Annotated in this window: 37 protein-coding genes, 1 pseudogene and 2 riboswitches; of the genes and pseudogenes, 30 read left to right on the top strand and 8 right to left on the bottom strand. The window is 54.3% G+C overall.

Features of this window, described 5'->3' with window-relative positions:
* Positions 1-191 (top strand): hypothetical protein (locus HMPREF1141_RS17615; protein WP_207636034.1); only part of this gene is annotated, 191 nt, incomplete at its 5' end.
* A gap of 155 nt (positions 192-346) precedes the next feature.
* Here the strand turns inward: HMPREF1141_RS17615 and HMPREF1141_RS01915 are convergent.
* The 3 genes from HMPREF1141_RS01915 to HMPREF1141_RS01905 form a co-directional block, all read right to left on the bottom strand.
* Positions 347-1,558, bottom strand: coding sequence for a GNAT family N-acetyltransferase (locus tag HMPREF1141_RS01915; protein ID WP_009060445.1), 1,212 nt, complete (start codon positions 1,556-1,558; stop codon positions 347-349).
* A 20-nt stretch (positions 1,559-1,578) separates the two neighbouring features.
* Positions 1,579-2,409, bottom strand: a complete 831-nt coding sequence (locus HMPREF1141_RS01910) for an aldo/keto reductase (RefSeq protein ID WP_009060371.1) — start codon at positions 2,407-2,409, stop codon at positions 1,579-1,581.
* Between the two features lie 243 nt (positions 2,410-2,652).
* On the bottom strand, positions 2,653-3,471 hold the full coding sequence (locus HMPREF1141_RS01905) for a MerR family transcriptional regulator (protein ID WP_009060414.1): 819 nt from the start codon (positions 3,469-3,471) through the stop codon (positions 2,653-2,655).
* Positions 3,472-3,593: 122 nt separating this feature from the next.
* Between HMPREF1141_RS01905 and HMPREF1141_RS01900 the strand changes: the two genes are divergently transcribed.
* From HMPREF1141_RS01900 to HMPREF1141_RS01845, 12 genes are all read left to right on the top strand, one after another.
* Positions 3,594-4,367 carry a YitT family protein gene (locus tag HMPREF1141_RS01900; RefSeq protein ID WP_035316397.1) on the top strand — a complete coding sequence of 258 codons (774 nt, stop codon included), beginning with the start codon at positions 3,594-3,596 and terminating at the stop codon, positions 4,365-4,367.
* Between the two features lie 462 nt (positions 4,368-4,829).
* Positions 4,830-5,396 (top strand): glycerol-3-phosphate responsive antiterminator, encoded by a 567-nt coding sequence (locus HMPREF1141_RS01895; RefSeq protein ID WP_009060405.1) that lies wholly within the window; start codon positions 4,830-4,832, stop codon positions 5,394-5,396.
* 192 nt (positions 5,397-5,588) lie between these two features.
* A complete protein-coding gene (locus tag HMPREF1141_RS01890; RefSeq protein ID WP_009060416.1) occupies positions 5,589-6,104 on the top strand; it encodes a flavin reductase family protein in 516 nt (171 codons plus the stop codon).
* A gap of 43 nt (positions 6,105-6,147) precedes the next feature.
* Positions 6,148-7,638 carry a glycerol kinase GlpK gene (gene glpK, locus HMPREF1141_RS01885; protein ID WP_009060408.1) on the top strand — a complete coding sequence of 497 codons (1,491 nt, stop codon included), beginning with the start codon at positions 6,148-6,150 and terminating at the stop codon, positions 7,636-7,638.
* Between the two features lie 33 nt (positions 7,639-7,671).
* Positions 7,672-8,379, top strand: coding sequence for an MIP/aquaporin family protein (locus HMPREF1141_RS01880; protein ID WP_009060426.1), 708 nt, complete (start codon positions 7,672-7,674; stop codon positions 8,377-8,379).
* Positions 8,380-8,536: 157 nt separating this feature from the next.
* Entirely contained in the window at positions 8,537-9,985 is a 1,449-nt protein-coding gene (locus tag HMPREF1141_RS01875; RefSeq protein ID WP_009060447.1) for an NAD(P)/FAD-dependent oxidoreductase, read from the top strand.
* Positions 9,982-11,253, top strand: coding sequence for an NAD(P)/FAD-dependent oxidoreductase (locus tag HMPREF1141_RS01870; RefSeq protein ID WP_009060398.1), 1,272 nt, complete (start codon positions 9,982-9,984; stop codon positions 11,251-11,253). Before HMPREF1141_RS01875 ends, HMPREF1141_RS01870 begins: the two co-directional genes overlap by 4 nt.
* 3 nt (positions 11,254-11,256) lie before the next feature.
* A complete protein-coding gene (locus HMPREF1141_RS01865; RefSeq protein WP_009060381.1) occupies positions 11,257-11,622 on the top strand; it encodes a DUF1667 domain-containing protein in 366 nt (121 codons plus the stop codon).
* Between the two features lie 168 nt (positions 11,623-11,790).
* A complete protein-coding gene (locus HMPREF1141_RS01860; protein WP_009060443.1) occupies positions 11,791-13,269 on the top strand; it encodes an MATE family efflux transporter in 1,479 nt (492 codons plus the stop codon).
* A 232-nt stretch (positions 13,270-13,501) separates the two neighbouring features.
* Positions 13,502-15,652, top strand: coding sequence for a methyl-accepting chemotaxis protein (locus HMPREF1141_RS01855; RefSeq protein WP_009060389.1), 2,151 nt, complete (start codon positions 13,502-13,504; stop codon positions 15,650-15,652).
* A 407-nt stretch (positions 15,653-16,059) separates the two neighbouring features.
* Entirely contained in the window at positions 16,060-16,641 is a 582-nt protein-coding gene (locus tag HMPREF1141_RS01850; protein ID WP_009060429.1) for a nitroreductase family protein, read from the top strand.
* 46 nt (positions 16,642-16,687) lie between these two features.
* A complete protein-coding gene (locus tag HMPREF1141_RS01845; RefSeq protein WP_009060396.1) occupies positions 16,688-17,611 on the top strand; it encodes an RluA family pseudouridine synthase in 924 nt (307 codons plus the stop codon).
* Positions 17,612-17,688: 77 nt separating this feature from the next.
* On the opposite strand, the gene HMPREF1141_RS01840 is transcribed toward HMPREF1141_RS01845, so the two are convergent.
* Genes HMPREF1141_RS01840 through HMPREF1141_RS01830 form a run of 3 tightly spaced genes read right to left on the bottom strand, consistent with a single transcriptional unit; the run spans position 17,689 to position 20,629 of the window.
* On the bottom strand, positions 17,689-18,693 hold the full coding sequence (locus tag HMPREF1141_RS01840) for an ATP-binding cassette domain-containing protein (protein WP_009060383.1): 1,005 nt from the start codon (positions 18,691-18,693) through the stop codon (positions 17,689-17,691).
* Complete coding sequence (locus HMPREF1141_RS01835; protein ID WP_009060410.1) at positions 18,690-19,391, bottom strand: GTP-binding protein; 702 nt, start codon at positions 19,389-19,391, stop codon at positions 18,690-18,692. The genes HMPREF1141_RS01840 and HMPREF1141_RS01835 overlap by 4 nt, the downstream gene beginning before the upstream one ends.
* Positions 19,388-20,629, bottom strand: coding sequence for an ABC transporter substrate-binding protein (locus HMPREF1141_RS01830; protein ID WP_035316399.1), 1,242 nt, complete (start codon positions 20,627-20,629; stop codon positions 19,388-19,390). The genes HMPREF1141_RS01835 and HMPREF1141_RS01830 overlap by 4 nt, the downstream gene beginning before the upstream one ends.
* 437 nt (positions 20,630-21,066) lie before the next feature.
* On the opposite strand from HMPREF1141_RS01830, the gene HMPREF1141_RS01825 reads away from it, so the two are divergent.
* On the top strand, positions 21,067-21,684 hold the full coding sequence (locus HMPREF1141_RS01825) for a hypothetical protein (protein ID WP_009060369.1): 618 nt from the start codon (positions 21,067-21,069) through the stop codon (positions 21,682-21,684).
* 63 nt (positions 21,685-21,747) lie between these two features.
* On the opposite strand, the gene HMPREF1141_RS01820 is transcribed toward HMPREF1141_RS01825, so the two are convergent.
* Together HMPREF1141_RS01820 and HMPREF1141_RS01815 are read right to left on the bottom strand one after the other, a co-directional pair.
* Entirely contained in the window at positions 21,748-22,101 is a 354-nt protein-coding gene (locus HMPREF1141_RS01820; protein WP_009060424.1) for a hypothetical protein, read from the bottom strand.
* 226 nt (positions 22,102-22,327) lie between these two features.
* The gene (locus tag HMPREF1141_RS01815; RefSeq protein WP_009060394.1) at positions 22,328-23,173 is read right to left on the bottom strand and encodes an Mrp/NBP35 family ATP-binding protein; all 846 of its coding nucleotides are present in this window, start codon (positions 23,171-23,173) and stop codon (positions 22,328-22,330) included.
* 419 nt (positions 23,174-23,592) lie between these two features.
* On the opposite strand from HMPREF1141_RS01815, the gene rpoB reads away from it, so the two are divergent.
* The 16 genes and pseudogenes from rpoB to HMPREF1141_RS01735 form a co-directional block, all read left to right on the top strand.
* Positions 23,593-27,315 (top strand): DNA-directed RNA polymerase subunit beta, encoded by a 3,723-nt coding sequence (gene rpoB / locus HMPREF1141_RS01810; protein WP_035316396.1) that lies wholly within the window; start codon positions 23,593-23,595, stop codon positions 27,313-27,315.
* 14 nt (positions 27,316-27,329) lie between these two features.
* A complete protein-coding gene (gene rpoC, locus HMPREF1141_RS01805) occupies positions 27,330-30,875 on the top strand; it encodes a DNA-directed RNA polymerase subunit beta' (RefSeq protein ID WP_009060400.1) in 3,546 nt (1,181 codons plus the stop codon).
* A 297-nt stretch (positions 30,876-31,172) separates the two neighbouring features.
* Positions 31,173-31,604: a 30S ribosomal protein S12 gene (gene rpsL / locus HMPREF1141_RS01800; RefSeq protein ID WP_009060375.1), complete on the top strand. Its 432-nt coding sequence runs from the start codon at positions 31,173-31,175 to the stop codon at positions 31,602-31,604.
* A gap of 146 nt (positions 31,605-31,750) precedes the next feature.
* Complete coding sequence (gene rpsG / locus HMPREF1141_RS01795; RefSeq protein ID WP_009060427.1) at positions 31,751-32,221, top strand: 30S ribosomal protein S7; 471 nt, start codon at positions 31,751-31,753, stop codon at positions 32,219-32,221.
* Positions 32,222-32,297: 76 nt separating this feature from the next.
* Positions 32,298-34,379 carry an elongation factor G gene (fusA, locus tag HMPREF1141_RS01790; protein ID WP_009060379.1) on the top strand — a complete coding sequence of 694 codons (2,082 nt, stop codon included), beginning with the start codon at positions 32,298-32,300 and terminating at the stop codon, positions 34,377-34,379.
* 99 nt (positions 34,380-34,478) lie between these two features.
* Entirely contained in the window at positions 34,479-35,684 is a 1,206-nt protein-coding gene (tuf, locus tag HMPREF1141_RS01785) for an elongation factor Tu (protein ID WP_009060439.1), read from the top strand.
* Between the two features lie 207 nt (positions 35,685-35,891).
* A riboswitch (FMN riboswitch) is annotated at positions 35,892-36,022 on the top strand.
* A 77-nt stretch (positions 36,023-36,099) separates the two neighbouring features.
* Positions 36,100-36,672, top strand: coding sequence for an ECF transporter S component (locus HMPREF1141_RS01780; protein ID WP_009060418.1), 573 nt, complete (start codon positions 36,100-36,102; stop codon positions 36,670-36,672).
* 118 nt (positions 36,673-36,790) lie between these two features.
* Positions 36,791-36,892, top strand: a riboswitch (SAM riboswitch).
* A 70-nt stretch (positions 36,893-36,962) separates the two neighbouring features.
* A complete protein-coding gene (gene metK, locus HMPREF1141_RS01775; RefSeq protein ID WP_009060420.1) occupies positions 36,963-38,144 on the top strand; it encodes a methionine adenosyltransferase in 1,182 nt (393 codons plus the stop codon).
* A 528-nt stretch (positions 38,145-38,672) separates the two neighbouring features.
* A complete protein-coding gene (locus tag HMPREF1141_RS01770) occupies positions 38,673-39,026 on the top strand; it encodes a hypothetical protein (RefSeq protein WP_009060403.1) in 354 nt (117 codons plus the stop codon).
* 49 nt (positions 39,027-39,075) lie between these two features.
* The gene (locus HMPREF1141_RS01765) at positions 39,076-41,292 is read left to right on the top strand and encodes an ATP-dependent RecD-like DNA helicase (RefSeq protein ID WP_009060386.1); all 2,217 of its coding nucleotides are present in this window, start codon (positions 39,076-39,078) and stop codon (positions 41,290-41,292) included.
* Complete coding sequence (locus tag HMPREF1141_RS01760) at positions 41,282-41,974, top strand: ComF family protein (RefSeq protein WP_009060440.1); 693 nt, start codon at positions 41,282-41,284, stop codon at positions 41,972-41,974. The genes HMPREF1141_RS01765 and HMPREF1141_RS01760 overlap by 11 nt, the downstream gene beginning before the upstream one ends.
* A gap of 98 nt (positions 41,975-42,072) precedes the next feature.
* Complete coding sequence (locus HMPREF1141_RS01755) at positions 42,073-43,098, top strand: rod shape-determining protein (RefSeq protein ID WP_009060377.1); 1,026 nt, start codon at positions 42,073-42,075, stop codon at positions 43,096-43,098.
* Between the two features lie 134 nt (positions 43,099-43,232).
* Positions 43,233-43,889 carry a pentapeptide repeat-containing protein gene (locus tag HMPREF1141_RS01750; RefSeq protein ID WP_009060433.1) on the top strand — a complete coding sequence of 219 codons (657 nt, stop codon included), beginning with the start codon at positions 43,233-43,235 and terminating at the stop codon, positions 43,887-43,889.
* Between the two features lie 38 nt (positions 43,890-43,927).
* A complete protein-coding gene (locus HMPREF1141_RS01745; protein WP_009060391.1) occupies positions 43,928-44,287 on the top strand; it encodes a hypothetical protein in 360 nt (119 codons plus the stop codon).
* A gap of 167 nt (positions 44,288-44,454) precedes the next feature.
* Positions 44,455-45,624 carry an ABC transporter substrate-binding protein gene (locus HMPREF1141_RS01740; RefSeq protein WP_009060431.1) on the top strand — a complete coding sequence of 390 codons (1,170 nt, stop codon included), beginning with the start codon at positions 44,455-44,457 and terminating at the stop codon, positions 45,622-45,624.
* Between the two features lie 75 nt (positions 45,625-45,699).
* Positions 45,700-45,929: pseudogene (locus HMPREF1141_RS01735) on the top strand (branched-chain amino acid ABC transporter permease); the annotation flags it as partial.

The following is a 45,929-nucleotide window of genomic DNA, read 5'->3' as shown; positions in this document are numbered from 1 at the left end:
ACCCGGACGATTCCGGCTTCACGCTGCTTGGTTTAATTGGTTCTTTGGAGCCTTGGACTGTCGGGCACAGCCAAGGCATTCTGGCGGTAGAGAAAGGAACAGAGCTTCTTACTTGCCGCCGGGATTCCCGTCAAGCGATTCGGGCAATTCCAGCGCGGTCCTTGCAGGGGAATTTGTATGCAAAAAGCTGAATAGTAATCTCTGTCTTCAGGAAGGGGAAGCTTGTCTACCCCAGGTTCCGTTTCTCTTTGTTATAATAATACAGAAAAAATATGTGTAAGTTGTTTATAAAATATGAATTTTTTTAAAACAAAAATAATTCTTATTTTTAGAAACGGATTTTGAATTAAAAATAGTCCGAAAAATAGGGTGTTTGCTGCTCAATAGCGTCCTCCAACATGTCTACCGTTTCGGGGCTGCAGTGAATCCGGCCGATCTTATGCAGGTAGTCGGGCCGCTTATAGCCCAAAAGCATGGTCGTCATGGTCTGAATATCGATTCTGTCGCCGCTTTGCCGGGTGCTGTGCGCAATACTTCCCTTGCCCTCCGGGGTGATGCTCAGCGTGAAAATGCCCTGATTCCACGAAAACATCGGATCGTCGAGCGTAAAAGTCCATTCGCGCACACCGGTGTCCGGTTTGAAAGGGTACTGGGCGATGAACTGCTCGATGTCTACAATGCGCGCCATAATGTAAGGGGAAATCGTCTCTTTGATGTCCGCGTCCTCCAGCAGGAACGCCAGCGGTTCATCGGTGTAAATGTCGCCGATCACCTTCGAGATCATGGAAAAATGTGCGCTGATAAAGTTCCACAGGCCGCTGCGGGCCGCTTCGTCCACAAAGATCATGTCCTTGATGCGAAAGACCTCGTCCGAAATCCAGTACAGCACATAGCCGTCCGGTTCTCCCTTTTCATTGTAATAGATCGCCGCCATCAGGTCGTCCAGATCCCATCGCCAGTATTCGTCCCAGGCCAGGTCGTCGCGCAGCATGGCGCCGTGCGTCTGCATCGCGTAGCGGTGGTAGGCCTGCCGCAGCTCTTTGCTCTCCGGGTCTACGCGCTCTACCTCGCCGGGAACCTGTTTGTTTTTCGGCAGCTGGTAGTCGTTGATTTCATAGGTGATGCGGTCAGAGACGATCTCCCATCCCTTTCTGCGGTAGTAGGGAATGGAGTAGGGGTACAAATAAGAAATGGACTGCTTTTTGTTCCGCATGTTTTCCAGCGCCTTGTACAGCAGCTTGTGCATCAGACCCTGATTCGAATATTCCGGGTAGGTGCCGACGCCCGTCAGGCCGCCCATGTCGTAGGTGCGGTCAAAAATGCGCACCTGAAACGGGTACACCGCCACCTGCGAAATCAGCTTGTCGCCGTCAAACCACCCCAGCACGTCGGCCCGCTGCAGCACTGGAAATTTGGTTTTCATGATTTCTTCATCTTCCCAGCCGGTCTGGTGCAGCTCCCGGTCAGTGACCTGAAAGACATACCGCAGCAGCTGATTGTATTGCTCCAGGTGTTTCACGCTCACCGGCTTCATTTTCAGCTGTTTTCTTCTGCTCATAAATGCTCCTTTGTCTTCGCTTACAGCATATCCAGTTCGGTTTTTTCCGTCGGCGGGGCAAAATCCAGATCGATCCGCCGCAGCTCCTCCGGTGCCAGCCGGATATTCAGGCTGTTCAGATTTTCCGCTACATGCTTTACATTCGAAGCTTTTGGAATGGCGACGACATTTTCCTGCCGGGCCAGAAACGCCAGCATGATCTGATAAATGGAAACGTCGTGCTCCGCGGCGATCTCCCGGAGCGCGGTGCTCGACGCAATCGCACTGCGGTAGCGCGTGCTGTGCGCCAGAGGGGAATAAGCCATCAGCGGAACATGGTGCCCGCAAAGCCAGGGCAGAAGATCGAACTCAACCCCGCGCGAAGCGATGTGGTACAGCACCTGGTTCGCAGCGCAGGCGTTCCCGCCCGGCACGCTCCAAAGCTCCTCCATATCGGCAACATCAAAGTTCGAAACGCCCCAGCGCCGGATACAGCCCTCCCGCTGCAGCTCTTCAAAGGCCGAAACGGTTTCTTCCAGCGGCACATTGCCGCGCCAGTGCAGCAGGTACAAATCAAGGGTATCGATGCCCAGACGACGCAAGGACGCGTGGCACGCCTCTTTCATTTTCTTCCGTGATGCGTTATGCGGGTAAACCTTAGAGACCAGATACAGGGAATCCCGGCGTACGGGGCGGATAACCTCGCCTACCAGAGTCTCCGAACTGCCGCTGCCGTACATCTCGGCGGTGTCGATCAGCGTCAGGCCGTTTTCGATTCCGAAAGAGAGCGCCCGGCGTTCTTCCAGGTCGGGGGTGCGGTTTTCTGCCATCTGCCAGGTACCCATTCCCAGTTTATAATCGCTCAGCTCCATGTGTGTTATTCCTCTCTTTCCGTTTGTTCTTTCAGGAGTGATTTGCTTCTGGAAGCATTCCTTCTCAAAAAAGCCTCCGTACTCCTTTCCCGCCAAAAGCGGGAGAAGAATCGCTGTTTCATGGAAAAGTGCTTTTCCAATGATTTGATTCTATTATAACCCTTTTCGGGTGGTCTGCGTCAATTGAAAAATAGATGCGAAAGGAAAAACTTTTGCCGGAATCTTCCGATTTTGGTTTTACCCTTACAGCGCAGCGCCTGTTTCCACAGGAATCTGAATCTCTGTGAGAAACTCCTGCGGCAGGATCGTGTCGCGGTTGTCGATGAGATACAGCTCAAACGGGTCGCCGGTCACCCGCAGCCGCGCCGCTTCGGCATGGCGCAGCGCTTCCCAGATTTTGCCGGGGCTCTGCGCATATTCGCCGCGGTAGCAGCACGTCAGGTACAGCCCGGCGGGCAGAATAAAATCGGATTCCTCATCACCCGGCGGCAGCAGAAAGAACACTGAGCGGAATACATTTTCCAGTCCGTTGTCCAAATCCTCCCGCGAAACCTGTGCGCCGATCGCCTGATTCCCAAAATCCTGAATGCGGCTTTCGTGTGTTCGGTGCAGCTTTTTGATGGCAAAGTCCATTTCCTCGTCGCGGGTGATGTATTCATTCAGCCGCAGGCATGGCCGCGCGGGGAATTCCCGAACCTCGAATACGCCGGGTGTGACTCTCTGCGCCTCGGTGAGCGAGCGGATGCGCTTTTGCAGGGATTCCTCCCGGTTCTTCAGCTCCTGCAGCTGCCGGTGCAGCAGCTGGTGCTCCTCCTCCAGCATCGTCAGCGTGTGGCCAACGCTCTGCTGCTCCAGGTATTCCCGAATCTGCGGCACCGAAAAATCGAGCCGCCGCAGATCGCGCAGGATGCTCAGCTTGTAAATATCCTTCAGGCCGTACATGCGGTAGCCGTTCTCGGCGCGCCGGGGCCGCAGCACGCCGATCTTTTCATAGTAGCGCAGCGAATCCGCACCGATTCCGTACAGCTTTGCAATTTCACTGATTTTATAATATTCTTTCATAGCAGCGCCGCCTTTCGGAAAAACTGGGCTTGACATTCGTATTGTACCAGAGTTTATACTGAAAAGGTAGTGAATGCGGAAGGATGAAATGCGCGACTCTATTTTTAGAAAGGCAGATTACGATGACGGTTACGAATAGACTGAGAGAGATTTATCAAAAAAATAAGGAATTATTTACCGCAAAGCGGATTCTATTGATTATGCTCGGCACTGCGATCGGCTCCTTTGGCATTACGAATATCCACCAGAGAGTAGATATCACCGAGGGCGGCGTGTTGGGCATGATTCTGCTTTTGAACCACTGGACGGGTCTTTCGCCGTCCATCCTTTCCCCATTGCTCGATCTGCTGTGCTACGCGCTGGCGTTCCGGCTGCTGGGGTGGGATTTTATCAAGGTCTCTGCGGTTTCCACCGTCAGTCTGGCGGCGTTTTTCCGGTTGTGGGAGCAGTTCCCTCCCCTGCTGCCCGATCTGTCCGGCTATCCGCTGCTGGCGGCGGTGCTGGGGGGAATGTTCGTCGGCATCGCCTGCGGGCTGATTTTGCGGCAGGGCGGCTCGAGCGGAGGAGACGACGCTCTGGCGCTCATCATTTCAAAGCTGACACGCTGCCGGATTGCGCGGGCCTATCTTGCGACGGACCTCAGCGTGCTGCTGTTTTCTCTTTCCTATATTCCGCTTGAGCGCATCGCTTATTCGCTCGTGACGGTAACGGTGTCATCTTTTTTGATCGACTTTGTGCACAACGCGGGCCGCAGCCCGGCTCATCAGGAGAGTGCGGTCTGCGGGGAAGAGGAACCGACGGAAGCTGAGGAACCGGTGGAAGCTGAGGAACCGATGGAAAACACGGAAGAGCCGGATTCCTTTGATCAGGCGCTGGAGGAAGTATCGGAGTGCTGACCATACACGGCTGGTGTACCCGGTCATTTTGCATGGGGATTTCTGAAAAATTCAGCAACTTTTTCATACGGGAGAGACAGCTCCGCTGCCCGGCAGCCAAGGGAAGAGGGGACGGAAAAGGAGAGCCGATTACTTTGTGAATAAAAAAGCAATTTATGTGAATAATTTATCAAACGTCAGGAAAGGCCATTTGCTCTAATTTATGGTAATAGCACCAGAGGAACTCTGTGTATTTTGTATGTTTTGTGTCTTGCAATTCAAATGGAAACAGGGTATAATGCTTAAAAGATAAGAAATACATTGTGTATAGGTACCAAATGTCTGCGTTGAGAATTGTGACGTGCAGAAAACGGCCTGGCCGTTTTTTGTGCGCTTTTTTATTCAGTTTTTCTTTCTTTTTGCATATAAATAGTACCGAGATGAAATGTAGGGAAAATAGAAAGAAAACCATGAGGTAGATGAATGAATCAGGAATTTGTAGAAGCACTGGAACGAAACCCTGTGATTGCAGCGATCTTTGACTCTTCCGACCTGGAGGAAGCGCTGGCGTCGCCGTGTGAGGTGATCTTTCTTTTATCCGGGAATATCTGTGAGCTGAAAGAACTGATCCATAGAGTACATGCGGCGGGAAAGAAGATGTACATACATATCGATCTGTTGGAGGGAGTCGCGAACGATCGCAGCGCGATTCAGTTTTTGAAAACACATTTCTATCCCGACGGAATCATTACGACCAAGGCCGTTGTGGCAAAACATGCGAGGGAAGAGGGTGTGTTCGTCATTCAGCGCTTTTTCCTTCTCGATTCCAAATCCTATGAAACCGTGCGCAAAACCGTGAAGAACGGCGATGCGGACGCGATTGAGATTCTGCCGGGAATTTTGCCGGAGATCATTCATCAGATCAGTCAGTGTTCGTCGGTGCCGGTGATTGCAGGCGGCCTGATCCGAACCAAAAAGAACGCGATGGATAGTCTGGCCATGGGGGCCATGGGAGTTTCCACCAGCTGTAAAACGCTTTGGAATATGTAGCGCCCTTTTATCCGGAAGGCCGCTGCGTTTGACAATTGAATCAAAATGCGAGAAATGAGAGCAGCAAAAAACGAAGGGGGCAACCCCTCTGGTTTTGCTGCTCTTTTTACAAATCCGGCAATATGACAGGGGAACCCGCGTTTGCAGAGCAAACGCATGGTATATAAAAATATGGAAATAGGAGGTATCAGCATGAATTATGACGGACTTTCCAAATTGGGGTACGGCGTTTATCTGGTAGGCGCGCCGGACGGCAAGGGAGGAGGCAACGCGCTGCTGGCGAACCTTGTGATGCAGGTTTCCAGCGAGCCGCTCATGGCTTGTGTGTGCATCGGGAAAGAAAACCTGACGCATGATCAGATCGCTGCCGCCGGGAAGTTTAACATTTCGGTTGTGGGGGAAATGGCCGATATGGAATTTTTACAGTTGTTTGGATTTTCAAGCGGACGCGATACCGACAAACTGGCGCAGACAGAAAACAGGGACTACAACGGCTTCCCGACCGTAGTACAGAACTGCGTGGCCCTTTTGGAGTGTGAGGTGACCGGTCAGACAGACTGCGGCGCTTCCACCGTGTATTTTGCAAATGTACTGTCCACCCGCACCCTGGCACCCGGAAAAGCGATGACCAGCGCCTATTACCACGATGTAATGGAAGGCAAGGCCTCTCAGAAAGCCCCCGCTTGGGCGGCACGATATGAAAAGTAATAGACGCATCAATGGCTGAATCAATAAAAGGAGGAGTTTGTAAATGGGCAAATACTTAATTGCATTGGATCAGGGAACCACCAGCTCGCGCTGCATTATCTTTGATAAGCAGGGCAACATCATCAACGTGGCGCAAAAGGAATTCACTCAGATTTTCCCCCATCCGGGATGGGTGGAGCATGACCCAATGGAAATCTGGTCCAGCCAGCTTGCGGTGCTGACCGAGGCGAAGGCCAGATGCAACGTCGACGTTTCCGACATCGCCGCCATCGGCATTACGAACCAGCGTGAAACAACCATTGTATGGGACCGCCACACCGGTCAGCCGGTTTACAACGCAATCGTATGGCAGTGCCGCCGCACCGCAGAATACTGCGACCAGCTCAAGGCCAAGGGCTTAGAGAAATCAATCAAAGAAAAGACCGGTTTGATTGTGGACGCGTATTTCTCGGGCACAAAGGTGCGCTGGATTCTGGAAAACGTGGAAGGCGCCAGAGAAAGAGCGGAGAAGGGCGATCTGCTGTTCGGAACGGTAGACAGCTGGCTGATCTGGAAGCTCACGAAGGGCAAATGTCATGTAACCGACTATACCAATGCTTCCCGTACGATGCTGTTCAATATACATACTTTGGAATGGGACGACGAAATCCTGAAGGAAATGGGAATCCCGAAGAGCATGCTGCCGGAGGTAAAGCCGTCCAGCTATGTATACGGCAATGTGGACGCAGAGTTCCTTGGCGGAGAAATCCCGATCGCCGGTATCGCGGGCGACCAGCAGGCCGCTTTGTTCGGCCAGTGCTGCTTTGAGTCCGGCCTTGTGAAGAATACGTACGGAACGGGCTGCTTTATCCTGATGAATACCGGAGAAAAAGCGGTGGATTCCAAGAACGGCCTGCTCACTACCATTGCCTGGGGACTCGACGGCAAGGTGGAATATGCCCTGGAGGGCAGCGTGTTCGTAGCCGGCGCGGCGATTCAGTGGCTGCGCGACGGACTGCGGATGATCGACAACGCGGCCTTTACCGAAACCTACGCGAACAAGGTACCGGACAGCGCCGGTGTTTATGTGGTTCCGGCCTTTGTCGGCCTTGGCGCACCTTATTGGGATCAGTATGCAAGGGGCATCATCGTCGGTCTGACCCGCGGCGTGGAGAAAGAGCATTTTGTCCGTGCAACGGTGGAAAGCCTTGCGTATCAAAGCTATGACGTCATGAAAGCGATGGAAGCGGACGCGGGCGTCGTGCTCAAAGAGCTGCACGTAGACGGCGGCGCGTCGGCCAATAACTTCCTCATGCAATTCCAGTCGGATATTCTGGGGATCGACGTGCTGCGGCCGAAGGTCATCGAGAGTACTGCTCTGGGCGCCGTGTATCTGGCCGGCCTTGCGGTAGGGTATTACAAAGACAAAGAGGATATCCGCCAGAATGTGGCTCTTGACAGAACCTTCAGGCCGAAGATGGAGGAATCCACACGGCAGGAGCTGGTAGGCGGCTGGAAAGAGGCCGTGAAACGTTCCTTTGGCTGGGCCAAGTAATTCCCGAAAGCAAATTGCGGAGGAGGATTTGTTATGCAAAACTATTTGTATGAATTTTTGGGCACGGCCCTTCTTGTTCTGTTAGGCGACGCGGTGGTTGCCAACGTCATCCTGAATAAAACCAAAGGCCAGAACTCCGGGTGGGTCGTGATTACGCTCGGGTGGGCCTGCGCGGTACTCATTCCTGCGCTGATCTTCACCGCCAGCGGCGCGGTATTTAATCCCGCTCTGGTGCTGGGTCTTGCCGCGATCGGCAAGCTGGATTGGGCGGTCGTTCCCGGTTACATCCTTGCTGAAATGCTGGGCGGCTTTGTCGGCGCAGTTTTGGTATGGGTGATGTACAAGAATCACTTTGACGATACCGAAGACGGCAATACAAAGCTGGGCGTATTCTGCACCGGCCCTGCAATCCGCAGCTATGGAAACAATTTCATCAGCGAAGTGATCGCCACTTTCGTACTGGTATTTGCAATTCTGGGAATTGCACAGACCCCTGTTGGCGACGTGGCCGCAATGGGAACCTTCGGTGTGGGCGCAATCATTTTCGCCTGCGGCGCCAGCCTCGGCGGCACCACGGGTTATGCGATGAACCCTGCCCGTGACCTTGGCCCCCGTATTGCGCATGCCGTTCTGCCCATCCCCAATAAGAGAGATTCCGACTGGAGCTATGCCTGGATTCCGGTAGTAGGCCCCATTTGCGGCGGTCTTCTGGGCGCCTGGCTGGCAGCGGCAATCTTTTAACCCCTTTGAATTACCACTTGACAATGACCTTACAATGGCATAAACTGAAATTTGCCGAGAATTGAGAGAAAGAGCCGGGCAAACTAGACTCATGTAGAAGTGGGTCTGCTTTGCTTGGCTCTTTTTGCTCAAATCGATACTTTTAGGAGGTTTACAGATGTTTGATGTAGCAATCATCGGCGGTGGGGCGTGCGGCTGTTCGCTGCTGTATGAGCTGAGCCGCTACAAGGTGAACGCGGTGCTTTTGGAAAAGGAAAACGACGTAAGCGTCGGTACTACCAAAGCAAACAGCGCGATCGTGCACGCGGGATACGACCCGGAACCGGGTACCTTGATGGCCCGCTACAACGTGGAGGGCAACCGGATCATCGAGCAGCTTTGCGCGGATCTGGATATTTTATATGATAAAATCGGTTCGCTAGTCCTTGGATTTTCCGAAGAGGACCGCGCGACGGTGGAAGCTCTGTACCGAAGAGGCGTTGAAAACGGAGTGCCGGGATTGCGCATTGTAGAAAAAGAAGAGCTGCACCAGATGGAGCCGGCGCTGAGCGAGAACGCTCTGTTTGCTCTCTGGGCGCCCAGCGCGGCGATTATCAACCCATGGGAGCTGGCGATTGCGCAGGCAGAAGTAGCCGTGCAGGGCGGCGCCAAGGTGATGCTGGATGCGGAAGTGACCGGCATTGAGAAAAACGGAGATGTGTTTACCATCGAGACCTCTCAGGGTCCGGTGCAGGCCCGGTTTGTCGTCAATGCTGCCGGCGTGCATACAGACCGCATCGCGGCGATGGTGGGCGATAACAGCTTTCAGATCATACCGAACCGCGGCGAGTATTTTGTGCTCGATACCACGCAGGGCAAGCTGGTCAGCCGCGTGATCTTCCAGTGTCCTACCAAGGTGGGCAAGGGCGTGCTGGTTTCTCCCACAGTGCACGGCAACCTGATTGTGGGGCCGAACGCGGAAGATGTTTCTGTAGACGATGCCGACACCACGTCCATGGGGTTGCACAATGTGCGGCAGGCGGCGATCAGAAGCGTGCCGAACATCAATTTCCGCGATTCCATTCGCAACTTTGCGGGAGTACGCGCCATTTCCACACAGGATGATTTTATTGTTGGACCGAGTGAGGCGTGCGAGGGCTTTTTCAACATCGCGGGCATCAAGTCCCCGGGGTTGACCTCCTCCCCGGCGATCGCGCGCGACATGGTGCAGATGCTGCACCGCGCCGGTCTGGAGCTTTCGCCGAATCCGGACTTTGTATCAAAACGCCGCATGCTGCGGTTTAAATCCCTCAGCCCGAAAGAGCGCGGCGAAGCCATTCTCCGCAACCCGCTGTACGGCACCATCGTGTGCCGCTGTGAAACCGTAACCGAGGGTGAGATCGTAGACGCGATGCACCGCCCGCTTCCGCCGCGTTCGGTAGACGGCATCAAGCGCCGCTGCACGCCTGGCATGGGCCGCTGCCAGGGCGGCTTCTGCGGGCCGAGAGTACAGGCGATCATCGCCCGCGAGCTGGGAATTCCGGAGAGCCAGGTGCCTCTGGACCGCACGGGGATGCATATCATCCTTGGCCGGACGAAAGAGCAGAAGGAGGCGGGCAAACAGTGAAACAGGAATATGATGTGATTGTCGTTGGCGGCGGCCCGGCCGGTTTGGCGGCGGCGCTTTCCGCACGGCAGAACGGGGCCGAAAGCGTGCTGCTGCTTGAACGCCAGGCAGATCTCGGCGGTATTCTGAACCAGTGTATCCACAACGGCTTTGGGCTGCATTATTTTAAACAGGAGCTCACCGGCCCGGAATATGCCGAACGGTTTATCGACGAATTAAAAAAGAGCGATATTGAGGTGCTGACCGGCACCATGGTGCTGGAGCTCGATTTGAGCGAGCGCCGCACGGTATATGCCATTAACCCGCAGCGCGGGTATCTGGAGCTGCGGGCCAAGGCGATCGTTCTGGCCATGGGCTGCCGCGAGAGAACGCGCGGCGCGATCGGCATTCCCGGCAGCCGCCCGGCAGGCGTATTCACGGCGGGCGCAGCACAGCTGTATATGAATCTGGAGGGCGACCGCGTCGGCAGCCGCGTGGTGATCCTCGGCTCCGGCGACATCGGCCTGATCATGGCCCGCCGCCTGACGCTGGAGGGAGCCAAGGTGCTGGGCGTCTACGAGGTGATGCCGTATTCCGGCGGCTTGATGCGCAATATTGTGCAGTGCCTGAACGATTATGATATTCCGCTGCATTTGTCGCACACCATTACCGAAATCCGCGGCGATAAGCGCGTGGAGCAGGTGGTTGTGCAGAAGGTAGACGAGAACCGCGTCCCGATTCCGGGAACGGAAAAAGTGCTCAACTGCGATACCGTTCTGCTCTCTGTCGGACTGATCCCCGAAAATGAGCTTTCGCGTCAGGCCGGGCTCGAGATCGACCCGCGCACGAACGGCCCGGTGGTGTATGAGAACATGGAAACCAGCACCCCCGGTATCTTTGCATGCGGCAACGTGGCGCATGTGCACGATCTGGTGGATTTCGTCACTGCGGAAAGTCAGCGCGCCGGCAAATCCGCCGCGCTGTGCAGCAAGAGCGGCAGCCCCTCCGAAGAGGGCATGCTGCGCCTGAAAAACGGATTCGGCGTCGGGTATACCGTGCCGCAGAAAATCCGCCCGCAGAGTGTGGAGAAATCCGTAGACGTTTTCTTCCGTGCGAATCAGATTTTCCGCGGCGCACGGATTATGGTAAAAAGCGGGGAAACCCGTATTGCTTCGTATCCCCGCGAGCATATCGCTCCGGGTGAGATGGAGAAAATCACCCTGCCGCTGGCCCTTTTGAAGAAGGCGGAAAACGGCGAGCTTACTGTTTCGATTGAAAAGGAGGAATGACGCATGACAGAGCTGGTTTGCATTGTTTGTCCCAAAGGGTGCCGCCTGCATGTGGATGAGAAGAACGGATATAAGGTAACGGGCAATTCCTGCCCGAGGGGAGAGGTTTACGGCAAAAAGGAGCTGATCGCCCCCACCCGCACCGTCACCTCCACCGTGAAGATCAGGGGTGCTTCCATCGCGCGCGTGCCGGTGAAGACAGACCATGAAATCCCGAAAAAGGATATCTTTGCAGCCATGCGCCTGCTGGACGGCATCACGCTGCAGGCCCCGGTGCATGTGGGCGATATTGTAGTGCCGAATCTTTTGGGGCTCGGCGTGAATTTTGTGGTAACGCGCAGCCTTGCCAAGGTTTCGGACGCAGGGTAAGCGGTTTGGCTGCAAACAACTGAATTCGTTTGTATCGGCAGGCGGCCCCGTTTGGGGTCGTCTGCTTTTGTTATAATTGTATACGAATGTTGTCATAGTGAAAAAAGTACTTATCGAAACGAATGATTTCCGGTATAATGGAGCTATTCCTAATCCCGGGAGGTTGTCATGGCGTCAAAAATTACCCTGTCGGAGGGAAAGATACAGCCGCTTTTGGTGCGGCTTGCGTTTCCTCTTTTGATAGGCAACATTCTGCAGCAGTTTTATAATATCATTTCTTCCATCATCGTGGAGCGCTACCTTGGCGAAACCGCATTCGCGGCCATCGGCATCGCGGGCACGGTGATGAATCTGTTTATTTTCATTTTGGGCGGCTGCTGTACCGGCATCGCCGTCATTATGGCCTCGCTGTATGGCAAGGGGGATCACCCGGCCCTGCGGCAGGCAATTTTTCTGTCGCTGGTGTTCGGCGCATCGTTTACGCTGCTCATCGGCCTTCTGGGCCTGACCTGCACACCCTTTCTGCTCCGGCTGATTCAAACTCCGCCGGCCGTTTCCGCTTTGGCGGTGGAATACCTCAATACGATCTTCCTCGGGCTTCTGGCCTGTTTCTTCTATAACTTTTTTGCGGCGGTGCTGCGGGCGATCGGCAATACCAGCGCTGCGCTGCTGTTTTTGCTCGTCTCGATTGTGATCAGCCTGTTTCTGGCGATCCTGTTTGTGGCGCATCTTGGCCTCGGTGTGCGCGGCGCGGCGCTTGCTACCGTGCTGGCACAGATTCTGTCGGCGCTGCTGTGCCTGCTGTACATCCGCAAAACGCTTCCGTTTCTGCGGGTGGGGCGTGAGGACATGCGCTACGACGGCTCTATGATCGCAAAGATCACCCGGTTTTCTCTCGTGTCGGCGCTGCACCAGTCCAGCCTGTATATCGGCAAGCTCTTGGTACAAGGCGCGGTGAATACCATGGGTCTGGCGGCCATTTCAGCCTACACGGCCACCACCCGCGTAGAAGGAATCGTTCTCGCCGTCGGCGACAGCGGGGCAGAGGCGATTTCTGTCTTTGTGGCGCAGAACACCGGGGCGGGTAAGCGCCCCCGCGCAAGGCAGGGTTTTTTCATCGGCCTGCGCGGTCTGCTGGCAATCGCGGCGCTGCTGTCGCTCATTCTGTTCTTTTCGGCGGAGGCGCTCATGCGCTTTTTTGTTCCCGACGGCAGTGCGCAGACCATTTCCTATGGAACCTCCTATCTTCAAATCCTTTGCTTCTTCTACTTTTTGAGCTATACGGGCAGCGCGTTCGTGGGCTTTTACCGCGGCAGCGGCCTGGTTAACATTCCGCTGATCGGCACGACCCTTCACATTTCGCTGCGCGTGATTTTATCGTATCTGTTTGTTTCCAGCCTGGGAATGGACGCGGTGTCTTACGCAACCGGCGTCGGCTGGATTGTCATCGTGATTTTCCACAGCCTGATGTTTGTGCACCTGAAGAAAAAAGAGGATCTGCTGTCGCCGAGCGGACCGGTTTCCGTAACGGAAGAACCGGCTTCTCCGGTGCCGGAGGCTCCGGCATCTGAGCTGACGCAGGGACCGTTGGATACTTTTTCGGGATCGGAACAAGGGGATGCGGCAGACCCGGAGGAGCCGGCCTGATCAATCCGGCAGAATATTTTTGGCACCTTCACCCGTGGAGTTTTCTCACGGGTTCTTTTTTGCGTAGATGTTTTGCCATAGGCAGCACTAACTATAAAACCGTTTGAAAAAGAGCGGTAAAATCACATTTAAAATACAGAGATGAAATAACCTTTTCCCGTTATTTGTCGATATAAAATATAGAAAGAGCGCTGTCTGGAAGTGTATTTTATCAAAAGGGAGATGTGAATCCATGCCCGGAAAAAAAGAGAAAAATGCTTCACAGGAAAAATCGTATTTAAAAGCGGTGCCGCTCACCCGCCGTCTGACATTCCGCATTCCCGCAAGACTTCTTTTGATGACTGCTGTTGTCATCTCGATCATGGTGGTTGTTCTTGGAACGCAGACGATTTCGATGGTGCAGGATATGACAAGAGTTGAAATATCCACACTGGCAAAAAACAACGCGGCGCTTTCCTCCGACTACCTGAACACCATGCAGGCCCGTGCGCAGGCTTTGGCCAGTTCCCTTACCGACATGAACGACGCCTCCATTCAGATGGAGCATAAGGTCGATCTTACAAAAAAGATGATGGAAAGCGTGCTGGAGGATGACCGCATCTTTTCCGTTTATACCGCATGGGAGCCGAATGCGTTCATTCCGGATACGCCGAACGGCCAGTCGTATTACTATTACCGCAACGGCAGCAGCATCCTGCTGGATGAACTGAATGATTACAGCACCTACGGCGACAGCGACTATTACGCGCCCGCAAAAACCAATCAGAAACCCCATATGACGGAGCCGTATTCTTACGACCTGAGCAACGGGAAGCGGGTATGGCTCATTACGATCAGCAATCCGATCCTTTCCTCCTCCGGGGAGTTTCTGGGGGTTGCCAACTGCGATATTGTGGTGGATACCATCAACAGCCTGTCGTTCGAGATGGGGGAATACAGCGAGGCTTACACCTATCTGCTCTCCAGCAAAGGCGTGTATCTGGCCAACTCGAAGGACCCGTCGCTGATGGGTACCGAGCTTGCCTCCGGTGGGATCAATGACGAAATCCTCTCCGTTACAAAACAGGGGCAACAGCAGCAGTGGGAAGAGAAGGATTCCCTTTTCGGCAAAGAGTGTTATATCGTACATATCCCGGTTACCATTTCGGGCATAGATACGCCGCTTTCCAGTGCATTTGTCGTGACGAAGGACGATGCCCTGCGGGAGGTATATTGGATCCTTGCGCTGCTGATCGGAATCGGTGTTCTCGGCATCATCGGCATCGGCATCGGGATTGTGATTACGCTCCGCCGGGCGCTGCGGCCGATCGGCACGATCATTTCCGCGGCGGAACATATGGAGCAGGGCAACCTGCATGTGGACTATCATGTGAATTCCTCCAATGAGCTTGGGTATTTGAGCGAGGTATTCCAGCGCACGGCGTTTGTGCTGCAGGGATATATTCAGGAGATTTCCGCGCTGCTGACCAGGCTGGCCGAGGGGGATATGCGCATCTCTGTTGAACAGGAGTATGTCGGCGATTTCGCGCCGATCCGCGGGGCGCTGGAGCGCATTTCGGAATCACTCAACAGCACTTTGAGTCGGATCGGGCTCGCGGCAGACCAGGTAGGGGCCGGTGCGTCGCAGGTTTCAGACGCGGCACAGGCGCTGGCGTCCGGCGCTACGGAGCAGGCCGCAACCGTGGAACAGCTTTCCGCCTCCGTCGTCAAAATTTCGGAGCAGGCCGAAGAGAACAGGAAGAACGTTGAAGGCGCCTCTCGGCTGGTCGATGAGGCCAACCAGAGCTTTGATCTGGGGATTTCCTACATGAAGCGTCTTGAGGAATCCATGCGGGGGATCGACGACGCTTCGTTGCAGATCAGTACGATTACGAAGGTGATTGAAGATATTGCGTCCCAGACCAATATTCTGGCGCTGAACGCCGCCATTGAAGCGGCGAGGGCCGGTGCGGCGGGCAAGGGCTTTGCCGTGGTGGCCGACGAGGTGCGTGTGCTGGCCGCAAAATCCTCAGAGGCAGTCAAGCAGACTGAGCTGCTGATTCAAAAATCGGCTGAAATGGTGGCGGAGGGAACGAAAATTACCGACGATACCGCCGCGATTCTGAAAGAGATCGTTGAGAATGCCGGGAAGATCGGGAAAATCACAAACGAGATTGCCAGCGCTTCGGAGGAGCAGACCTCTGCGATCGAACAGGTATCGACAGGACTTTCGCAGGTGTCTGCGGTGGTTCAGACGAACGCCGCCACAGCGGAGGAGAGCTCGGCCTCCAGTCAGGAGCTGTCCGCTCAGGCCGAAACGCTGCGCAGTGAAATCGGCGGCTTCCGGCTTCGGGAAGAGCATCCCTCCGAAAGCATTATCAAAGAAGAGGAAATTCATTTGTAAGCGTTCTTCGCTTCTGCGTGTATTTATTGAAATGGTAACAGCGGCAGAAAGCCGGAGCCGGGTGAAAAATTTCACTCGGCTCCGGCTTTCTTTTGATGGGAATCACAGGTGCTCCAATCAAATATTGGGGTTTTAGCGTCAGTGCGCTTTTCGCCGTATACTATGTAGAGGAAAGCGCTGTTCAAAATAAAAATAATTTTTATTTTAGGGGCTTTTTGAACAGCACTACCAGGCGAAAAATCTGCTGTGGGCTTACTGTGAGCGGGGGACTTGCCTTCCGGGAAGAGCTTGTTAAGAGAAATACAGGTGTTCTACTTTTATCGACAAGATTTACGATCTGCGTTATAATAAAATGAAACTAAGAGCAGCACGGCCGTGCCGTTTGCCGTGCGGGAGGGGCAGTCCATATGAATCCGGTGATGGAGAACATTCTTACCAGACGCAGTATCCGGTCTTATGAGGAGCGGCAGATTCCGGCGGAAAGCCTGGATCAGATCCTTCTCGCCGGCACCTACGCGCCGTCGGGCAGAAGCCTGCAAACCTGGAAGTTTACCGCCGTACAGAACCCGCAGGTGCTGGCGCGCATCAATGCCGCACTGCGCGAGGCCCTGCGCACGGTTTCGGTCGGGCCCGATACCCACCCGTATGTGGCCCGCCTGAAACCAAAGGCGGAACGGGAGGATTCGGAATTTCTGTTTCACGCCCCTACTTATGTCATTGTTTCGAACGACCGCCAAAATGTCAATGCCCTTGCCGATTCCGCCGTGGCGATGGAGAATATGATGCTGGCGGCCCATTCCTTCGGAATCGGCTCCTGCTGGCTGAATCATCTGCCCGGCCTGACACACCATCCTGTGATCCTCAGTTTAATGGCAGAACTGGATATTCCGGATCATCACGATATTTATGGAACCCTTGCGCTTGGCTGGCCGAAAAAGTCTTCCCCGGCCGCCGGCCCGCGCAAGGATGCAATTCACATCATCCGTTGACCGGGCGGTTATCATTGCCGCCCATTTTAGAAAGAAAGGGGACCCCATGATAAAAAAAGAAAAGTCCCGAGGGAAGAATCCGCATGCACCGGTGGTTTTGCTGGTGAATGAGCCTGGGATTCTGATTGATTTTCTGCGCGATAATCTACGGGGAAAATCGCGAAACAACATTAAATCGTTGCTGGCCCGCGGCGCAGTGCTGGTAGAGGGCCGTGTAGCGACCCGCCATGATTACCCCCTGCGTGCGGGGCAGTCCGTACAGGTTCGCTGGGCGCCGCAGGCTCCGGCCGCCGGAGGCCGCGCGCTGGAGATTCTGTATGAGGACGACGAGCTTTTGGTCATCAATAAGCCTGCCGGCCTGCTGTCGATCGCCAATGAGAAGGAAAAGGAGCGCACCGCGTATCATCAGATGACAGAGCACGTGCGCCAGAGCGACCCGGACGCACGGATCTTCATTGTGCACCGGCTCGACAGAGATACCTCCGGCGTGCTGCTGGCCGCCAAAACCGCAGAGATGAAATACGCTTTGCAGGATCAGTGGGGAACGCTCGTTAAAACCAGAGCGTATACCGCTGTGGTGGAGGGGTGTCCGCAGCCGCTGAGCGGACGGATTCATACCTGGCTGTATGAAACAAAAAACACGATGGTCTATTCCGGCGAGCAGGGCGACGACGGCCTGGAAGCCATTACAGACTATAAGGTGATCGGTATCTCTCCGGAGTATTCGCTGGTGGACATTCGCCTGCAGAGCGGCCGGAAGAATCAGATTCGCGTACACATGACAGAAAAGGGCTGCCCCGTTGTGGGGGACAAAAAGTACGGGGCGAAAAGCAATCCCCTTAAACGGCTTGGCCTGCATGCCGGAGTTCTGGAACTGCGCCACCCCGAAACCGGAAAGCTCCTGCGGTTTGAGGCAAAGGTGCCCGCCGTGTTTTTATCGATCTCGTTCCAGCGTACCAATATAAAGTAAAGAAAACGCTTTGTTTTTCTTAGAATACAGCAAAAAGCGCGCGGATTTTTCCGCGCGCTTTTTGCATTGATAACGAGTTATTTCAAATCTTCCACAGAAAGCGTCTGGCCGTCCCGCAGCTTGTGGCGGGCGCCCTGAATCACCGCGTCCATCCGCTCCAGCTCTTCCAGAAGCTGGCGCTCCTGCTCGCTGGTCGAAAGCACTCTGTGGATTCCGCCGTTGCGGATCACGATCCGCCGGTCGGCGATCAGCGCGAGGAGCGGGTCGTGGGTGGCCATCAGCACGATTTTATCCTCCGCCACCAGCAGCTTCAGCGCTTTCTTGCGGTCGATGCCCGCGTTTTCGATCTCGTCGATCAGAACGATCGGCGAGGTGCTCAAAATGGCGGTGTCGGCGATCATCAATGCACGGGACTGTCCGCCGCTCAGGCTGGTGACGGGGGTATCCATGCGGAACTGCTCCCCGGCAAGATGGTTTGCTTCCTCAATAATCCGGGCGATCACCGTATCGGCGTTGTCGCACAGGCGGCTCTGGGCATGCAGCTCCAGAAACTCCTGCACCGTCAGGTCCATGACAAAGTTCATATTCTGCGAAAGCTGGGCCACGAGCTTATTGCCGGAGGAAAACCGCCATTTGTTGTCCGGCTTTTCTTCGTTGATGAGAATGCTGCGCCCGGTTGGGGTATCGCCCTGCGCAACCCATTCAATGTCCGCCAGCAGGCGGCTTTTGCCGGAGCCGGTCGGCCCCACGATCGAAATGATCTGTGAGCTGCTGACCGTCAGGCTCTCAAAGCCTTCCGGTACGCCGGTTTTGTCGTGCCCCGGCAGAATCGTCAGAGAGTGGACAAGCGAAGAAGTGTCCAGCCCCAGAAAATCATTCATCTGCTGAATGAACACCGGCAGATCGGCCAGCAGGCGTTCCTTGTCGATCGCCAGGTCCTCCAGCTCGATGGGGGAAAAGTGCTCTAAAAACAGGGGAAAGGTCATCGATTCGTATCCGGTCACATCCAGCTTGTTCAGCGTAAAGTAATCGGATACAAACGGGTATTCCGTCAAAATCTGTGCTATGGTTTTCTCATTCATGCCGGGTCCTCCCCCAAATCCATTTTCTTGACGTTCCCCAGCTGGTAATTCTCACCGATTCTTGTTTCACCCAGGCAATACGAACACAGGGCCGCCGGCATGGGGAAGCGCAGCTGCACGCCCTGTACCGAATCGACGCGTTTGGATTCATCATATACAAGCGTTCCCAGCTCGTAGGCGCCCTGACCGGTCAGGCCGTTGACGTGCATCACGACGGCGCGGGGATTGACCGAGCTGACGCGGGAGGCAAACACCTCGCGCTCTGCCTGCGACACAATGTCGCCCTTGGTGATGACGACAACATCGGCAGATTTGAGCAGCGGGCCGATCTTTTTCGGGGTGTTGATGCCCGAAAGGTTGTCGATCACACAGATGCCCTTGATGTCCTTCAGGTAAGGGGAGCAGCGGTTGCACAGTCCGGCGGATTCGCTGATGAGCAGATCGAGGCCGATGCGGTTGCCCCACCGCACGATTTCCTCAATGTTTGAGGCGAAAAAGTGGTCGGGACAAAGCGCGCCGGAAAGACCTTTTTTGACGGGAACGCCTGCCTTTTCATAGGCGACGTTATCGTCGGTATACAGGCAGTCGAACTTCACGACGCCCACCTTGATGCCGCGGTTTTGAAGCGCGGCGATGGTTTTCAGAATCACAGAGGTTTTGCCCGACGAGGGAGGGCCGGAAAAAATCGTGAGGTTCATAACTGCTCCCTTCCGGCGGCAGCGAAAAAGTCACGTTCTGTTTCGCGGATCAGCGCGCCGATATCATTCTCGTGAATGTAATCCCAGCCCAGCCACAAAAAGTGCTGGTCGGGGCGCAGGCCGTTGTCCACCAGCGGATTGGTCGAGGGGAATTTGCCGTTCAGTGACATCAGCTCGCCCACCTCTTTGGAGAACAGGAAATCCACAAACGGCTTGACCTTCTCCTTGGCGCTGGCCTTTGTCAGCAGAAAAATGGGGCTGATGATCGCGCCCTCTTTGGGCCAGACCGGTACGAGCGGGCTTTTTGCGTCGAGCATCTGCGTGAAAAAGTATGGAGTGATCGAGATGGCCGGGGCCTGCTGCTGGCGTCCCGCTTTGACCATCTGCGCCGGGTGCATGCCGCTGAGCAGGTTGCGTCCGAGTTTTTCAATGCCCTCTTTGCCGTAGAAGCGGCGGATGTGCAGAGTCAGTGCGTTGAACATATCCAGATCGCGCACCGGCAGAGAAATGCTGTTCTCGAATTCGGGGCTCAGCAGATCCTCCCATCCGGACGGGAACGGGCGGTCGCCCAGTACGGCGGTGTTCACCATAAACACGCAGGCCACCACGCCGATGATCGTGTACTGCCCGAGCGGGTCTCTTAAATTGATGCGTTCGTTTTCAAAATCGGGATTCAGATGAGCAAGGCCTGAAATATCCTCGAATACGCCCGCTTCGCGGTAGCGGCCCATCAGCTGGCGGTCAAAGAACAGGTCAAAGCCTGCGGAAAGGTACAGGTCCGAAAGCTTTTCTGCGTCTCCGTTTGCGGCGAGCACGCGCTCCTTTGCGGTATCGAGCCCCATGCTGGCAGCTTTCAAGTCGTAATCGGTGCGTGCGGCCAGCTCGCTGTTTTCTTTCAGCCAGGCTTCCAGCCGTTCCAGCAGTGGAATGCGGATGGGGCAGGGCAGAACGCCCTCTACATGGATTTCCGCGCCGCTGTTCCGCTTCATTGCGGAAAGTCCGGTGCCAGCGGCATACTGACCCTGCTCGATCGTATCCACGAGTTTCTGCTCAAACAGCTCTGGGTTGATTTTTCTGCTTTTGAGAGCGGTTTCGAGCGAAATGGTTCTGCCCATGGTCTTACGCATCAGGTCGTTGCTCAGCTGCTCAAATCCTTGAGAGATCAGCAGTTCTTTTGCCTCCGGGTATTTCTCTGTAATATCGTAAACAGTGTCGGTGAGTTTAAAATAGTTGTTCATATTCATTCCGTCCTTTCCGTTCGGTCACTTTGGCGGATTTTTTTCTTGATGGTGCTAGTATACCAAAAAGAGAGGCGTTTGTACGTTGTAAAAGCAACGGAAATCGATGAGAAATTATTTTAAAAATAATTTGCATTTTGTATTGTCGTGCGACTGCAGAGCGGCATTTCGAAAAGCTCAACCGCATACAACAAGAGTGTTTCTTCCCCTGCTGCGTTTATCGTTTGTTCTGCGCAATTTTCAACAATTTTATATTTTTGCGAGTCGAAAAAACAATATTGTGAATTTTTTAGCGTTGACAGTCCCGGTTCATGGCGATATAATACGGGGAATATCAGTCGTTAAACTGTTTGGCAGTCAGGCGGGTTCGCGCAGGCGTTGTCCGCATATTATGAAAATGAGCGCGAAAGCAGGCGAGTTTCAGTGGAGGTGTCGCTATGGTAGTCCATGAATTGCCGTTCCCCGCGGTGTGGGAAAACGGCGTGCAGGCCGGGTACGGCGGGAACCAGGAATGGTTTTCGCAGGTGTTTCAGCGCACGGCGGGCTGCGCCAGCGTCACAGGCGCGAACCTGGCGGCATATTACGCGTCCCGGACTGCCGAGAGCCGCGGTCTGTATTCCGGGGATACGGAGCGGTTTTCCAAATCGGAATATCTGCGGGTTATGGAAGAGGTGTACCGATACATGACGCCGGGGCCGATGGGGTTTCCGGTAGCGGGGCGGTTTGTACAGAAGTTTTTGCAGTTTGCAGGGGAGCACGGAAGTACCTTTCGGGCGCACACGATGTTCCACCGCTGCGGCTGTGAGGAGCGGATGACATTTCTCAAAGAGGCGATCACCAAGGGAAACCCGGTGGCGTTTCTGGTTCTGAGGCACCGCGCGCCGGAGATGAGGGAAAACAACTGGCATTGGGTTACCATCACCGGCTGGATCGAGGATGCCGGCGGCGAGCAGGTGATCGTATCGAACTGCGGCGAACGCGAGGTGTACCAGGCCGAAATGCTGCTAGAGAACCACCGCGGGAATGTTTTGCGGATGGTATGGTTTTCTCGCTGATGATAGACAGAAAAATCTCCTTCCCCTTTTCAGGGGAAGGAGATTTTTTGTGATAGGGATTCTTTATTCATTATCCGATTTTCTTTTTCCATCCACCCAATCGCGGATGAAGTCCCGTGGGACAATACTCTCGATCAGTGCGCCCAGTAAAACGGTATCTGTAAAAACAACCATTCCATATACACGCTGATCGACCCAGTAATAATATAAGGCGTAAAATGCGAAAAACAGGGCGAGGATCAACACCAGACTGGCCACGGTCTGGATGATGCTTCCGCGCGTAACCTTGGTGCGGGGCTTCGGTTCAAATTCCGTGTCGGGGCTGCGTCCCGGCACAAGCGCCTGCTGGATGAAAATGGCCAGAATGACAAACAGATACAGCATCCAGTCCAGCCAGGTCAGGTTTCCATAATCCATCGACCCCGCTGGGGCGAAAATACAGGTAACCATGAAAAGCAAGAAAAAGCAAAGCGATGAAAACGGGGCTGACCAGATACCTCGAGATCCACGTGCTGAATTTGTAATCGGCAGAATCCTGTCCGCTGTTATCCATGCGGTACGCACCTCCTTTTCAACATTTTAACAATAGAATATAAGTCAGTGCGCGGGCGCATCCGGAGCTGCGGGCTTTGGTACCGCACCCCTATTGTTTTACGGGCTTTTCCCACTTGGCAATCAGGTCGGCTGTCGATTCCAGCGCGGCGGCGGGGTAGCCTTCGATGCTGCCGCTGTCGCAGGCCGCGGCCAGAGCAGGATCGATCGGCAGTTTGACCAAAACATTCAGATTGTGCTGCTGCGCGATTTCTTCCACGTGGCTTTCGCCGAACACCGCGATTTTCTTGCCGCAGTCGGGACACTCCACATAGGACAGGTTTTCGATCAGGCCCAGAATGGGAACGTTCATCATCTCCGCCATCTTTACCGCTTTCGAAACGATCATCGAAACCAGCTCCTGCGGCGAGGTGACCAAAATGATTCCGTCCAGCGGGATCGACTGGAACGTGGTCAGTGCCACGTCACCGGTTCCGGGCGGCATATCGAGGAACAAAACGTCCACATCTCCCCAGATGACGTCCTTCCAGAACTGCTTGACAACGCCCCCGACGATCGGGCCGCGCCACAGCACGGGGTCGGTCGGGTTATCCAGCAGCAGGTTGACGGAAATCAGCTTGATCCCCGTTTCGCTTAAAACGGGAAGAATGCCGTTTTTGTCCGCCAGCGCTTTTTCCGTGATGCCGAACAGCTTGGGGATTGAGGGGCCGGTAATGTCTGCGTCCAGTACGCCGCTGACCAGACCCATCCGGTTCGCGAGTACCGCCAGCATTGCCGTTACCGAAGATTTGCCCACGCCGCCCTTGCCGCTGACAACGCCGATCACCTTTTTGATCCGGCTCAGGCGGTGGGGGGCTTCCAGCAGGCTGGATGGTTCGGTGCGGCTGGAACAGTTGGCGCTGCAGCTGCCGCAGGAATGGTTGCAGGTTTCGCTCATAGCTTTTACTCCTTTGTCCGTTTCGCTTTATTCCTGTACAGTATACTCTGTTTTGGTCGAAAGTCAACCGCGCCGCCGGGGGAGCGCGGGCAATAAAAAAATCCCTTTCGCAGCGCGAAAAGGATTTGACAGCAGCTTTTGATTTGAATAAAGTACTAGAATATGATTAATTGAGCAGAAATATTCCAATTATCTTTAAGGATATACTTGACAATCACAATATATTGTAATAAAATAGTATACTGCATCATCATGGAAACGTATACTTTTTTCCTTAACTTTAGGTCTATTCTAACATGCTTTTTGGAAAAAGGCAAGAGCATCTTTTAAAATTTTACCGAAGCGGTGGTGTGCGCCGGCAGTTAAAGTTTGTTTATCCGACAAAGATGGTGAAATATATGAATGGAGTGATTGAGCCAATGGTGAATGTCAAACCGGTACAACTAGGCAAGAATACTCGCATGAGCTTCTCCCGGATTGATGAAGTCCTGGACATGCCGAACTTGATCGAGGTGCAAAAGAATTCCTACCAGTGGTTTTTGGAAGAGGGCCTGAAAGAGGTTTTCCGCGATGTTTCCGGCATCACGGATTATACCGGAAATCTGGTACTCGATTTTGTAAACTATAAACTGGATGACAAGCCTAACTACAGCGTAGAGGAATGTAAGGAACGCGATACTACCTACGCTTCGGCTCTTCGGGTAACGGCCCGCCTGCTGAATAAGGAAACCGGCGAGATCAAGGAATCCGAGGTTTTCATGGGCGACTTTCCGCTGATGACAGACAGCGGTACTTTTGTAATTAACGGTGCGGAGCGCGTCATCGTATCTCAGCTCGTGCGTTCTCCCGGCGTTTACTATAAAATGGATTACGACAAAACCGGTAAAGAGCTGTTCAGCTCTACGGTAATCCCGAATCGCGGCGCCTGGCTGGAATATGAAAACGATGCGAACGACGTGTTCTATGTGCGTATCGATAAGAACCGTAAAATCCCGATCACGGTGTTTATCCGTGCGCTCGGTCTTTCCACCGACGAGGAAATCCGCGAGTACTTTGGCGAGGATGACCGCATTCTGGCCACCATTGAGAAAGACCCCTGCAAAAACACAGAAGAGGCCCTGTTTGAGGTATACCGCAAGCTGCGCCCCAGCGAGCCGCCCACGATCGAAAGCGCGCAGGCGCATATCAACGGGCTGTTCTTTGACGCGAGACGCTACGATCTTTCCCGTGTGGGCCGCTATAAATATAATAAGAAGCTGAATCTGGCCGGCAGAATCACCGACCAGCAGCTGTCGCGCCCGATTGTCAACCCGCTGACCGGTGAGCTGATGGCCGAGGCCGGCGAGGTGCTCTCTCACGATAAGGCGATGCAAATTGACAACGCCGGTGTGTCTACTGCCTATGTGCAGCAGGGCGAGCGCGAGATCAAGGTGATTTCCAACGGCATGGTCAACGCGAGCGACTTTGTTCCGTTCGACGTGAAGAAGGAATGCGGCATCAACGAGCGCGTCCGCTTCAGCGTTCTGGTAGAGATTCTGGAAAGCTGCGAGGGCGAGGAAGAGCTCAAGGAAGTTCTGCGCGCCCGCGCTGACGAGCTGGTACCGAAGCACATTATCATCGACGATATTTTCTCGTCTATCAACTATATGAACTGCCTGGCGATGGGCCTCGGCCACACCGACGATATCGACCATCTGGGCAACCGCCGCATCCGTTCTGTCGGTGAGCTGCTGCAGAACCAGTTTCGCATCGGCTTCTCCCGTCTGGAGCGCGTCATCCGCGAGAGAATGACCCTGCAGGCGCAGGATCTCGAGATCCTGACGCCCCATTCGCTCATTAATATCCGTCCTGTTGTGGCGGCGATCAAGGAATTCTTCGGTTCCTCCCCGCTGTCGCAGTTCATGGATCAGAATAACCCGCTCGCAGAGCTCACGCATAAGCGCCGTCTGTCCTCTCTCGGCCCCGGCGGTTTGTCCCGTGACCGCGCCGGATTCGAAGTCCGCGACGTTCACTACAGCCACTACGGCCGCATGTGCCCAATTGAAACGCCTGAAGGTCCGAACATCGGTCTGATTTCGTACCTGGCTACCTTTGCGCGCATCAACGAGTACGGCTTTATTGAGGCGCCGTTCCGCCGCGTGAATAAGGCGACCGGCTGCGTTACGGAGGAAGTCGAGTATATGACCGCCGACGTAGAGGATGATTACATTGTGGCGCAGGCCAACGAGCCGCTGGATGACGAAGGTCACTTTGTACATCCGAAGATCAACGGCCGTTACCGCGACGAGTTTGTGCAGGTGGAAAGCGCCCGCGCGGACTTCATGGACGTTTCGCCCCGCATGGTGGTTTCCGTCGCGACCGCGATGATCCCGTTCCTCGAGAACGACGACGCCAACCGCGCCCTGATGGGTTCGAACATGCAGCGGCAGGCGGTTCCGCTGCTGAAAACCGAAAGCCCCATCGTCGGCACCGGCATGGAATACAAGGCCGGTGTAGACTCCGGTGTCTGCCTGCTTGCAAAGCGCGCCGGTGTGGTGCGCAGCGTCAGCGCCGATGAAATCCGCATTACCGCGGACAACGGCGAGGTGGATACCTACCGCGTTACCAAGTTTATGCGTTCCAACCAGGGTACCTGTATCAATCAGGTTCCGGTGGTGGACCGCGGCCAGCAGGTGGAGGCCGGCGAAGTTATCGCCGACGGCCCTGCGACCAGCAACGGCGAAATCAGCCTGGGTAAAAACGCCCTGATCGGCTTTATGACCTGGGAAGGCTACAACTACGAGGACGCCGTTCTCATCAATGAAAAGATTGTTCGTGACGACGTTTATACGTCCATTCATATTGAAGAATACGAGATCGAAGCCCGTGATACGAAGCTCGGGCCGGAGGAGATCACCCGCGACATCCCGAACGTCAACGAGGATCTGCTCAGCGACCTGAACGAAAACGGCATTATCCGCGTCGGCGCGGAGGTTCGTGCCGGCGATATCCTGGTCGGTAAGGTAACGCCCAAGGGCGAAACCGAGCTGACGGCGGAAGAACGCCTGCTGCGCGCCATCTTCGGCGAAAAGGCCCGCGAGGTGCGCGACACCTCTCTGCGTGTGCCCCACGGCGAATACGGCATCGTGGTAGACGTCAAGGTGTTTACCCGCGAAAACAGCCACGACGAGCTGAGCCCCGGCGTCAACAAGGTGGTTCGCTGCTATATTGCCCAGAAGAGAAAAATCTCGGTCGGCGATAAGATGGCGGGCCGTCACGGAAACAAGGGTGTTGTGTCCCGCATTCTGCCGGAAGAGGATATGCCCTTCCTGCCCGACGGGCGCCCGCTCGATATCGTGCTGAACCCCCTGGGAGTTCCGTCCCGTATGAACATCGGCCAGGTGCTCGAGGTTCATCTGGGCCGCGCAGCCAAGGCGCTCGGCTGGAAGATCATGACCCCCGTATTCGACGGTGCGCATGAAGACGACATTCGTGCCTGCCTGAACGAAGCCGGCATGAGAGAAGACGGCAAGGTAGAGCTCAGAGACGGCCGCACCGGCGAGCTGTTCGACAACCCCGTCACCGTCGGCTATATGTACTACCTTAAGCTCCATCACCTGGTTGATGATAAGATCCATGCCCGTTCCACCGGCCCGTACTCGCTCGTTACCCAGCAGCCGCTGGGCGGCAAGGCGCAGTTCGGCGGCCAGCGCTTCGGAGAGATGGAGGTTTGGGCGCTCGAGGCTTACGGCGCCGCTTATACCCTGCAGGAAATCCTGACCGTCAAGTCCGACGACGTGGTCGGCCGTGTCAAGACGTACGAGGCCATCGTCAAGGGCCAGAACATTCCGAAGCCCGGCGTGCCGGAGTCCTTCAAGGTTCTGATCAAGGAGCTGCAGTCGCTGGCTCTGGACGTAAAGGTGCTTGACTCCAACAATGAAGAGGTCGACCTCCAGGTAAATTACGACGACGATGTCGGATTTACTCCGTCCAGCGATGCGTTTGATGAGCCGACTGTTGCCACACAGGATAATTTTGACGGATACACGATGGAAGATCCCGACCTGGACGATTCCTTTGAGGAGGAGCCGGATCTGTTCTCGGACGAAGAAGATGAGGAGGATCCCTTCGACAGCGATTCTAACAGCGAAGATATGGAATAACAGGGGGTTGCAACATGGAATTTAACGTTTTTGAATCAATGAAGATCGGCCTGGCTTCTCCGGATACCATCCGCGAATGGTCGCACGGCGAGGTAAAAAAGCCCGAAACGATCAACTACCGCACCCTGAAACCCGAGCGCGACGGACTGTTCTGCGAAAGAATCTTTGGGCCGCAGAAGGACTGGGAGTGCCACTGCGGAAAATATAAGAGAATTCGTTATAAGGGTAAAATCTGCGAACGCTGCGGCGTTGAAGTGACCACCGCAAAGGTTCGCCGCGAGCGCATGGGCCACATTGAGCTGGCCGCGCCCGTCTCCCACATCTGGTACTTTAAGGGCATTCCTTCCCGCATGGGCCTGATTCTCGACATCTCGCCCCGTATGCTGGAAAAGGTGCTGTACTTTGCCCTGTATATCGTCACCGATCCGGGCAATGTGCGTGAGCTGCAGAAAAAGCAGATGCTCAATGAAAAAGAATACCGCGATATGCGCGAGAAATATGAGGATGATTTCAAGGCAAGCATGGGCGCTGAAGCGATTCAGGCCCTCCTTGCGGAAATCGATCTTGATAAAGAGTCTGAGGAGCTCAAGGCGGAGCTGGAGAATTCCTCCGGTCAGAAGCGCGTGAGAATCCTGAAAAGACTCGAGGTTGTCGAGGCGTTCCGCCTTTCCGGCAACCGCCCCGAATGGATGATCATGGATGCTGTTCCGGTGATTCCGCCGGATCTGCGCCCGATGGTACAGCTCGACGGCGGCCGCTTTGCGACCTCCGATCTGAACGACCTGTACCGCCGTGTGATCAACCGCAACAACCGTCTGAAAAGACTGCTGGAGCTCGGCGCGCCGGACATCATCGTGCGCAACGAAAAGCGCATGCTGCAGGAAGCGGTCGACGCTCTGATCGACAACGGCCGCCGCGGCCGCCCGGTCACCGGCCCGAACAACCGCCCGCTGAAATCCCTTTCCGATATGCTGAAGGGTAAGCAGGGACGTTTCCGTCAGAACCTGCTCGGCAAGCGCGTTGACTACTCCGGCCGTTCCGTTATCGTTGTCGGCCCTGAGCTGAAAATGTATCAGTGCGGTCTGCCGAAGGAAATGGCTCTGGAGCTGTTCAAGCCCTTCGTGATGAAGCGCCTGGTCGAAACCGGCCTCGCAGGCAACATCAAGGCGGCGAGAAAAGCCGTGGAGCGCGCGAAGCCCGAGGTTTGGGACGCGCTGGAAATCGTGATCAAAAACCACCCGGTTCTGCTCAACCGTGCGCCTACGCTGCACCGCTTGGGCATTCAGGCTTTTGAGCCGGTGCTCGTTGAGGGCCGCGCTTTGAAGCTCCACCCGCTGGTCTGCACCGCGTACAACGCCGACTTCGATGGCGATCAGATGGCCGTCCACGTGCCGCTTTCCGCAGAAGCGCAGGCCGAGGCCCGCTTCCTGATGCTGGCTGCCGGCAACCTGCTCAAACCTTCCGACGGACGCCCGGTTACCGTCCCGACACAGGATATGGTTCTGGGTTCCTATTACCTGACGCTGGATAAAGACGGCGAGCAGGGGGAGGGCAAAATCTTCCGCGATGTGGATGAAGCTCTGATGGCCTACGATACTGGAGTTGTTCAGCTGCACGCCAAAATCAAGGTGCGCCGCTCTCTCATGATCGACGGCCATATCGTGACCGGTCTGGTGGATACCACCGTCGGCCGCATCATCTTCAACCGTCCCATCCCGCAGGATCTGGGCTATGTGGATCGCTCCATTCCGGAGAACCGCCTGAAGTTCGAAATTGATTTCCTCGTGGGCAAAAAGCAGCTCGGGAAAATCATCGACCGCTGCATCCGTGTGCACGGAACCTCTAAGACGGCTGAAGTGCTCGACAGCATCAAGTCGCAGGGCTATAAATACTCCACCAAGAGCGCCATTACCGTTGCCGTCAGCGACGCGACGATTCCTGAGGCGAAGAAGACCCTCATCAAAGAGGCCGATCACCAGATCGACATGGTCACGGATGAGTACAGAAACGGTCTGCTCTCCGAGTCGGAGCGCTATAACGCCGTTCTGAAAATCTGGGAAAAGACGACAGGTGAGGTTACCGATGCGCTGCAGCACGCACTGGATCGCTACAACCCCATCTTCATGATGGCGGACTCCGGCGCCCGTGGTTCGATGAGCCAGATTCGTCAGCTCGCCGGCATGCGCGGCCTGATCGCCAACACCTCGGGCCGTACGATCGAAATCCCCATCAAGGCCAACTACCGTGAAGGCCTGAATGTTCTGGAATACTTCATTTCTTCCCGCGGCGCCCGAAAGGGTCTGGCCGATACCGCTCTGAGAACGGCGGACTCCGGTTACCTGACCCGCCGTCTGGTCGACGTTTCGCAGGAGGTCATCATCCGTGAGGACGACTGCGGCACCAGCGAAGGCCTCGAGGTATTTGATATCCGCGAGGGCAAGGAATCCATCGAGCCGCTCACCGAGCGCTTGCAGGGTCGTTACCTGGTGGAAGACTTCATCGACGAAGAGACCGGCGCGGTGCTGGTATCCAAGGATAAGCTGATGGATGAGCAGGATGCCGAACTGATCGTTTCGAAAGGCACAACACACATCAAGATCCGTTCCATCCTCAACTGCCACGCCAGACACGGTATCTGCAAGAAGTGCTACGGCGCCAACCTTGCGAATGGCCAGTCGGTCGATGTCGGCGAGGCTGTGGGTATCATTGCGGCGCAGTCCATCGGTGAGCCCGGTACGCAGCTGACCATGAGAACCTTCCACACCGGCGGTGTTGCCAGTGCTGAGGATATTACACAGGGTCTGCCGCGTGTTGAAGAACTGTTTGAGGGCAGAAAGCCGAAGCATCTGGCCATCATCAGTGAAATCTCGGGCGAGGTTTCCTTCGAGGAGATCAAGAAAAACCGTCATGTCGTGATCACCAATAAAGAAACCAGCGACCAGAAGTCGTATCTCGTCCCGTTCGGCTCGCGCATCAGCGTGAAGGAGGGTCAGGAGATCAAGGCCGGCACAAGGCTGACCGAAGGCTCCGTCAACCCGCACGACGTGCTCGCCATCAGCGGCCCGCAGGCGGTGCAGGACTACCTGATTCAGGAAGTACAGCGCGTTTACCGGATGCAGGGCGTTGATATCAACGATAAGCACATTGAGGTTATCGTTCGCCAGATGATGAAGAAGGTTCGCATTGAAGAGGCGGGCGACACCAACCTGCTGCCCAGCGCGCTGGTGGATAAGAGTGATCTTGAGGCTGAGAACGAGGCGGTTCAGAAGCGCATTGACGCCGGTGAAGCCGACCTGCAGCTCGCCACCTTCACTCCTATGCTGCTTGGTATTACGAAGGCCTCTCTGGCTACCGATTCGTTCCTGTCGGCCGCGTCCTTCCAGGAAACCACCCGTGTTCTGACCGACGCCGCCATCAAGGGCAAGGTCGATCCGCTGCTGGGCCTGAAGGAGAACGTGTGTATCGGTAAGCTGATCCCCGCCGGTACCGGCATGAAGTGCTACGGCGACGTTGAGGTTGAGACCGAAAAACCGGTATTGACAAACGACGCAGTATCGTGATAAAATAACCAATTGTGATGATTTGTGAAAAGAACAGCGAAAATCCTGCTCAAAGCATCGTAAAAAAGAGCAGGATTCCGCTGTCTACTTGTGGAGTTTTTACAAATTGTAGTGCGGTATTTCCCGGTTTCTTCCAGCGTTTTTTTCGCCGGGAGGCGGAGAATTCCGCAGTTGTTTTGTGAAAATTTTACTTCTTTGCGTCCTGCAAAGACAAGCCGTCTATCTTAAGTATCAATTCGGTTAATGCGGGAAATATATTCCTGTTTAACATATTAAATTTCAGTGAGGAGGTGTCATATGCCCACGTTTAACCAGCTGGTCCACAAGGGCAGAGAAGTCAGCGAAAGAAAGGCCAAGGCCCCGGCGCTTCTGAAAGGTTGGAACTCCAAGAAACGGATCGCTATCGATCAGGATTCCCCCCAAAAGCGCGGCGTTTGTACTTCTGTCAAGACCGCTACCCCGAAGAAGCCTAACTCAGCTCTCAGAAAGATCGCCAGAGTGCGTCTGTCTAACGGTATTGAAGTCAGTGCTTATATCCCGGGTGTCGGCCACAATCTGCAGGAACACAGTGTTGTAATGATCCGCGGCGGTCGTGTAAAGGACCTGCCTGGCGTGCGTTACCACATTATCCGCGGAACTCTGGATGCCCAGGGTGTTGCGAAGCGCATGCAGGCCCGTTCCAAGTACGGTGCGAAGCGTCCGAAGCCCGGCGCTGCGAAAAAGGGCTAAAAACCGAATATGACAGAAACCTTACGGCTGCGTGCGTATGCACAACTGCGGCGTTTTTATAAAATAGATAAGAGCGTCTCTTCGGCCCACGGGAGTTTGTCCTTTCGAGTACCTATGATATCATTTATGTGAAGGAGGGAAGTAAAGTGCCAAGAAGAGGTTCTATTGCGAAACGTGATGTTTTGCCCGATCCGCTTTACAAATCCAAGCTTGTCACCAGACTGATCAATAATATTATGCTGGACGGTAAGAAGGGAGTTTCCCAGAAGATCGTTTACGGCGCGTTTGATATTGTCAGTGAAAAAACAGGAAAAGACCCGCTCGAGATGTTCGAGCAGGCGATGGAAAACGTAATGCCTGCTTTGGAGGTTAAAGCCCGCCGCGTGGGCGGTGCGACCTACCAGGTTCCTATGGAGGTTCGCCCTGAAAGAAGGCAGACGCTGGGTCTGCGTTGGATCACCCGTTATTCCAGACTGAGATCCGAAAAGACCATGAAAGAAAGACTTGCCGGGGAAATCCTTGATGCGATTAATGGTGCCGGTGGCGCTGCCAAGAAGCGTGATGATACGCATAAGATGGCGGAAGCCAACAGGGCGTTTGCTCATTACAGGTGGTAATTTTCCGGCGTTGACCGAAAGATTTTCCGTGTTAGCATAATGAGCGGATACATTTTTCAGAATTAAGGAGGAAACTATGCCGAGGCAGGTATCGCTTCAAATGACAAGAAATATCGGCATCATGGCCCATATCGATGCTGGTAAAACAACAACAACAGAACGTATTCTGTATTATACGGGAATTAACCATAAGATCGGTGAAACCCACGACGGTTCCGCGACAATGGACTGGATGGCACAGGAGCAGGAGAGAGGTATTACCATTACCTCCGCTGCGACTACCTGCTTTTGGAAGGGTCATAGAATCAACATTATTGATACTCCCGGCCACGTTGACTTTACCGTAGAGGTAGAGCGCTCCCTGCGCGTGTTGGACGGTTCCGTTACCGTCTTCTGCGCGAAGGGCGGAGTAGAGCCTCAGTCCGAAACCGTATGGCGCCAGGCTGAGGAATATAAGGTTCCCCGTATGGCCTACGTCAATAAGATGGACATTATGGGCGCCGATTTCTACCGCGTGGTACAGATGATGAAAGACCGCCTCAAGTGCAATGCGGTTCCGATCCAGCTGCCGATCGGCAGTGAGGACACCTTCCGCGGTATCATCGACCTGGTAAACATGAAGGCTTATGTTTATTACGATGATCTGGGCAAAGATATCCGCGAGGAAGAAATTCCGGAGGATATGAAAGAGCTGGCGGAAAAATACCACACCGAGATGGTAGAGCATGTGGCAGAGCAGGACGATGTCCTGTTTGAGAAGTACCTCAATGGGGAAGCTCTGACAGAGGCTGAAATCAGCGACTGCATCCGCAAGGCGACCATCGCGAACCACATGGTTCCGGTTACCTGCGGTACATCCTACAAGAACAAGGGTGTGCAGAAGCTGCTCGACGCGATCGTGGCTTACATGCCTGCTCCGACAGACATTGAAGCGATCAAGGGCGTAAATCCCGACACCGAAGAGCCGGAGGTTCGCCATTCTTCCGATGAAGAGCCTTTCTCCGCTTTGGCGTTTAAGATCGCTACCGACCCCTTTGTCGGTAAGCTGTGCTTCTTCCGCGTATACTCCGGTATGCTCACCGCGGGCTCCACTGTTTACAATTCCACGAAGGATAACAACGAGCGCATCGGCCGTATTCTGCAGATGCATGCGAACCACCGCCAGGATATCGAAACCGTGTATGCGGGCGATATTGCCGCGGCGGTCGGCCTGAAGAACACCATCACCGGCGATACCCTGTGCGATGAAAAACACCCGGTTATCCTCGAGTCCATGGAGTTCCCGGAGCCTGTTATCCGTGTTGCGATCGAGCCGAAAACAAAGGCCGGTCAAGAGAAGATGGGTATTGCTCTTGCGAAGCTTGCAGAAGAGGATCCCACCTTTAAGGCTTATACCGACGAAGAGACTGGCCAGACCATCATCGCCGGCATGGGCGAGCTTCACCTCGAAATCATCGTAGACCGTTTGCTGCGTGAATTTAAGGTAGAGGCGAACGTTGGTAAGCCCCAGGTTTCTTACAAAGAAACCATCCGCAGAAATGCCGAGGCAGACACTAAGTACGCCAGACAGTCCGGCGGTAAGGGCCAGTACGGTCACGCGAAGATCCGTATTGAGCCGAACCCGGGCAAGGGCTACGAGTTTGTCAACGCTGTTGTCGGCGGCGCGATCCCGAAGGAATATATTCCTGCTGTTGATCAGGGTATTCAGGGCGCGATGCAGACCGGTATTCTGGCGGGCTACAACGTAGTTGACGTAAAGGTTACGCTGTATGATGGCTCCTATCATGAGGTCGACTCCTCTGAAATGGCGTTTAAGATCGCCGGTTCTATGGCGTTCAAAGAGGCTATGAGAAAAGCTGACCCGGTTCTGATGGAACCCATCATGAAGGTTGTTGTTACTGTTCCGGACGAGTATATGGGCGACGTTATCGGCGACCTGAACTCCCGCCGCGGAATGATTCTGGGTATGGACGCCGTTTCCGGCGCACAGCAGATCAATGCCGAGGTTCCGCTGTCCGAAATGTTCGGTTATGCAACCGACATGCGCTCTAAAACACAGGGCCGCGGCCAGTATGTTATGGAGCCCGCGCACTACTCTGAAGTGCCGAAATCCGTATCGGAAGGTATCATCTCCGACCGCAGCAAAAAGAACGACTAACAGGCGCAAAAGGCTTGATTTTTCATACCCGACTTGTTAGAATAGGCGTAGTCTTACTATGATAAAATTGATTTATGAAAAATAAAAGGAGGATTTCCAATGGCAAAGGCAAAGTTTGAAAGAAACAAACCGCACGTAAACATTGGTACCATTGGCCACGTTGACCATGGTAAAACCACATTGACCGCCGCTATCACCAAGGTTCTGAACCTGAACGGCACTTCCGAGTTCGTTGATTACGCGAACATCGATAAGGCCCCCGAAGAGAGAGCGCGTGGTATCACGATCAACACTTCCCACGTTGAGTACCAGACTGCTAACCGCCACTATGCGCACGTTGACTGCCCTGGCCACGCCGACTATGTGAAGAACATGATCACCGGCGCTGCTCAGATGGACGGCGCTATCCTGGTTGTTTCTGCTGCGGACGGCCCCATGCCCCAGACCAGAGAGCACATTCTGCTGTCCCGTCAGGTAGGCGTGCCTTATATCGTAGTATTCATGAACAAAGCTGACCAGGTTGACGATCCCGAGCTGCTGGATCTGGTTGAAATGGAAATCCGCGATCTGCTCAACGAGTATGAGTTCCCGGGCGACGACACCCCGATCATCCGCGGTTCTGCTCTGCAGGCGTTGGAATCCACCTCTAAGGATGTCAATGCTCCCGAGTACAAGTGCATTCTCGAACTGATGGATGCAGTTGACAGCTTTATCCCCACTCCTGAGCGTAAGGCTGACCAGCCCTTCCTGATGCCTGTTGAAGACGTATTCACCATCACCGGCCGCGGCACTGTTGCTACCGGTAGAGTGGAGCGTGGCCAGCTGAGAACTTCTGAGGAAGTTGAAATCGTTGGTTTGACCGAAGAGCGCCGCAAGGTTGTTGTTACCGGTATCGAAATGTTCAGAAAGATTCTGGATTACGCTGAGGCCGGCGATAACGTAGGCGTTCTGCTCCGTGGTATTCAGAGAAATGAAATCGAGCGCGGCCAGGTTCTGGCGAAGCCCGGTACCATTCATCCGCATACCAAGTTCAAGGGCCAGGTTTATATCCTGAGCAAAGAAGAAGGCGGACGTCATACTCCGTTCTTCAACAACTATCGTCCCCAGTTCTATTTCAGAACTACCGACGTTACCGGCGTTATCTCTCTGCCCGAGGGCACCGAGATGTGCATGCCTGGCGATAACGTTGACATGGATGTTGAGCTGATTACCCCCATCGCGATTGAAGAGGGTCTTCGCTTCGCTATCCGTGAAGGCGGCCGTACAGTTGGCTCCGGTGTTGTTACCGGCGTTGTAAAAGCCTGATTTCAGGTTTTAACTTGTCTGATTGCCCCCGACCATTTTGGCCGGGGGCTTTTTGCATAACCAGTGTTGATGTCAGCCGTTTTTGTGTCCCTTGTTTGGGCATGGGAAAAGAACAGTTTCCTTTCTTTTATGATTAGCAAAGGGAATTTACAATCCCCTATTGACAAATTAATATCAAGTGAATATAATAAAAATATCAATTAAATAAGCTGTCTTCGGGGCGGGGTGTGATTCCCCACCGGCGGTAATGCGGTTTTTGGCCGTTAGCCCGCGAGCATGTGCTGATTTTGGTGAGATTCCAAAGCCGACGGTATAGTCCGGATGGAAGAAGAACTGCGCGTTTGCGTTTGTTTTGTCCCGCAGATTTTCTGCGGGATTTTTTTCGTTGACAGCGAAAAAAGGAGAGACAATAGAAATGAATAAATCCATGACCCAAAAGAGCATTATTCAGATGACCCAGCTTGCCGTGCTGGCGGCAATTTCTGTGGTGCTGGTCGCTTTCGTCCGTATTCCTCTTATTCCCGCGGCGCCGTTTCTGGTGTACGACATGGCGGATGCTCCCATTTTGATCGCAGCGCTCCTGTTTGGTTCGAGCCCGGCGCTTCTGGTGCTTTTTGTGGTTTCTGTCATTCAGGCGGTTTTCTTCGGCGGCAATGGATGGGTCGGCCTGGTGATGCATTTTGTGGCGTCCGGCGCTCTGATTTTCCTGGTAGGCGAGTTTTATAAGAGAAAGCATAAGTTTTCTGACGCGGTGGTCGGCATGGTGCTTGGCACGCTGGCGATGACAGCGCTGATGATACCGATGAACTACATCTTTACCGTACATTTCTTCGGCATGCCGAAGGCGGCGCTCGACGCGCTGATTCTGCCGGCGATCATTCCGTTCAATCTGCTCAAGGCTTCTCTCAACAGTGCGATTGCGGCAGTATTGTTTAAGTCTTTGCAACCATTTGTTCAAAAAAATCGTGAAATGATTCATCCGGTTTAGCAACTATTTTTTCGACTTTTATTTTGTATTCTTCATATAATATGTTATAATAATCTCATCACAGATGCCGGAGCATTGTTTCTGGTGCCTGAAAGATGTTGGTTTACAACAGAATAATTCCTTATCAAGAGTGACGGAGGGAACAGGCCCTGTGATGTCCGGCAACCTGCGCAATGTGCGAAAGGTGCCAAATCCTGCGGATAAAGCCGGCAGATGAGGTTGCTTTCCACCGTTTGGCTTCTCCGAACGGTGGATTTTTTCATTGTCTTATTGTATTAGGAGGCGTAATTATGTCAAAATATTTTTTTACATCTGAATCGGTAACAGAGGGACATCCCGATAAAGTTTGCGATCAGATTTCCGACGCCGTTCTGGACGCCATTCTGGCACAGGACGAAAAAGCCCACGTGGCCTGCGAGGTTACGGCGACCACCGGACTGGTGCACGTAATGGGCGAAATCTCGACAGAGTGCTACGTTGATATTCCCGCGATCGCCCGCGAAGTGATCCGCGAGATCGGCTACGATGACCCCCAGTATGGCTTTGATGGCAATTCCTGCGGCGTGCTGACTTCGATCGATATGCAGTCGCCCGATATTGCGATGGGTGTGAACCAATCGTTTGAAGCCCGCGGCGGCGCCACAGATGAAAATGATCTGATCGGTGCGGGGGATCAGGGCATTATGTTCGGTTTTGCCTGCAACGAAACCACAACGCTGATGCCGCTGCCCATTTATCTTGCTCACGCGTTGGCCAAGCGCCTGGCGGCTGTGCGAAAAGACGGTGCCCTGCCGTATCTGCGTCCCGACGGAAAAACGCAGGTAACGGTGGAGTATGAGAACGGTAAGCCCACCCGTGTGGAGGCAGTGGTCGTTTCTACTCAGCACGACCCCGACGTGACCCAGGAGCAGATTCACAAGGACATCCTCGAGCAGGTGATCCGCCCGGTGGTTTCTGCCGATCTGCTGGATGAGAACACCAAATATTATATCAACCCCACCGGCCGCTTTGTGGTCGGCGGCCCTGTCGGCGACAGCGGCCTGACCGGCCGAAAGATCATCGTCGATACCTACGGCGGTTTCGGCCGTCACGGCGGCGGCGCGTTTTCCGGCAAAGACCCGACGAAGGTAGACCGTTCCGCGGCATATGCGGCCCGCTATGTTGCCAAGAACATTGTTGCCGCAGGCCTTGCCGAAAAATGCGAGGTGCAGCTCGCCTATGCCATCGGCGTAGCGCGTCCGGTCTCCATTCTTGTGGAAACCTTTGGCACCTCCGCTTATACCAGCGCCCAGCTGGAAGCAGCGATTCAAAAGGTGTTCGATCTGCGCCCGACCGCGCTAATCAAGTCGCTCGGCCTCAATCAGCCGATCTACCGCCCGCTGGCGGCTTACGGCCACATGGGCCGCGAGGATCTGGGTGTCGCGTGGGAGAAGACAGACAAAACAGAGCAGCTGAAGGCCGCGCTGGCTTAATCAGTATTTTTATAGGAAAGAGGAAGGCCTTTGTGCTTTCCTCTTTTTTGTGCTGTGCATGTGATTCTTCCATGGCGCACGCATGGGATTTTCTTTGTGTAGAAGCGATTCTTTATATCAATTTTTAATACTTATAGTATAAATTTTGCAAAATATAACGTTTTCTGAGATATAGCGAGAAATTTCTCCTGGCGCAGGGTTTTCCTTTCATGCAGGGGCAGATAGTTTTCTTTGTTCGGCAAAAGTTATTTGTTCGCGATAGATTAGGTTGTTTTCTCTGCGAATTTTTTGATGCGCCAGCAGAGTTCACACAGGAACCCGTAAAGACAAAATAATTATATTTGAAAGGCTGTTTTTGCGTGAAAGCAGCCAGCGTACACGTGACGAATGGAGCGCGGAGGGGATGGTTTCCTTGCGCTACTCCGTGACGTATATGCAGGTTTAACCTGCCGCGACGCGAGTGCAGGCTCAGCCTGCCGACTGTCATTTTTTCCTTTTTCGCATATCATAGCAATGAGGTGATTACAAATGGAAGATATGATCGGCAGAATTCTGGTGGCGTTTTTTGCGGTGGTTGGCCTTACGGAGCTGTGCCGTTTTGTATTGTTCTGGCTGACCCGTCCGGGCTGGGAAGAGAAAATCACGGTTTTGGTGTGTGTTTCAGGGAACGATAACAGGGTGGAATACCGGCTGCGCGGAGCGCTCGAGCGTTTGCGCTGGCTGCGCCATACCGGGCACAGAGAGCTGATCTGTGTGGACTGCGGGATGGATCGCGAAACAAGGGCGATCTGCGAAACATTTGCCCTCGCGAACCCAAGCGTCCGGCTATGTATGGCGGCGGATCTGCCGGAAACACTGAACGGGGAATTTGCAAATACATAGAAAAAGAGGTATACTGAAATCAACAGCAAACACAGCCGAGGATGAGAATATGCAGGAAAAACAATTGCTGGAACTGACCGGCACAGTGGAAGAAATCGTCTTTAGCAATGAGAATAACGGGTATAAAATCCTGGAGCTGAAAGCAGGGGAGGAGCTGATCACAGTGGTCGGCACCCTCCCCTGGGTCGGTTGCGGGGAAGAGCTGCGCGTCATCGGTACTTGGATTCATCACCCAAGCTTCGGCCAGCAGTTTAAGGCGGAAGCATTCGAGCGTTCTGCGCCCAAAACAGCAGATGCCATCCTGCGGTACCTGTCCTCCGGCGCGGTTAAGGGAATCGGCCCCGCCACAGCAACGCGTCTGGTAGAGGCATTCGGCGAGCATACGCTCGAGGTGATGGAGCAGGAGCCGGAGCGCCTTGCCGGCATCAAGGGTCTCACCCGCGCTAAGGCGGAAAAAATCGCGCAGGAGTTTCAGCGCATCTATGGCATCCGCGAAATCATGCTGTATCTGGGCGGGTTTGGGATCACGCCGGAAGAAGCCCTGCGGGTCTGGAAGCAGTACGGCCCATCCTCCGCAGAGCTAATCCGCACCGACCCGTTTCTGCTGTGCGCCGACGGCGTCGATATCGATTTTGGGCGCGCCGATCTCATTGCGGAATCCGCGAGCGTGGATCAGGACGACTTTTCGCGCCTGCGCGCGGGGCTCCACTATGTGCTGCGGCACAACACGAACAACGGCCATACCTGCCTGCCGAAGGACAAGCTGATCCCCGCCGCCGCGCGCATGCTTGGAGTGGAGCCGGAGATGCTTTTCTCCGTCCTCGAAGAATTGAAGGAAGAGCACGTACTGATCCCCCAACTGCTCGGCGGGCGGGAATTTATCTTTCTGCCGCGCTATTACCAGTCCGAATCGTATTGTGCGGGTCGGCTGCTGATGCTGCTTCGTTATCCGGCGCAGTCGCTGCGGAATGTCGATGGATATATCGCGGCGGTGGAGGAACGCCTTGGCATTGAGTATGCCGAGGGGCAGAAGCAGGCGGTGCGGCAGGCGCTCGAGCAGGGCATGCTGATTTTGACCGGCGGCCCCGGCACCGGAAAAACGACGGCGCTCAACGCCATCATTTCCATTCTGGAGGAGCAGGGCGAAAAGGTGCTGCTCGCAGCGCCCACCGGTCGGGCGGCGAAGCGCATGTCCGAGGTGACGGGCAAGGAGGCGAAAACCATCCACCGGATGCTTCAGGTAGAGTGGAACGACCGCGATGCGCCCACCTTTGCGCGCAACGAAAAAAATCTGCTGGATTGCGACGCGCTGGTGCTGGACGAGCTTTCGATGGTGGACGTTCAGCTGTTCGAAAGTGTGCTGCACGCGCTCCCGCTCGGCTGCCGGCTGATTCTGGTGGGCGACTGCGATCAGCTTCCGTCTGTCGGTGCGGGCAACGTGCTGGGCGATCTGATCCGCTGCGGCAAATTTCCTGTCGTGCAGCTGCAGGAGGTATTCCGTCAGGCGATGAACAGCCTGATCGTCCGCAACGCGCACCGCGTGGTGGCAGGCGAACTGCCGGAGCTGCATGACCGCACCGGGGACTTTTTCTTTCTCCCGATGCGTCAGGCCGACCGCATCGCAGATACGGTTGTGGGGCTGTATACGGAACGTTTGCCCCGCACCTACGGTTACGACCCCACGGTGGATATTCAGGTGCTCTGCCCCGGCAAGCGCGGCGCTGTAGGGACGGAAGGAATGAACCGCCGCCTGCAGGAGGCGCTGAATCCTCCCGGGCCGCAGAAACGCGAGATCAACGTAAACGGCGCTGTCCTGCGCACGGGCGACAAGGTGATGCAGGTACGCAACGATTATAACCTGACCTGGCAGCGTCCGGACGGAAGCACCGGCGAGGGCGTGTACAACGGCGACGTCGGCATCCTGCTCGAAATCGATAAGCGCGGCGGTACGCTCACGGTGCAGATGGACGACCGCTATGTGCTATATCCGCTCGAAAGCGCGTCAGAGCTCGATCTGGCGTACGCCATGACGGTCCACAAGAGCCAGGGCAACGAATTTCAGGCGGTGGTCATCCCGCTGTATACCGGGCCGTCGCAGCTGAATTACCGCAACCTGCTCTACACGGCCATCACCCGCGCAAAATCGCTTTTGATTCTGGTGGGCATGGAACAGGTGATCGAAGCCATGGTCAACAATAATCGAAAGACACTGCGCTATTCGGGGATGGGCTGGTTCCTGTCGGAGGAAAGCGTACATGAAATGTAAAAGCCTGTGGAACGGCATATTAGAATTTTTTTATCCGCCGCGCTGTCTGTTTTGCCGAAAAATCGTGCCGCCCGGACGTGAATGCTGCGAGGCCTGTGAGAAATCGCTTTTGTCCGAGCACTGGAGCGCGCGCATGATCGAGCCGCAAACCGGGAAGACTCTTGTTTGCATTGCTCCCGATCCATACGACGGCCCGCTGCGAAAGGCGATGCTGGATTTTAAATTTCACAACATGCCAAAGCATGCACATTTTTTCGCGCAAAGAATCTTTTCGCAGCTGCGGCAGAGCTCGTTTCTCACCCGTGCGGATTTCGTCGTCAGTGTGCCGCTGTCACGGGAAAGGCTGCACCAGCGCGGCTATAACCAGTCGGAGCTGATTGCCCGGGAGCTGGCCGCACTGGCCGGGCTTCCATATTTCACTGTGCTGGAAAAGCATGTGGAAAACCAGGAGCAGCACCGGCTGCACAAAAAAGACCGCCGTCAGAATGTGCGCGGCGTGTACCGGATTCTTCCGGGCGCTCATCAGGTGGAAAACCAACGCATTCTGCTGGTGGATGACATTCTCACAACGGGCGCCACGCTCGGCGAATGTGCCGCGGTGCTGTACGCCGCCGGTGCAAAAGAGGTGCATTGTGCTGCGGCGTGCCGCGTCCCCACACAACCGGAATCCATTTCCTGTTGAAAAAAGGGGCAAAATGTTCTATAATAATATATTAAATCTGCCGTATGCGGGCAAATCAGCCCGCGGCAGAAATGCGATAAAGGCAGGTGACCTGAGCGGTGCTTGGAACAGACATTGCAATTGATCTCGGAACATCGTCGGTAAAAATATATTTGGATGGCAAGGGAATTATCCTGAATGAACCATCCGTTGTGGCATATGAGCAGGACACGGATAACATCGTAGCAATCGGGCATGAGGCCTACGCCATGGTGGGGCGCACCTCTTCGAAGATCGCGGTGGTGCATCCGCTGTGCAACGGCGTTATTTCTGATTTTGCGCTGGCTCAGTACGTGATTCAGCATTATTTAAAGAAGATCAACGGCAGCAAGGTGGTCATGCCCCGGGTAGTCGTCAGCGTCCCCTGCGGCATTACAGAGGTGGAAAAACGTGCGGTGGTCGACGCAATCAGCGCGTCAGGCGTGCGCAAGATCTGCCTGATCGAAGAGCCCGTCGCAGCGGCGATGGGGGCCGGGGTTGATATTTCCGTTCCCCACGGCTGCTTTGTGATCGACATCGGCGGCGGCACCACGGACATGGGCGTGATTTCGCTCAGCGGCGTCGCGATTGCCCGGTCCATTAAAATGGCGGGCGACGCCTTTGATGAAGCGATCATCAAGATGGTGCGCCGCAAGTACAATCTGCTGATTGGCACCCGCATGGCGGAGGAAGCCAAAATGGCCATCGGCTGCGTGTACCCGCGCAAAGAGATCGTCACGCACCGCGTAAAAGGACGCAATATGCTCACCGGACTCCCCCAGTGGGCAGACATCAGCTGCGACGAAGTACTGGAAGCGCTCCTCGAGCCGGCGATGCAGATCATCCGCACCGCGCAGGAGGTTCTGGAGAAAACGCCGCCCGAGCTGATGGGCGACATCGACACCGACGGTATCATCCTTACCGGCGGTTCCGCGCTGCTTTACGGTTTTGACACACTGATCAGCAAGAAAACGAAGATGAAGGTCTTTGTGCCGGAAACTCCCGAAAACTGCGTGGCAGTGGGGGCCGGCAAAGCGATTTCGTTTATTGATGACATGGAAAACAAAAATTACGGTGTGCTCAACCCTTTGAACGCAGCCTACTAAAACAGGAAATGAAAGTGCAATACCGGTGTCGTTTGGATACGAGCCGGTATTTTTCTGTACCAAGATTTGGTCGGATACAGCGGCCTGTGTATTGCTGATCAGGTTTTTAAAAACGAAAGGAAGAGGGAAGACGTATGGAAATAGCGGAACCAAAGCTGGCAAAGGAGCTTTTGTACATAGAGGATTTTGCCACTGTCATTTTGCGCTATCTGGAGGAAGAAACGCCGCTCACCGCCGTTCGGTGCGGTGGAGTGCGGGCCGATGGAGGCGATTTTTCCGGTTTGGATCTGCGGGCCAGCACCATAGAAAACAGTGCGTTTCGCAATTGCAGCTTTGAGAACGCCTCGTTTACCGATGTTGTTTTTCAGTCCTGCGATTTTTCAAACAGCGATTTCAGCGGCGCTTTCTTTGAGCGCTGCCGATGGAGCGACTGCAAATGCGTCGGCGCGAATTGGAACGATTCGGTGCTACGGCAAACGGTTTTTGAGCAGACGCTGCTTTCTTATTCCAGCTTTGATCAGACAAGGATCACGGACGTGCGGTTTCACCGCGTGGATTTTACGGAGGGTTCTTTGTCCGAAGCGAAGCTGAAAAACTTTTCGGTTACGGAATCAAGGCTGATCAAAAATAATTTTTTCCGAACGCTTTTGGCCGGTGTGAATTTGACGACGGATGAGCTGGCCGGGCCGATTGTCTCATCCACGGCGGAAGAGCTGAAGGGCGTGGTGATTACCCCGTTTCAGGCGGCGGATCTCATTGGCCTCTGGGGGATTCTGGTGGACCGGGGCTGACTTTCATTTGTCCTTCGATAGAAAAAAGAGAGTGTTCTGTGCAAAGCACGGAACACTCTCTTTTTTTGCTTTGCTTTCACGGGCTGGCTCGGCAAATAGCGGGCGGTTTTCTGTCTGTAATGTTCAAAAAGCTTTCTCAGATGAAAAAGCGTATGATTTCTGTTTCTCGGGAAAAAATGGAAGTGGGAGAAAGGCTGTGGCTTATGATAAAATACGCCTGTTTTAACGGTAAGCGAACGGAAAAAGGGATTTTCTGCAAAGGTTTTCATATGAAATATACAGCAGAAAGCACAGAAATCATAAATAAAATTAGTGAACTATTCAAAGCAATCGGTATTCTGCAAACCTTTTCATATCTATATTTATATAAAACGGGGAAAAAACGATTTCAAGATTGACAAGATGTGAACACAAATGGTAATATACACTTAAAATTCATCGTTTTATTTAAAGATTATCACTAATTATTCTATTTTTATGGATGCGGCACCAGTGTAAAAACGTTTTCAGAGTGGTTATTGCCTGCACCCGCAGGACAGTACATAAATTTAAGGAGGAAATCGAAATGAAAAAAGTACTCGCATTTCTCATGGCAATTGCTATGGGACTGAGCGCGACGGCTTGCAGCAGCCCGTCTACCTCTTCCGGGTCCTCATCGAATCAGGGAGGAGAGATCTTGATTGGCTGTCTCCAGGACGTCACAGGGCCGACTTCTTCTCTGGGCCAGATGGTTCAGGCCGGCGCTCAATGGGCCGTTGACGAAATCAATGAAAATGGCGGCATTGACGGCAAGAAGATCAAAATGAACAGCTACGACACCAAGGGTGACGTTACCGAAGCTGTAAACGCCTTCACCAAGGCTGTTACCGTTGACAAGGTAAGCGTTATTGTTGGCCCGCCTGTTGCGAACATCGCGCTGGCGATCAAAGAGATCAGTGAGCAGTATGATGTGCCGGTCATGGGCTTGGCGATGGATAAGAACGCTCAGCTCAAGCAGGACGGCACCCCCTATAAGAATATGTTCACCTTCCAGCCCAATGCGGATCAGCAGGGCGCCATCATGGCAAAGTATGCGATCGAAAACGGCTTCAAGTCCTTCGGCGCAATTTACAACGAGAGCAACTCTTACTCCACCTCTCTTCTGGCTCCGTTCGTTCAGACCGTTGAGAGCTCCGGCGGCACGATTCCGAAGAATCTGCAGGTAGCCTACAACGCGAACGACACAGACTTCAAAACCCTGCTTTCCCCGATCGTAAAAGCAAATGTGGATGCGATCTTTGTTCCCAACTACACCAAAGACCTCGTAAACATCACCACAGCGGCCCGCGCGCTCGGCTATAAAGGCGCTTTGATCTGCGGCCTCGACGCCTGCCCTCCCTTCAACACCATGATGGGCACCAGCTGCGACGGCGTGTACTACATCAACAACATCGACGACACCACTCAGGCTCTGCAGGACATGATCAAGACGGTAAAGGAAAAGACCGGCGTTGAAGCAACCAACAAGTTCTTCCTCGGCTACGATATCGTCAATATCGCTGCAAAGGTTCTGAAAGAAAACGGCACCAGCGATCCCGCGAAGATCCGCACCGCTTTGGAGAATGTCACCGATTATTCGGGCATGACCGGCAGCATCTCGATCGATCCCAAGACTCATATGACAAAGAGCATGGAGATGTTCATGTTCACCTATGAGGGAACGACTCCGAAATTCCTGCAGAAATTCGCTGCCTGATTACCGAATAGGCTATTCATTAGGATGGGGATTCCTTCGCTCTGAAGGAATCCCCATATGAAAGGAGGACATCCCGTGTCACTGCAGATCATTGTCAACGGACTGGCGACCGGCTCTGTTTATGCCCTGATCGCCACCGGATTTTCTTTGATTTTCAATGTGCTGAAGTTTTCAAACTTTTCGCACGGTGCATTAATGACCCTGAGCGCTTTTTGCGGTTATTTTATCGCAGCCCAAAGGGGCCTCGGGCTGATCCCCACCATCTTGGTGGCGGTCGTAACCGGTGCTTTGGTTGCATTGGCGGG

It is taken from the genome of Clostridium sp. MSTE9, assembly GCF_000277625.1.
GTDB lineage: Bacteria > Bacillota > Clostridia > Oscillospirales > Acutalibacteraceae > Faecalispora > Faecalispora jeddahensis.
Note: the sequence above shows the minus strand (reverse complement) of the source record. Positions and strands in the feature narration are given on the sequence as shown.

Bases quoted from the DNA above. Each gene is read 5' to 3' on its own strand.
- HMPREF1141_RS01845 (WP_009060396.1), top strand. From the start codon at position 16,688: ATGATAAAAAAAGAAAAGTCCCGAGGGAAGAATCCGCATGCACCGGTG.
- HMPREF1141_RS01765 (WP_009060386.1), top strand. From the start codon at position 39,076: ATGCAGGAAAAACAATTGCTGGAACTGACCGGCACAGTGGAAGAAATC.
- HMPREF1141_RS01850 (WP_009060429.1), top strand. From the start codon at position 16,060: ATGAATCCGGTGATGGAGAACATTCTTACCAGACGCAGTATCCGGTCT.
- HMPREF1141_RS01750 (WP_009060433.1), top strand. From the start codon at position 43,233: ATGGAAATAGCGGAACCAAAGCTGGCAAAGGAGCTTTTGTACATAGAG.
- HMPREF1141_RS01760 (WP_009060440.1), top strand. From the start codon at position 41,282: ATGAAATGTAAAAGCCTGTGGAACGGCATATTAGAATTTTTTTATCCG.
- tuf (WP_009060439.1), top strand. From the start codon at position 34,479: ATGGCAAAGGCAAAGTTTGAAAGAAACAAACCGCACGTAAACATTGGT.
- HMPREF1141_RS01910 (WP_009060371.1), bottom strand. From the start codon at position 2,409: ATGGAGCTGAGCGATTATAAACTGGGAATGGGTACCTGGCAGATGGCA.
- HMPREF1141_RS01855 (WP_009060389.1), top strand. From the start codon at position 13,502: ATGCCCGGAAAAAAAGAGAAAAATGCTTCACAGGAAAAATCGTATTTA.
- HMPREF1141_RS01905 (WP_009060414.1), bottom strand. From the start codon at position 3,471: ATGAAAGAATATTATAAAATCAGTGAAATTGCAAAGCTGTACGGAATC.
- HMPREF1141_RS01895 (WP_009060405.1), top strand. From the start codon at position 4,830: ATGAATCAGGAATTTGTAGAAGCACTGGAACGAAACCCTGTGATTGCA.
- metK (WP_009060420.1), top strand. From the start codon at position 36,963: ATGTCAAAATATTTTTTTACATCTGAATCGGTAACAGAGGGACATCCC.
- HMPREF1141_RS01915 (WP_009060445.1), bottom strand. From the start codon at position 1,558: ATGAGCAGAAGAAAACAGCTGAAAATGAAGCCGGTGAGCGTGAAACAC.
- HMPREF1141_RS01865 (WP_009060381.1), top strand. From the start codon at position 11,257: ATGACAGAGCTGGTTTGCATTGTTTGTCCCAAAGGGTGCCGCCTGCAT.
- HMPREF1141_RS01770 (WP_009060403.1), top strand. From the start codon at position 38,673: ATGGAAGATATGATCGGCAGAATTCTGGTGGCGTTTTTTGCGGTGGTT.
- HMPREF1141_RS01780 (WP_009060418.1), top strand. From the start codon at position 36,100: ATGAATAAATCCATGACCCAAAAGAGCATTATTCAGATGACCCAGCTT.
- HMPREF1141_RS01880 (WP_009060426.1), top strand. From the start codon at position 7,672: ATGCAAAACTATTTGTATGAATTTTTGGGCACGGCCCTTCTTGTTCTG.
- HMPREF1141_RS01820 (WP_009060424.1), bottom strand. From the start codon at position 22,101: ATGGATTATGGAAACCTGACCTGGCTGGACTGGATGCTGTATCTGTTT.
- HMPREF1141_RS01740 (WP_009060431.1), top strand. From the start codon at position 44,455: ATGAAAAAAGTACTCGCATTTCTCATGGCAATTGCTATGGGACTGAGC.
- HMPREF1141_RS01840 (WP_009060383.1), bottom strand. From the start codon at position 18,693: ATGAATGAGAAAACCATAGCACAGATTTTGACGGAATACCCGTTTGTA.
- rpoB (WP_035316396.1), top strand. From the start codon at position 23,593: ATGGTGAATGTCAAACCGGTACAACTAGGCAAGAATACTCGCATGAGC.
- HMPREF1141_RS01830 (WP_035316399.1), bottom strand. From the start codon at position 20,629: ATGAACAACTATTTTAAACTCACCGACACTGTTTACGATATTACAGAG.
- HMPREF1141_RS01815 (WP_009060394.1), bottom strand. From the start codon at position 23,173: ATGAGCGAAACCTGCAACCATTCCTGCGGCAGCTGCAGCGCCAACTGT.
- glpK (WP_009060408.1), top strand. From the start codon at position 6,148: ATGGGCAAATACTTAATTGCATTGGATCAGGGAACCACCAGCTCGCGC.
- rpsL (WP_009060375.1), top strand. From the start codon at position 31,173: ATGCCCACGTTTAACCAGCTGGTCCACAAGGGCAGAGAAGTCAGCGAA.
- HMPREF1141_RS01835 (WP_009060410.1), bottom strand. From the start codon at position 19,391: ATGAACCTCACGATTTTTTCCGGCCCTCCCTCGTCGGGCAAAACCTCT.
- HMPREF1141_RS01900 (WP_035316397.1), top strand. From the start codon at position 3,594: ATGACGGTTACGAATAGACTGAGAGAGATTTATCAAAAAAATAAGGAA.
- rpoC (WP_009060400.1), top strand. From the start codon at position 27,330: ATGGAATTTAACGTTTTTGAATCAATGAAGATCGGCCTGGCTTCTCCG.
- fusA (WP_009060379.1), top strand. From the start codon at position 32,298: ATGCCGAGGCAGGTATCGCTTCAAATGACAAGAAATATCGGCATCATG.
- HMPREF1141_RS01825 (WP_009060369.1), top strand. From the start codon at position 21,067: ATGGTAGTCCATGAATTGCCGTTCCCCGCGGTGTGGGAAAACGGCGTG.
- HMPREF1141_RS01860 (WP_009060443.1), top strand. From the start codon at position 11,791: ATGGCGTCAAAAATTACCCTGTCGGAGGGAAAGATACAGCCGCTTTTG.
- HMPREF1141_RS01875 (WP_009060447.1), top strand. From the start codon at position 8,537: ATGTTTGATGTAGCAATCATCGGCGGTGGGGCGTGCGGCTGTTCGCTG.
- HMPREF1141_RS01890 (WP_009060416.1), top strand. From the start codon at position 5,589: ATGAATTATGACGGACTTTCCAAATTGGGGTACGGCGTTTATCTGGTA.